Source organism: Clavibacter michiganensis (genome assembly GCF_021216655.1).
GTDB lineage: Bacteria > Actinomycetota > Actinomycetes > Actinomycetales > Microbacteriaceae > Clavibacter > Clavibacter michiganensis.
The window spans coordinates 733861-789931 of record NZ_CP080437.1 but is presented as its reverse complement, the minus strand read 5'-3'; the positions used below and the strand labels follow the sequence as shown (position 1 = coordinate 789931).

Genomic DNA, 56071 nt, shown 5'->3' with positions numbered 1-56071 from the left:
TGGGGCGGGATCCCCGCGGGAGGCAGGCGGCGGTCGCCTGCGGAGGGAGGGTCAGATGGCCCGACCGGCGTCGATCGCGTCGCGGACGCGCGCGAGGTCGGCGGCCGCGGAGGCGTCGGCGGTCGCGTCGGACGCGGTGGCGGTGGCCCCCGGCACGAGGCACGCGTCGCCCTCGCAGGCGGCGGCGTCCGCGGATCCGAGCATCGCGAGCAGGGGCGTCGTGACGGGCACCGCCCCTGTGGCGGGAGCCGCGCTCATCGGGCCGCCTCCTCGCCCGCGACCACGCGGATCGTGTCGCCGTCGCGCGCGGCCAGCGCCTCGCCGAGCGCGGACGCGAACACCGTCGGGTCCTGCGCGCCGGAGATGCCGAAGCGCTCGTCGATCACGAAGAAGGGCACGCCCTGGATCCCGTACGCCACGGCCTGCGCCTGGTCGGCGCGGACGTCGTCGAGGTGCCGGTGCGTCTCGAGGGACTCGCGCACCTCGTCGGCGTCGAGGCCGACCTCCACCGCGAGCTCGACGAGGTCGGGAACGCGGCCCACGTGGCGCCCCTCGGTGAAGTACGCCTTCAGCAGCCGTTCCACCATCTCGAGCTGGACGCCGCGCACGCGCGCGAGGTGCAGCAGCTCGTGCGCGAGCACCGTGTTGGTGTGCTGCAGCGCGTCGTAGTCGTAGGCGAGGCCCTCGGCGGCGGCGAGCCGGGTCATGTCCTCGAGCATCGTCGCGACGCGGTCGGCCGGGATGCCCTTGTGGCCCGCGAGGAAGTCGACCTCGGTGCCCTGGAAGTCGACCGGGGTGTCGGGCGCGAGCTCGAAGGATCGGTAGGTGATCTCGATCTCCGGTGCTCCGGGAGTCTGCGACTGGAAGGCGCGCGCCCCGGCCTCGAAGCGCCGCTTTCCGACGTAGCACCACGGGCAGGCGATGTCCGACCAGACGTCGACGCGGATGGCGGGCAGGGCGGGGGCGGTGGAGTCGGTCACGGCTGGTCAACGCGTCGGGAAGGCGGGGCATTCCCGCGGTGTTGCCCGAGCATGCCCGACAGCTCCCCCGCCCCCGTCCCTCCCGCATCCGACGCCGCCGCTCCCCGCGGACGCGAGCGCGTGCTCGCCCACGCCGCCCGCCTCGGCATCGACGTCGAGGTCGTCGACCGCCCGGACGCCGGATCCCTCGAGGAGGCGGCCCGCGGGCTCGGCATCGCGCCGTCGCACCTCGTGAAGTCGCTCGTGGTCAAGCGTCACGACGGCGGTCTGCTCATCGCGCTCGTGCCGGGCGACCGGCAGATCAGCTGGGCGAAGCTGCGCGCGCTCGTGGGCGTGAACAAGCTCTCGATGCCCTCCCCCGAGGTGGCGCTCGAGGCGACCGGGTACGAGCGCGGCACCATCACGCCCCTCGGCGCGGACGGGGAGCTGCCCGTCTACGCGGACGAGCGCACCGCCGGCCGGCGCATCGGCATGGGCGGCGGCGAGCACGGAGTCTCGGCGCTGGTGGACGCCGACGCGTTGGTCGCCGCGCTCGGCGCGACGGTCGGCGACATCACGGACGAGCTGTCGATCCGCCGCCCCTGACCCGCGCGAGGCGGGTGAGGGACGGCGGATCGGCCGTGCAGGTGGAGCGGATCAGGCCCCGATGAGCTGCCCGGCGAGGTACCCCATGAGGTCGTCGAGCGGGATGCGCTCCTGCGCCATGGTGTCGCGCTCGCGCACGGTGACGGCGCGGTCGTCGAGGGTGTCGAAGTCGACCGTGACGCAGAACGGCGTGCCGATCTCGTCCTGGCGGCGGTAGCGGCGGCCGATGGCGCCCGCGTCGTCGAACTCGATGTTCCAGACCTTGCGCAGCTCCGCGGCGAGCTCGCGCGCGACCGGCGACAGCTTCTCGTTGCGCGACAGCGGCAGCACGGCGACCTTGACGGGCGCCAGCCGGCGGTCGAGGCGGAGGACCGTGCGCTTGTCCACGCCGCCCTTCGCGTTCGGGGCCTCGTCCTCGTGGTACGCGTCGACCAGGAACGCCATCATCGACCGGGTGAGGCCGGCCGCGGGCTCGATGACGTACGGGATCCAGCGCTCGTTCTTCGTCTGGTCGAAGTAGGAGAGGTCCTGGCCGGACGCCTCGGAGTGCGTGCGCAGGTCGTAGTCGGTGCGGTTCGCGATGCCCTCGAGCTCGCCCCACGCGCCGCCGGCGAAGCCGAAGCGGTACTCGATGTCGACCGTGCGGGTGGAGTAGTGCGACAGCTTCTCGGCCGGGTGCTCGAAGAGGCGGAGGTTCTCGGGGTCGATGCCGAGGTCGGTGTACCAGGCGTAGCGGGCGTCGATCCAGTACTGGTGCCACTCGGCGTCGGTGCCGGGCTCGACGAAGAACTCCATCTCCATCTGCTCGAACTCGCGCGTGCGGAAGATCCAGTTCTGCGGCGTGATCTCGTTGCGGAAGCTCTTGCCGATCTGGCCGATGCCGAACGGCGGCTTCTGGCGCGCGGCGCTGAGGACGTTCGCGAAGTTGACGAAGATGCCCTGCGCGGTCTCGGGGCGGAGGTAGTGCATGCCCTCCTGGTTGTCGACGGGGCCGAGGAAGGTCTTGAGGAGGCCCGAGAAGTTCTGCGGCTCGGTCCAGGATCCGGGCTGGCCGGTGTCCGGGTCCTTGACGTCGGCGAGTCCGTTGACGGGCGGGTGGCCGTGCTTCGCCTCGTACGCCTCGAGGAGGTGGTCGGCGCGATAGCGCTTGTGGGTGTGCAGCGACTCGACGAGCGGGTCGCTGAAGACCTCGACGTGGCCGGACGCCTCCCACACGCGGCGGGGCAGGATCACCGAGGAGTCGAGGCCCACGACGTCGTCGCGGCCGTTGACCATGGTCTGCCACCACTGGCGCTTGATGTTCTCCTTCAGCGCCACGCCGAGCGGCCCGTAGTCCCACGCGGAGCGCGAGCCGCCGTAGATCTCACCCGCCTGGAAGACGAACCCGCGCCGCTTGGCGAGGTTGATGACCGGGTCGAGACGCGAGGGGGTTGCCACGTTTGCTCCTAGGTGGGGCCGGACTGGGTGCCCGGTCGGCGGACGGCGAACGGCCGGCGGATGCCGGCGTCGCCGGGAAAGGCGGCCCCCAGTCTACGGGCGCTCCGCGCTCAGTCCTCGTCGCCCGCGGTCCGCCGGTGCGCGAGCTCGACGATGCGGACGGTCTCGAGGGACTCGCGGGGCTCGACGGGAACGGGCCCGCGTCCGCGGACGGCGTCGGCCATGGCGGCGTAGTAGTCCGCGTAGCGGCCGCGCTCGGTGGGGATCCGCTCCCCCGCCGGATCGCCCGCCGCCTCGACGAGCGTGCCCCACTCGGACTCGGGCGCCTCGCCGAAGCCGGGGTCGGTGGGTGCCGCGCCCTCCTTGAGGAGCGGCTCCTGCGGATCGAGCCCGTGCACGGCGTACGCGCCCGCGGTGCCGAGGACGCGGAAGCGGGGGCCCGCCAGCGCGGCGACGCGGCTGACGGTGATGTGCGACTGGACGCCCGACTCGTGCAGCAGCGAGTAGAAGGCGTCGTCGTCGCTCGCGGATCCGTCGCGCACGGTGGCGAGCTCGGCCGCGAAGTCGGCGACGGGTCCGAACAGCTCGAGCGCCTGGTCGATGAGGTGGCTGCCGAGGTCGTAGGAGATGCCCGCCGCGTCGGCCGGCGTCTCGCGGTCCTGCCAGCGGTCGCGGACGGGTCCGCCCCAGCGCTCGAAGGTCGACTCGAAGCGGTGGACCTCGCCGAGGCGGCCCGACGCGATGAGCGCCTTGACGGTGAGGAAGTCGCCGTCCCACCGCCGGTTCTGGAACACCGAGAACGGGACCCCGAGGGCCTCGGCGCGCTCGATGAGCATGAGGGCCTCGTCCACGGTCGCGACGAACGGCTTGTCCATCACGACGGCGAGGTGCGCGTCGAGCGCCTGCAGCCCCTGGCGGAGGTGCGCGGATGCGGGCGACGCGATGACCACCATGTCGAGCTCGGCGGAGCGCGCGAAGAGCTCGTCGGCGGAGGCGACGACGTCGGCGCCGGGGTGGCGCTCGCGCACCTGCGCGGCGCGATCCGCGTCGGAGGTCGAGACGAGGGCGATGCGGTACTCGGGGCTCGCCTGGAGGAACGGCGCGTGGAACACGCGGCCGGCGAGGCCGTAGCCGACGATCCCCACGCGGATGGGCGCGTCGCCGCCCTCGGCGGAGGCGACGGAGGCGGACGGGCGGGGCGCGGTGTCGGGTGTGCTCACGTCCCGATGCTACTGAGGCGCGGCCTCCGGGGCGTCTCCCGGCAGCGCGTCCGGATCCTCGGCGGACCCCGCGTCCCCGTCGCCCGCGTGCGCGTCGACCGCGCCGCCGAACCGCCGGTCGCGGTGCACGTAGCTCTCCACCGCGTCCCACAGGTCCGTGCGGCGGAAGTCGGGCCACAGCCGGTCGAGGAACACCATCTCCGCGTACGCCGACTGCCAGAGCAGGAAGTTGCTCGTGCGCTGCTCGCCGGAGCTGCGGATGAAGAGGTCGACGTCGGGCACGTCCGGGAGGTAGAGGTAGCGCTGGATCGTGCGCTCGTCGACGCGCGACGCCTTGAGCCGGCCCGCGTCCACGTCCTCGGCGATCCGCCTCACCGCGTCGCCGATCTCCGTCCGCCCGCCGTAGTTGATGCACATCGTGAGCGTCATGCCGGTGTTGTCCTTGGTCATCTCCTCCGCGACCTGGAGGTCGTCGATGACGCTGCGCCAGAGGCGGGGGCGACGGCCGGCCCAGCGGATCCGCACGTTCCAGGCGTTCAGCTGGTCGCGGCGGCGGTGGATCACGTCGCGGTTGAAGCCCATGAGGAAGCGCACCTCGGCGGGCGAGCGCTTCCAGTTCTCGGTCGAGAACGCGTAGACGGACAGGTGCGTGGCGCCCAGCTGCACGGCGCCCGCGACGGTGTCGAACCAGGCCTCCTCGCCCGCCTGGTGGCCGGCGGTGCGGGGCAGGCCGCGCTGGTTCGCCCAGCGGCCGTTGCCGTCCATGACGACGGCGATGTGCTTCGGCACGAGGTCGGCGGGGATCGCGGGCGGCTGCTCGCCTGTCCAGTCGAGCGGCAGGTCGGTGCGTCCGGGGACCTCGGGGCGTCGGCTCATCGGGTCGTCTCCTGTGCTCGGGGGCGGTCGGCGGGGGTGGCGGACAGTGCGTCGGGGTCGGGATCCGCGTCCCGCGGCGTCGCGCGGACGACGGACGCGGTCGCGGCGGCGAGGGCCGCGGCGGGATCCGGATCGGCGCCGTCGAGGTCGGGCGCGTCGAGCGGCACCGGCTGCTCGGTGGGCGGCAGCAGCTGGCGGGCGTCGCTGCGGTCCACGAGGCCGAGCGAGCGGATCCCCCTGTCGAGGTGCCACTGCGCGTACGCCGCCACGACCCCGCTCGCGCGGGCCTGCGACCGGAGCGTGGCGGCCTCGGCGTGCGGCCAGTCGCCCGTGAGGAGGGCGGAGAGGAGCGCGAGGGTGTCGGGGTCGAGCCGCGGGGATCCGGGCGGTGCGGCGGCATCCGCGACCACGCCGCCGAGCTGCACGACGAACGCCGAGTGCGGGCCGGGCGCGCCCGTCACCGCGCAGTCCTGGAAGCTCGGCGCCCAGCCGGCCATCGACAGGCTCCGCAGGAGGTACGAGTCGAGCGTGAGGCTCGCCCCGTGCTCGTGGCGGCTGAGCGACCGGAGGGCGCCGACCAGGAGCAGGTACTGCTGGAGCGAGCCCTCGTCCTCGGTGACGCGGTCGGCCGTCTCGACCATCGCGCTGGCGGCCGTGTAGCTGCCGTAGTCGGCCGCGATGAGGGCGCCGTAGGAGGCGATGGACTCGGCCTGCGTGATGATGTCGAGCGTCCTGCCCTCGAAGAACTGGGCGTCGGCGACCATGAACGGCTCGAGCCGGGCGCCGAACTTCGACTGGGTGCGGCGCACGCCCTTGGCCACCGCGCGGATCTTGCCGTGCTGGCGCGAGAGCATCGTGACGATCCGGTCCGCCTCGCCCAGCTTGTGGGTGCGCAGGACGACGATCTCGTCACGGTAGAGGGGCACCCCTCGATTATCCGCCCCGAGCGCCTGCTCCCCCTCCGCCGCCGCGCGGGGCGGGCGCGGTCCGCGCGGCGTCACGCGGCCGGGTGCGGCACCCGCGCTGTGCTATCAAGGGGAGGCCATGGATCCCGTCCCCCTCACCATCCCGCTCTGGGCGGACCTCCTGGCGGTCAGCATCGGCAGCCTCCAGGGCGCCATGTTCGCGGCCGGCTTCCGCGACCGCCGACTCGACCTGCTCGGCGTCGCCATCATCGGCACGGCCACCGGGCTCGGCGGCGGCCTCCTCCGGGACGTGTTCCTCGACGTCACGCCCGCGGCGCTCTCGAGCAACTGGCTCATGCTCGTCGCGGTCGCGGCGGCCCTCGGCGGCATGCTGCTCGAGCGGATCTTCACCCGCCTCGACGTCGTCATCACCGCCCTCGACGCCCTCACCATCGGCCTGTTCTGCGCCATCGGCACGTCGAAGGCCCTGGCGGCCGGGGTGCCGGGGGTGCCCGCGGTCTTCATCGGCGTCGTCTCGGCCGTCGGCGGCTCGTTCGTCCGCGACCTCCTGCTCAACCTGCCCATCGCGATGATGCACGTGGGCTCGCTCTACGCGGTCGCCGCGGGCGTGGGCGCGGTCATCGTCGTCCTGCTCGCGGCGTTCGGCGTTCCCATGTGGGTCGCGGCCATCGTGTGCGTGGCCGTCACGGCCACGACGCGGCTCCTGGCCGTGCGCTTCGGCTGGAGCCTCCCGGAGCAGCGCGCGCTCAGCCGCCTGCGGTTCACGGCGCTGCGCCGACCGCGTCCGCGCCGCTGATCCCGGCGGCGGGCGCGCGCATCCACCGCCGCGCACGACGACGGCCGGGCGTCGCCGCCCGGCCGTCGTGATCGCGCGTCACGCGGGAGGGATCAGACCGCGGCCAGCTCCGGCTCGCGCACCGTGCGGCGGATCGCGCGGTTGACGCCGGAGACGATGGCCTCGAGCGACGCCGTCGAGCTGTCCTCGTCGATGCCCACGCCCCAGAGGCGCACGCCCTCGACCTCGAGCTCCACGTAGGACGCGGCCAGCGCGTCGCCGCTCGCGCTGAGCGCGTGCTCCACGTAGTCGAGGAGGCGCACGTCGACGCCCTGGTCGGCGAGGACCTTCAGGAACGCGGCGATCGGACCGTTGCCGGACGCGGACGCCTCGCGCACCCGGTCGCCGTCGCGGAGCTCGACCTCCAGCGACACGGATCCGCCCATGTCGCTCGACGTGCGGGTGGACGTGAGCTCGAACCGGCCCCACTTCTCCTCCACGCGGTCGAGCGGCGCGGGCAGGTACTCATCCTGGAAGATCGACCAGATCTGTGCGCTCGTGATCTCGCCGCCCTCGGCGTCGGTCTTGGCCTGCACGACGCCGGAGAACTCGATCTGCAGGCGGCGCGGCAGGTCGAGCGAGTGATCGGCCTTCAGCAGGTAGGCGACGCCGCCCTTGCCCGACTGCGAGTTGACGCGGATGACGGCCTCGTAGGAGCGGCCGAGGTCCTGCGGGTCCACCGGCAGGTACGGCACGGCCCACGGGATCTCGTCCACGGTGACGCCCTGGGCGGCCGCGTCTGCGGCCATCGCCTCGAAGCCCTTCTTGATGGCGTCCTGGTGGGATCCGCTGAACGCCGTGTAGACGAGGTCGCCCGCCCAGGGGCTCCGCTCGGGCACGGCCAGCTGGTTGCAGTGCTCGGCCGTGCGCTTGATCCCGTCCAGGTCGCTGAAGTCGATCTGGGGGTCGATGCCCTGCGTGAACAGGTTGATCCCGAGCGCGACGAGGTCGACGTTGCCGGTGCGCTCCCCGTTGCCGAAGAGGCAGCCCTCGATGCGGTCGGCGCCGGCCAGGTAGCCGAGCTCGGCGGCGGCCACGGCCGTGCCGCGGTCGTTGTGCGGGTGCAGCGAGACGATGACCTCGTCGCGGCGGTCGAGGTGACGGCACATCCACTCGATGGAGTCGGCGTAGACGTTCGGGGTCGCCATCTCCACGGTCGCGGGCAGGTTGAGGATCACCTTGCGCTCGGGGGTCGGGTCGAGGACCTCGACGACGCGGTTGCAGATCTCCGCCGCGAACTCGAGCTCGGTGCCCGTGTAGCTCTCGGGCGAGTACTCGTAGTAGACGTCCACCTCGGGGATCGTCTCCTCGTACCGCTTGCAGAGGCGCGCGCCCTCGAGCGCGATGTCGATGATGCCCTGCTTGTCGGTGCGGAAGACGACCTCGCGCTGCAGCACGCTCGTCGAGTTGTAGAGGTGCACGATGGCCTGCTTCGCGCCGCGCAGCGACTCGTAGGTGCGGGCGATGAGGTGCTCGCGGGCCTGCGTGAGGACCTGGATCGTCACGTCGTCCGGGATCGCGCCCTCCTCGATGAGGCTGCGCACGAAGTCGAAGTCCGTCTGGCTCGCCGACGGGAAGCCGACCTCGATCTCCTTGTAGCCCATGCGCACGAGCAGGTCGAACATGATGCGCTTGCGCTCCGGGCTCATCGGGTCGATGAGCGCCTGGTTGCCGTCGCGGAGGTCGACCGCGCACCAGCGCGGAGCCTCGGTGATCCGGCGGGCGGGCCAGGTGCGGTCGGGCAGGTCCACGGCGATCTGCTCGTGGAACGGGCGGTACTTGTGGATGGGCATCCCGCTGGGGGTCTGCGTGCTCTTCATGGTCGTCTCCTCGTCGGTATCGGGTCAGCCGTGACGGGACTCCGCGACGAGGAGGGCCGGATCAGGCCTCGCCGCGGCGACTAAGGAGGAGGCGGCCGGACTGCATGCGACCACGGTACACCGGCACCGTGCGGGTCCGCACCCGCGGCGGCCGACGGACGGCGCTCACCGCGCGGAGCGGAGCACGCGCGTCAGGTCGCGCACCGACGTCGACGGCAGGTACGCGCGGGTCAACGCGAGGCCCACGGTCGGCAGGGCGGTCGCGTCCGGGTAGGCCATGATCAGCGGCACGAGCTCCGGCTGGAACTTGCGCTTGAACTCCAGCAGCGAGCGGAAGCCGTAGACGGGCTCCAGCGAGTCGGCGAGGAACTCGAGGATGCGCTCGACCGCGCTCTCCTGGCGCTCCGCGCCGGCACCGGCATCCGCCTGCTCGCCCGCGGTCGAGCTCGAGGTCGAGGCCGCCCGCGTCTGCGCGAGCGGCGCGGCGGAGAGGCTCATGAACTCGATGCCGTCCTCCTTCATCCGCATGGCAGAGCGGGCGATGAGGAACTCCATCACGCCGTTGATCCCGTCGGGGCGGCGGCGCATGAAGTCGAGCGTCCAGCCGACCACCTCGCCGTCGCGCCAGGTGGGCAGCCAGCTCGTGGCGGCCTGCACGTGGTCGTCCGCGTCGATCGCGAGCATGAGCCGCACGGCGGGATCCCGGAGCTCCTCCACGCCGCCGAGGGTGAAGCCCATCTCGGGCAGCTCCTTCTCCGCGACCCACTCCTCGGACATCTGCTCGATCTGGCTGGCCCACGCCAGGGGCAGCTCCGCCCAGGTGGTCCACTCCGCCCGGATGCCCGCCCGATCCGCCCGGTTGATGGACGTGCGGACGTCCTGCCACTTCTTGCCCGTGGTCTGCCAGGTGCCCGGGCGCACGACGGTCTCCTCGGCGACGACGAGCGTCTCCCAGCCCATCTCGCGGAACAGCGGCGTCATCGACGCGGGGACGCTGTAGAAGACGGGGGTCCACCCGTTGTCGTCGGCGAAGCGCGCGAACTGCCCCAGGACGTCGCGCAGGGCGCGGTCGTCGTCGGGCGGGCCGAGCGGGGCGGCCGTGGTGATCGCGACGCTGCCGACCACGCGGTAGGCGACGACCGTCTGCCCGTCGGCCGCGATCCAGTACGAGTTGCCCGGCCACGTCGCCATGTGGGACAGCGAGCCGATCGCCCCGCGGCGGAGGGCAGGCGTGACGCGCGCCTGCGCCCGGGGGACGGCGGCGATGCGGACGTCGGCGATGGCGCGCAGGCTCGCGATCACCAGGATGATCCAGAACGCCGGCCCCACGCCCCGGTAGACGACGTCGGTGATCGGGTCGGTCGGCAGGAAGTCGAGCGACTCGCCGCGGAGGAACGACGCCGGGATGAAGCGGTCGGGAGCCTCGGCCAGGAGGTCGTTGAGGTCCACCGGCCGCGTGAAGGCGTCGGAGAGCGCGAGCCCCGTGGCCACGAACAGCGCCATGAGCCCGGCCAGGGCGACGCCCGTCGTCACGAGGAAGCGCCGGATCGCGGGGGCCGTCGAGAGGATGGTGAAGTGCCGGCGCAGGAGCACGAGGACGATCGCGCTGCCGAGCGGCAGCGCCACCGACGCGACGAGCGCGGCCACCGCCTCCGGGTGCGCGGACGGGGACGCGGACAGGCGCGGCGAGACCATGTCGCGGTGCACCAGCATCCCGAACGCGTAGGCGGAGAGCACGGCGAGCAGCAGGTTGACGCTCACGGCCAGCCACACGGCGAAGCGACGCCCGCGCGCCAGGCCGTACGCGGCGACCAGGAGGGCGAGCAGCGGCGCCACCGACAGGAGGATGGGACCCACCCCGCCGCCGATGCGCGCCAGCATGATCTCCTGCAGGCAGTCGTGCGTGAAGTCGCTCGACAGGCAGCGGGTGGAGATCGCGTCGCCCGGCACCCGGTCGTCGACGAACAGCAGCGCGATGGGGGCGAGCGGGCCGTAGCGGCTGCGGGACAGGAGCGCGATCGCGGGGCCGGTTCCGAGGATGGCCACGACCGCCGCGAGGATCACGCGCACCTCGTGGTGGGAGCTGCGCTGCCACAGCGCTCCCCCGGCCGGGCGGTGCAGCAGCGCGCCGACGACGCCGCCGACCAGGATCGCGAGGAGCCGGTAGAGGTCGCTCGGCTGGCCCGAGTAGAGCAGGAACACGAGCACCACGACGACGAGCACCACCCGGATGCGCCGCCGCCACAGGACGCCGGCCCACGCGCTCGAGAGGGCGAGCACGCCCGCGACCGCCGTGAGCGGATCCGCCGTCGCGATGCCCCGCACCCCGTGGGACCACAGCTCTCCGTCCACGAGCCCCAGCGCCTGGACGGCGATGCCGAGGAGCGAGCCGACGGTGCCCGTGAGCACGAACCCGAGGAGCGTGCGCCACCAGCCCATGAGGTGCTCCGCGACGCCGACGAGCACCAGCACGGCGAGGAGCGAGACGACGAGCTCCACGGGGCCGTCGGTGAGGAAGGCCGCCGTGGCGGTGGTCCACCAGTGGCCGCGATCGACGACCGCCTCGTACCCGGTCGCCAGCTCGTGGTGGACGACGCGCCGCCACGTCGCGGAGACGGCGGGCAGCACGGCGAGCAGGAGGATGACCGCGGCGATCCCGAGGGTCACGGGCTGCGCGACGAGGCGCGACAGGAGGGCGCGGGCGGCGCCCTGCAGCGTGAGGATGCGGGGGCGCGCGGTCATCGGGTGAGCCCCAGGCGCTGGCCGAGGGTGGGGAGCGCGTCGGCCGTGCACCACTTCACGGTGCCCCAGTCGTGCGAGCTGCCGGGCGCGATGCTCAGGCGGGCGTCGATGCCGGCGGCGACCGCGGCCGCCTCCACCTGCTCCACGCCCGGACGGTACCCGGAGTCCTCCTCGCCCACGCAGAACACGGCCTGGGTGTCGGCGTAGGGCGCGCGGCTCGCCATGACGGCCGAGGGGATCGACGCCGCGTACCTGTCGTGCGAGCCGCCGAAGGCGACGTCGATGGTCTTCGGGCCGGCCCACGGACCGATCTCGCCGGAGATGTCGACGAAGGAGCCGTACACGTCCGGGTGCGCGGCCCCGAGCTGCGCGGCGCACGTGCCGCCCTGCGAGAAGCCGAGCAGGGCCCACGACGTCCGGCCGTCCAGCATGCGGAGGTTCGCACGGATCCACGCGGGCACGTCGACCGTGAGGTACGTCTCCGAGTTCCCGAGGGAGGAGTCGATGCACATGGGGTTCGCGTCCGATGCGCCCAGCTGGTCGGGCATGACCACGATGGGCGCGAGGCCGTGGTGGTCCGCGGCGTAGGCGTCGAGGATCGACTCGAACCGGCCGGACGCGAGCAGGTCGAGCGGCTTGCCCGGCTGCCCCGACATGGCGATGAGCACGGGCAGCTCGGGGGCGTCGGGCACCAGCGCGGCCGGCGGCAGGTAGACGATGGCGGCGCGCGCCGTGAAGCCCGACTGCGTGCCCGGGATGCTCACGGATCCGACGCGGCCGTGCGAGGGGAGCTCCTCTCCCGGCGTCCACGACTCCTCGATGGGCACGGTGGAGTCCGGGGCCGGCTCCCCTTCCGCGGGCTGGGCCGACGGGAGGTCGGACGTGTCGAGCGGACCGACGCGGGTGAGGCCGAACGCGGCCGCCACGTTCGGGTACTCCTGCAGGTCCGCGTTGATGCCGATGGCCGAGGTGAGCACGACCAGGGGTACCACGAGCACGGCCAGCACGCGGTGGAGGACGCGGATGCGGCGCGCCGGCCGCCCGGTGCCGCCGATCCCGGTGACGCTGCGGCCGCTGCGCACGACGGCCACGACGAGGATGCCGAGCCCCGTGCCGCCGATCGCGGTCCAGCCGCGCGTCGGCAGGGACAGGACCACCCCGAACAGGTCCATCACGTCGCCGAGGACGAAGGCGAGGGCCAGGCCGCCCAGCGCGCCGAGGAGGGCACCGAGCGCGAGCTCGCCCGCGGTGCGCCGGGGGTCCGCGGCGCGCGCACCGGTCGTCTGCCGCGCGCGCCGCGCCACGACGGCCAGGAGGACGAGGCCGATCACGGGTGCGAGCGTGGTGGCCGTGACCGTCGAGGCGCTCAGCAGCGACAGGTCTTCGAGATCGTGGAGCACGGTGGTCCTCTGGCGACGGGAGCGGGACAGGCGAAGGGAATCTAGCCGACGGGGATGCGAGCGGGCCCCCGCCGATCGGGAGCGGCTAGCCCTGCGTGGGGGATCCGTTCAACCGGTGCTCGAACGCGAAGACCACGAGCTGGACGCGGTCGCGGAGGCTGAGCTTCGCGAGGATGCGGCTCACGTGGGTCTTCACGGTCGCCTCGCTGAGGAACTCCGCCTGCGCGATCTCCGCGTTGCTCAGGCCGCGCGCCGCGAGGACGAAGATCTCCCGCTCGCGCGAGGTGAGCGACATGAACGCGGGCGGCGCGACCCGCGGCCGGGATCCCGGGTCGAAGTGCTCGAGCAGCTGGCGCGTGGCCGACGCCGCGATGACCGAGTTGCCGGCGTGGACGGTGCGGATGGCGGCGAGCAGGAACTCGGGGTCGGCGTCCTTCAGCACGAAGCCGCTCGCGCCGGCCCGGATGGCGCGAGCGGCGCTCTCGTCGAGGTCGAAGGTGGTGAGCACGAGGACGCGCGGCGGGCGCTCGCCGCGCGCGTCCGCCGCCCGCAGGACCTCGGCCGTGGCCTGGATCCCGTCCATCACCGGCATGCGGATGTCCATGAGGATCACGTCGGGGCGCTCGGCGCGCGCGAGCTCCACGGCCTCCTGGCCGTTGGCGGCCTCGCCGGCGAACTCCAGGTCGGGCTGCGAGGAGATGAGCATGCGGACGCCCGTGCGGAACAGGGCCTGGTCGTCGACCAGGGCGACGCGGATGGGTGGGGTGGGCACGGGGGTCCTTCGATCGTGGTCGGCGTGGGGATGGTATCGCGGGGCGCGGCGGGTCAGGATCCGGCAGGCCGGTCGTCGCGCGCGCGCCGCGCCGCGGAGGCGGCTGCCCCGCGAGCGGCGGCCGTGCGGTGCGGGCTGACGTGCGCGGCGGGCGCCCCGGGCGTCGCGGTGCCCGCGGCCGCGGCCTCCGGCGGGAACAGCTCGTCGAGGGTCAGGGGGCGGCTGGGAGCATCCGCTCCCGTGCCGACGGACGCCCCGGCGACGGGCACGCGGGGCACGGGACGGGTCGCGGGCGCGAACGGGATCCACGCGGACACGGTCCACACGCCGTCGCGGACGCCCGCCGAGAAGCGGCCGCCGGAGAGCGTCGCGCGCTCGCGCATCCCGGCCAGGCCGTGGCCGACCGGCTGCGCGGGCGTCGCGGGCGCGGGCGGAAGCACGGGGAGGGCGATGATGCCCGTCGTGGTGCGGGCGGGGCGCACCGGATCCGGGAGCGTCCGGCTCCGCACCGACACCGAGACGCCGTCCGGCTCCCACGCGAGCTCGACCTCGACGGGGTGCCCGACGTCGCCGTGGCGCAGCACGTTGGTGAGGGCCTCCTGCACGATCCGGTACACGGCGAGCTGCTGCCCCGTACCGAACTCGCCCGGCTGGCCCGTCTCCACGAACTCGATGGTGAGGCCCGTGGAGCGCATCTGGTCGATGAGGTCGCTCAGCTCCTTGAGCTCGGGCTGCGGGGCGTCGTCCTCGCTGTGCCGGAGCTGCGCCAGGAGGATCCGCACGTCGCCGAGCGCCTGCCTCGCGGTGGTGGAGATGGTGCGCAGCGCCTCGTCCGCGGCCTCGGGATCCACCAGCCGGGCGTACCGGGCGCCGTCGGCCTGCGCGATCACGACGGCGAGCGAGTGGGCGACGACGTCGTGCATGTCCCGCGCGATCCGGTTGCGCTCCTGCTCGACGACCACGTCCTGCAGCGCGCGGGCCTGGTCGCGCTCGGCGGCCTCCTGCGCGTCCCGGCTGGCATGCGACGCGCGGGATGCGACCACGAGGCGGCCGGCCGTCCACGACGCCAGCAGCACGCTCCACGCGCAGAGGAGGAGGAAAAGGAACAGGGTCGCGAACGCGGTCCACTCCCCCGTGCTGAAGGCCGCGCTGCCGACGGGGACGCGGCCCGACGCGTAGGACAGGTAGCACGCGGCGACCACGCCGCCGACGATCGCGGAGGCGAGGCCCAGCGCGCGGACGACGCGGCCTCCGTACGCCGCGGTGCAGTACACGACGCCCGCGACGGCCAGGTCGCCGGGCTCGACGCCCGCGCCCGCGCCCATCTGGACGATCGCGCCCGTCCACGCGACGGCGAGGGAGAGCCCGGGCGAGACGCGGCGCACCGCGAGGGCGGCCCCCATGACGAGCACGAGGACGACGGAGATCTCGGAGGTTGTGGACGCGAACACGCCGAACGCGCTCGCGGCCGCGACGCCGATCGACCCGGGGGCGAGGAGGGCCACGAACGCGACGGCGAGGACGACGTCGAGGACGAGCTGGTACCTCGGGATCCGTCGGAGCATGCGACCACCGTACGTGCCGCGCGCGCCCGCCGAGCCCGCGGCGGCCGATGATCCCCGCGGAGGCGACCCGATCTCATCCGCGGGATGTACGCGGTCGCCTGCCCTCGGGGATCAGAAGCCGAGGCGGCCGAGCAGCTTCGGGTCGCGCTGCCAGTCCTTGGCGATCTTCACCCGCAGCGAGAGGAACACGCGCGTGCCCACGAGCGGCTCGATCTGCGCGCGCGCCACCTGCCCCACGTGCTTGAGCCGGGACCCCTGCGCGCCGATGACGATGCCCTTCTGGCTGTCGCGCTCGACGAAGAGGTTCGCGTAGATCTCGAGCAGCTCCTTGTCCTCGCGCTGGATCATGTCGTCGATCGTGACCGCGAGCGAGTGCGGCAGCTCGTCCTGGACGCCCTCGAGCGCGGCCTCGCGGATGAGCTCCGAGATGCGCGCCTCGAGCCCCTCCTCCGTGACGGCGTCGGACGGGTAGAGCTGCTCGGAGACCGGCAGCGCGTTCAGCAGCTCGCCCACGAGCGCGTCGAGCTGGATCGCCTCGACGGCCGAGACGGGGACGATCGCGTCCCAGTCGCGCAGCTCCTGCACGGCGAGGAGCTGCTCGGCGACCGCGTGGCGCGAGGCGGAGTCGGTCTTGGTGACGATCGCGATCTTGCGGGCGCGCGGGTACTCGTCGAGCTGCTCGTTGATGAAGCGGTCGCCCGGGCCGATCCGCTCGTCCGCGGGGATGCACAGCCCGATGACGTCCACGTCGCCGAGCGTCGTCTGCACGAGCGCGTTCAGCCGCTCGCCGAGGAGGGTGCGCGGGCGGTGGATCCCGGGGGTGTCGACGAGGATGAGCTGCCCGTCCGGCCGGTGCACGATCCCGCGGATGGCCTTGCGCGTCGTCTGCGGCTTGGAGCTCGTGATGGCGACCTTCTCGCCGACCAGGGCGTTCGTGAGCGTGGACTTGCCCACGTTCGGGCGGCCGACGAAGGAGACGAAGCCCGCGCGGTACGCGGGCGCTCCCCCGCGCGGCGTGCGCTTCGCGCGGGTCGGCTCCGCGTCGCGGTCGATGCCCCAGGCCTCGTCCGACAGCGGGGCGGGCTCGGCGGCCGTCCCGGCGACGGGCGACCCGTCCGCCGCCGTCTCCTCGACGGGCGTCGCGTCGTCGCGGGGATCAGTCATGGTCGTGTCCTCTGCTGGCGGAGGCGCCCGCGGGGGCCGCCTCGTGGTCGTCGTCGTGGTCGTCGGCGCGGTCGCGCTCGACGAGGATCGTGCTGATGCGCGTGCGGCGCCCCTCGACCCGGTCGGCCGTGAGGACCAGCCCGCCGACGCGCACCACGGATCCGCGCTCGGGCAGGCGCCCCAGGGTCTTGGCGAGGAGGCCGCCGGCGCTGTCCACGTCGTCGTCGTCGAGCTCAAGCCCGAACAGGTCGCCCAGCTCGTCGATCGGCAGCCGGGCGCTCACACGGTACACGCCGTCCCCGAGGTCCTCGAACTCGGGCACGTCGCGGTCGTACTCGTCGCTGATGTCGCCGACGAGCTCCTCGATGAGGTCCTCGAGCGTGACGAGCCCGGCGATGCCGCCGTACTCGTCCACCACCATGGCGAGGTGGTTGGACTCGAGCTGCATCTGCCGGAGCAGCGCGTCGGCCTTCTGCGACTCGGGCACGAACACGGCGGGGCGCGCGAGCTGGTCGACCGTGGTCCGCTCCGCCTCCTCGGGCCGCTCGTAGACCATGCGGGCGAGGTCGCGGAGGTACAGGACGCCCTCGATCTCGTCGGAGTCGCGTCCCGTGACCGGCGCCCGGGAGATGCCGCGGGACAGGAAGAGCCCGAGCGCGGAGCCGACGTGCGCGGTCTGCTCGACGACGACCATGTCGGTGCGCGGGATCATCACCTCGCGCACGACGGTGTCGTTGAACTCGAAGATGGAGTGGATGAGCTCGCGGTCGTCCTCCTCGAGCACCTCCAGCTCCGTGGCCTCGTCGACCATGCTGAGCAGCTGCTCCTCGCTCGTGAACGTGGCGACGGTCTTCGGCCGCCCGGGCGTCACCCGGTTGCCGAGGGCGACGAGCGCGTCGGCGACGGGCCCGATCGCCACGCGGATCACGCGCACGAGCAGCGCCGTCCACGCGAGCAGCGGGCGGGCGTGGACGCGGCCGACGGAGCGCGGGCTCGCGCCGACGAGCACGAACGAGACGGCGGTCATGATCGCGGCGGCGACCAGCAGCGTGATCCACCACTCGTCGATCGTCGAGGCCAGCGCGAGCGTGACGAGCACCGCGGCGCCGGTCTCGGCGATGATCCTCACGAACCCGAGGGCGTTGATGCACGCCCCGGTGTCGGTGGAGATGGCGAGCAGCGCGCGGCGGGCGCGCGCGGTGGCCGCGAGCTCCTGGATGTCCGCGCGGGACAGCGACGAGATGGCGGACTCGGCGGCGGCGAACAGGCCGCCGAGGACGACCAGGAGGAACGCGGGGAGGAGGAGGGCGAGCATCGAGGCGGTCAGCGCCCGCGCTCGCTCATGGCGAACCCGATCAGGATGTCGCGCTGGAGACCGAACATCTCGCGCTCCTCGTCGGGCTCGGCGTGGTCGAAGCCCAGCAGGTGCAGGATGCCGTGCGCCGTGAGCAGCAGGATCTCCTCCATCGTGGAGTGCCCGGCGGTCACCGCCTGCTCGGCCGCGACCTGAGGGCAGACCACGATGTCGCCGAGGAGGCCGGCGGGCGTCGGCCGGTCCTCTGTGCCGGGGCGCAGCTCGTCCATGGGGAAGCTCAGGACGTCGGTGGGGCCCGGCTCGTCCATCCACTGCACGTGCAGCTGCTCCATCGCGCCCTCGTCCACCATCACGATGGCGAGCTCCGCGTCGGGGTGCACGTGCAGCGTGTCGAGCGCGTACGTGGCGAGGCGCTGGATGACCGGCTCGTCGACCTCGATCGCCGACTCGTTGTTGATCTCGATGCTCATCGGGTGCTCCCTGGGGCGGTGCGGCGCTCGGCGCGGAGGTGGTCGGCTGCCTGGCGCTCCGCGTCGTAGCGCGTGTACGCGTCCACGATGCGGCCGACCAGGGTGTGCCGCACGACGTCGTCGCTCGTGAGGCGGGAGAAGTGGATGTCGTCCATGCCGTCCAGCACGCGCGTGACGAGCTGCAGGCCGCTGGACCCGGTGGGCAGGTCGACCTGCGTGATGTCGCCCGTGACCACCATCTTCGAGCCGAAGCCGAGCCGCGTGAGGAACATCTTCATCTGCTCGGGCGTGGTGTTCTGCGCCTCGTCGAGCACGACGAACGCGTTGTTGAGCGTGCGGCCGCGCATGTAGGCGAGCGGGGCGACCTCGATGGTGTTCGAGGCCATGAGCTTGGGGACGAGCTCGGGATCCATCATCTCGTTGAGCGCGTCGAACAGCGGGCGGAGGTACGGGTCGATCTTGTCGGTGAGCGATCCCGGCAGGTACCCGAGCCGCTCCCCCGCCTCGACGGCCGGACGCGTGAGGATGATCCGCTCGACCTCCTTGCGCTGCAGCGCCTGGACGGCCTTCGCCATGGCGAGGTACGTCTTGCCCGTGCCCGCGGGCCCGATGCCGAACACGATGGTGTTCTCGTCGATGGCCTGCACGTACTGCTTCTGGCCCTGCGTCTTCGGCCGGACCGTGCGGCCGCGCGACTGCACGATGGCCTCGCTCAGCACGTCGGACAGGGTCCGCGCGTCGTCCTCGCCGAGCCGGCGCGCGCTCGTCTCGATCTCCTGGGGTTCCACGTGCTGTCCGTCCTCCACCATCGCCACGACCTCGTCGATGAGCCGACGGGCGGACGCCACGTCCGCCCGGGTGCCGACGAGCGTGATCTCGTTGCCGCGGACCCGGACGTCGACGTCCGGGTGCTCGCGCTCTATCTGCCGGAGCAGCCGGTCCTGCGGCCCCAGGAGGCGCACCATGAGGACGCCGTCCATGGTCGCCGTCTGCTCGACGCGGTCATCCTCCGTGGATGCGCCGCCCCGCGGGTCAGAGCCCGACATGGTCCCCCTGGTCGAAGCCGGCGAGCACGTGCGCGTGCACGTGGAAGACGGTCTGGCCGGCGTCCGCCCCCGTGTTGAAGAGGAGGCGGAACTGACCGCCCGCGCGCTCGGCGGCGATGCGCGACGCGACCTCGACGACCTCCGCGAGGAGCTCCGGGTCGCCCGCGGCGAGCTCGACGACGTCGCGGTACGCGGCCGTCTTGGGCACCACGAGCACGTGGACGGGGGCCTTGGGCGCGATGTCCTCGAAGGCGATGACGCGGTCGGTCTCCGCGACGATCTCGGCCGGGATCTCGCGCGCGACGATGCGCTCGAAGACGGTGGGCTCTGCGCTGCTGGTCATGCGCCCAGCCTACGCGGGACCCGCGACGTCACCAGCGCCCGAGCGCGGCGTTGACGAGCGCCAGCGCGGCCGGCCCCGCGGTCGACGTGCGGAGGATCCCCGGGCCGAGCGCGACCGGGATCGCCCCCGCCGCCCGCAGCGACTCGACCTCCGCGGGGGCGATGCCGCCCTCGGGTCCGACCACGAGCAGGACGTCGGTCGCGGGACCCGCGTCGCCGTCGGCCGTCGCCAGGTCGAGCCGCGACAGCCGCGCGACGGCCGTCGGGTCGAGCACGAGCACGCGCGCGGTCGCCGCCATGCGCACGAGGTCCTTCGTCGTCGCGAGCGCCTCCACCTCGGGCACGCGGGGACGGATGGACTGCTTCACGGCCTCGCGGACGATCGCGCGCCAGCGATCCCGGCCCTTGGTGACCTTCTGGCCCTCCCATCGGGAGACGGAGCGCTGCGCCTGCCACGGGATCACCGCGTCGACGCCCAGCTCGGTGGCGGCCTGCACGGCGAGCTCGTCGCGGTCGCCCTTCGCGAGCGCCTGCACGAGGACCACGCGCGGGGTCGGCTCGGGGTGCGCCTCGACCGCGTCGACGCGGAGCTCGAGCCGCTGCGGCTCGGCCGAGGTGACGGTGCCGGACGCGATGGTGCCGCGCCCGTCCCCCACGAGGATCCCCTCGCCGGAGCGCACCCGGCTCACGGTCACGGCATGGCGGGCCTCCTGCCCGGCGAGCACCAGCAGTCGCCCGACCGCGAGGTCGGAGGCGCCGATGTCGTCGGCCAGGTAGAAGTGCGCCATGGTCAGACGTTGAGGAAGCGGTCGCGGAGCTTCTGGAACAGGCCCTGCTGGAAGTGCGCGAGGTGCGGGGCGGGCGCCTTGTTGCGGCGCGCGAACTGCTGGATGAGGTCGCGCTCCTTGTGGTCGAGCTTCTGCGGCGTGACCACCTGGATCCCGATCTTGAGGTCACCCCGACCGGAGCCGCGGAGCTTCGAGACGCCGCGACCGCGCACCGTGATGATCTCGGCGCTCTGGATCCCGGGGCGCAGCTCCAGGTCGACGTCGCCGTCGAGCGCCTCGATGCGCGCGTCGCTGCCGAGGATCGCGTCGACCATGCTCACCTCGACCGTGGCGAGCAGGTCGTCGCCGTTGCGGCTGAAGACCTCGTGGTGCTTCACCTTGATCTCGAGGTAGAGGTCGCCGTTGGGGCCGCCCGCGGGGCCGACCTCGCCGGAGCCCGGCATCTGGAGACGCAGGCCCGTGTCGACGCCGGCCGGGATGTCCACCGGCACGGTGCGGCGCGCGCGGACGCGGCCCTGGCCCTGACAGGTGGGGCACGGGTGCGGGATGACGGTGCCGTATCCACGGCAGGTGCCGCAGGGGCTCGACGTCATGACGTTGCCGAGGAGCGAGCGCACCTGGCGCTGGATGCTGCCGGATCCGCGGCAGATGTCGCACGTGACGGCGCTCGTGCCGGGCTGGGCGCAGGATCCGTGGCAGGTGTCGCAGACGACCGCCGTGTCGACCTCGAGGTCGCGGTGCACGCCGAAGATGACCTCCTCGAGCTCGACCTCCACGCGCAGGAGAGCGTCCTGGCCGCGCTCCTGGCGCGAGCGCGGGCCGCGTCCGCCGCCACCCTGCTGGCCGCCGAAGAACGTCTCGAAGATGTCGCCGAACCCGCCGAAGCCCTGGCCGCCCTGTCCGCCGAACCCGGCCTGCGGGCCCAGGTCGTACTGCTGGCGCTGCTGGGGATCCGACAGCACGTCGTACGCGTGCGTGACGAGCTTGAACCGCTCGGCCGCGTCGGGGGCGTCGTTGACGTCCGGGTGGAGCTGGCGCGCCTGCTTGCGGTACGCCTTCTTGATCTCCTCTGGCGTCGCCTCGCGGCTCACGCCGAGTACTTCGTAGTGGTCAGCCACGTCGGGCCCTTCGGTGGTGATGGTCGTGGGAACTGGGGGCGGTGCGCCGGCGTGCGGCGGTCACCGCTCCTCGAGCAGGCGCGAGAGGTAGCGCGCGACCGCGCGCACCGACGCCATGTTGGTGGAGTAGTCCATGCGGGTCGGACCCAGCACGCCGAGGCGCGCGAGCACGCCGCCGGACGAGCTGTAGCCGCTGGTGAGCACGCTCGTCTCGCCGAGGCCGAACGGGGCGTTCTCCCGGCCGATGCTCACCGAGACGCCGTGCTGGTCGGCCTCCATCTCGCCGAGCAGGCGCAGGAGCACCACCTGCTCCTCGATGGCCTCGAGGACGGGCGAGATGCTCCCGGGGAAGTCGCGTTCCGTCCGGGCGAGGTTCGCGGATCCCGCCAGCAGCAGCCGCTCCTGGCGGTTGGCGAGGACCTGCTCGACGAGCGTGCCCGCGAGCACGGAGGCCGCGGCGCGCTGGGCCGGCTCGACCTCGTCGGACAGTGTCTCGAGCCGGGTCGCCGCCTCGGCGAGGCCGAGACCGCCGACGGCCTGGTTGATCCGCGTGCGCATGACCGCGAGGAAGGCGTCGTCCGGGTCGCCCGCGAGCTCGACGACGCGCTGCTCGACGCGGCCCGTGTCGGTGATGAGCACGGTGAGCACGCGCGTCGTCGACAGGGCGACGAGCTCGACGTGCTTGACGTGGCTCGTGGCGAGCGACGGGTACTGCACGAGCGCGACCTGGTTGGTGAGCTGCGCGAGGAGGCGGACGGTGCGCGCGAGCACGTCGTCGAGGTCGACGGACTCGCCGAGGAACACGTGGATGGCCTGGCGCTGCGCGGGCGTGAGCGGGCGCACGTCGGCGAGCTGGTCGACGAAGAGGCGGTACCCCTTGTCGGTCGGCACGCGACCGGACGAGGTGTGCGGCGCGGCGATCAGCTCCTCCTCCTCGAGGAGGGCCATGTCGTTGCGGATGGTGGCGGCCGAGACGCCGAAGGCGTGGCGCTCCACGATGGACTTGGAGCCCACGGGCTCCCGCGAGGACACGTAGTCCTGCACGATCACCCGGAGGACGTCGAGCCCGCGTTCCGAGACCATGGCGGCTCCCTCCTGGCACTCGTCGGTTCTGACTGCCAATCGTACCGCGGCTCCGGGGATGGTCGGCGTTGCCGGTCGCGCGTCGTCGGCGGTAGCGTGGAGTGGCCAGGCGTCGCCCGGCCCACCCACGATCCGCTCGCGTCCGCCGGTACCCGGCCGTCGCGTGGCACCGAGAGGCTCCCCCGCGATGTCCGCACCCGATCCCCACCCGTACGGCGCGCCCGCTCCGCTCACGCCGAGCGAGGACCGCCTCTGGGCGTCGCTCACGCACTTCCTCGCGATCTTCATCGTCCCGTCGTTCATCGTGTGGCTCGTGTTCCGCGAGCGCGGCCGCTTCACCGACCAGGAGGGCAAGGAGGCGACCAACTGGACCATCAACGTGGTCGGCGCCCTCGTCATCCTCAACGTGCTGCAGGTGGTCTTCGGGATCATCCCGATCCTCGGGGTCATCATCGGCCTGCTCCTCGGCCTCGTGATCTTCGCGGTGGTCGTGGTCAACATCGTGTTCGCGATCATCGGCGGCACGCGCGTGCAGGCGGGCCGGCCCTACCGCTACCCGCTCAACATCCGGTGGATCAAGTAGGCGGACGCCCGTGAGCGCGAGGATCCGGCACGTCGCGATCGACTGCAGGGACCCGCACGCGCTCTCGCTCTTCTGGGCCGGCGTGACCGGCTTCGCGGAGGACCCGGACGAGCCGAACCTCCCCGGCCAGGACGCCGCGTGGTTGGGTGACCCCGTCTCCGGGCTCGGCATCATCCTGCAGCGCGCGGATGCGCCGAAGGCCGGCAAGAACCGCGTGCACCTCGACCTCGCGCCCGACGACCGCACGCGCGACCAGGAGGTCGACCGCGTGCTGGCGCTGGGAGCCGCGCTCGTGGCCGACCGGCGGAACGCGGACGGCAGCGGCTGGGTCGTGCTCGCGGACCCCGAGGGCAACGAGTTCTGCGTGGAGCGCAGCGATGCCGAGCGCGAGGCCGGCGACGTGGTGGGCGCGGTCGTCCTCTGACGACCGGTCCCCCGCTCAGTCCTCGAGCAGCCGCCGCACGACGGCGTCGGCCAGCAGGCGCCCCTGCAGCGTGAGCACGAGGGTGCCGGACAGGGCGGCGCGGGGATCCACCAGGCCGTCGGCGATGAGGCCCGCGACCTGCCGGCGGCCCTCGGCCGTGAGCGTCGGGATGGCGAGGCCGTCGCGGATGCGGGCGCCGAGCAGCACGCGCTCCACCTCGCGCGTCGCGTCGTCGAGCGACTCGCGGCCCGCGCCGGGCGACGCACCCGCGAGCACGCGGTCGGCGTACGCGGCCGGGTGCTTGACGTTCCACCAGCGGACGCCGCCCACGTGGCTGTGCGCGCCGGGGCCGACGCCCCACCAGTCGTGGCCCTGCCAGTAGGCGAGGTTGTGGCGGCTGCGACGGCCGTCGCGCGCCCAGTTGCTCACCTCGTACCACTCGTAGCCGGCCTCGCCCAGCATGCGGTCGGCGAGCTCGTACATGTCCGCCTGGAGGTCCTCGTCGGGCTCGGGCACCTCGTCGCGCCGGATCTGCCGCGCGAGCTTCGTCCCGGGCTCGACGATGAGCGCGTAGGCGGAGAGGTGGTCGGGCTCCTGCGCGATCGCCTGCTCGAGCGAGGCGCGCCAGTCGTCGATGGTCTCCCCCGGCGTCCCGTAGATGAGGTCGAGGCTGACCTCGAGGCCGGCGGCCCGGGCGCCGCGGACGACGGGCGCTATGCGCGCAGGGTCGTGGGTGCGCTCGAGCGTGGCGAGCACGCGTGGCACGGCGGACTGCATGCCGAAGGACACGCGCGTGAAGCCGCCGGCCGCGAGCGCGGCGAGGTAGGCGTCGTCGACGCTGTCGGGGTTGGCCTCCGTCGTGACCTCGGCGCCCTCGGCGAGCCCGAAGGTCTCGCGGACGGCGTCGAGCATCCGGACGAGGTCCTCCACGGGGAGGAGCGTCGGGGTGCCGCCGCCGAGGAAGACGGTGGACGCGGACCGGGCGGGGATGCCGGAGTCGCGGAGGGAGGATCCGGCGAAGCGCACCTCCTGCACGGCCTGGGACGCGTAGTCGGACTGCCTCACGCCGCGGAGCTCGGGCGCCGTGTAGGTGTTGAAGTCGCAGTAGCCGCAGCGGACGCGGCAGAACGGCACGTGCAGGTACACGCCGAACGCGCGGGCGTCCGCCCCGTCGGCCGCGGAGGTCGGCAGCAGCCCGTCGGCGGGGGCGGGATCGGCGAGGGGCAGGGCGGACGGCATCCGTCCATCATCCCCCGGCCCGGAGGCGCCCGGGTCCGCGGCCGTCGGGGTGCGCCTCGTCCTCCGGCAGGATGGGGGCATGACCGACGCCAGAACCTCCCGGCCCCTGCACGTCCTCTGGGACGTCGACGGCACGCTCCTGCTCAACGGCCCACGCGCCGGCGGCATGTACCACCGCGCGATCGAGCTGGCCGCGGGCGTCGAGCTCGAGGACCGCACGGTCCACGCGCACGGGAAGACCGACGGGCAGATCATCTGGGAGACCCTCGACCTCTACGGGCTGCCGGAGTCGCTGCACGCGGCCGTCCGGGAGCAGCTCGAGGGGATGTCCCGCGTCGAGCACTACGGCGCGGGTCGGCGCGAGGTGCCCGTCGGCGTCCCCCGCCTCGTCGCCGACGTCGCCGAGCGCGGCTGGGTGAACGCGCTGCTGACCGGCAACTCGCCGCTCCGCGCCCGGTACAAGCTCGACGGCGCGGGGCTCGACGTCGACCTGTTCGACTGGGACGCGTCCTTCTTCGGGCACGAGGCCCGGATCCGCAGCGACCTCACCCGCCGCGCGGCCGACGCGCTGGCCGGGGCGAGCGTCGTGATCATCGGCGACACCCCCGCGGACGGCGTCGCCGCCGAGGCCGCTGGCTTCCCCTTCGTGGCCGTCGCCACGGGCGCGTACGACGTCGGACAGCTCCGGGCGCCGGACGCCCACGCGGCCGTGGTGGTGGCGGACCTCGAAGCGGGTCACGACGAGGTCATGGCCTATCTCGACGGTCTCGCCGAGCGCTGACCCCACCCCGCGAGGGCGCGGATCAGGCGGACGCGACCGCCGGGTGCAGTGCCTTGAGGTACCGGCGCATGAAGACGCCCTGCACGACGCGGAGGACGGGGCTCGCGAGCCGCATCGGCCATGACGCCGGTCGGGAGAAGACGCGGAGGGTGAGCCACACGCTGCCGTCGGGCTCCCGGGAGACGAGGAACGCCTCCTCGCCGCTCAGCGGGTGCCCGTGCACCGTGCCGTAGGCGAAGCCGACCCGGTCGGTCTCCTGCACGGTGTAGACGACGCGGACGGGCGCCTCGGGGTGGAACGGTCCGAACGGCATGCGGAGCACGGCTGACGTGCCGGATGTGATCCACGCGGTGCCGTCGTCGCCGTACAGCGTCTCTCGCGGGCGGTCGACGGGCACCTGGGGCACCCCGTCCTCGTCGAACTCCAGCCCCTGGTAGCCGGGGTCGTCCGGCACCTCCTGCTCGATGCGGGTGACCTCGATCCCGCTGCCGCGCTGGACGCCCCACGTCATGAGGAGCGCGACGGCCTGCTCGAAGCGCTCGTCGCCGCTGCCGAGCCGGGCGCTCGCCTCGGCGGGACGATAGCCCTCGGGCGGATAGGTCATGAGGTCGACGGCCTGGGTGCCGCCGACGGAGCCGTACGTGACGGCGGTAGCGGTGTAGGTGCTGCGGCGCATGTCGTCAAGACTACGGCGTGTCGCTGGGCGTCCCGCGCGTGCCGACGACGCGGCCTCCGCCGTCCGTCGAGCCCCCGGATCGGGGGCGCGACGCCATCCGTCATGCCTGCGGATGACGTGCGGCCTCGGCCCGTCATCCCGGCGCCGTAGCGGCCATCGGAGCGTCATCGGATCGTGACCTGGACGAGCGTGGAGCGACTGCCGCGCCCCCTGGCCTTCACACGACGACGGGCCTCCCGGCGCCGCCCCCACCCCCATCCCGACGCTCCGCGTCGACCATCGGAAGGCGCCCCGGCATGCTCCGCTCCCTCACCGCCCTCGCCGTGGCCGGCACCCTCGCCGTCGGCGGTCTCGCGGTCGCGACCCCCGCATCCGCCGCATCGGCCAGCGGCACGTTCTACTCGGTGCCCTACGGCTCCACCCTCTTCGAGGTGACGACCGTCGACGGTCGCCCGCACGCTGACCCCGCCACGTTCCAGGACTGGTCGGCCGCCGGCCGCCCCGCGCCCCGCGCCGCCACCACCGTCTACGTGCGCTTCGCGTGGGAGTCCACGGTCCAGGCCGACAGCACGGCGGGCGGCGCGCGGTTCTCGACGTCGCTGGGCTACGACGAGTGGCGTCGGGCCGGCTCCCCCACCCCGCGGACCGACCGCCTCCCGGCCGCGGCGAGCATCCTGCAGTACGACGCGTCGGACGAGCTCTTCGTCGTGGAGGGGTTCTCCTCCTTCTCCGACGTCATCGCGTACCACCAGCTGACCTTCGCCGAGTGGACGCACCTCGGCTCCCCCGCCGTGGATGAGACGTCGCCGCGCCCCTTCTCGAAGCTCTCGTGGTATCCCACGCTCGTCGGCCCGATCTCGGACGACGGCACGACCGGCCCCGTGTCCTTCGAGATCTGGGACGGCTACGCCCGCCCCACGCCCGAGGTGGTCTCGTCCTACCCCGGTGACGAGTACTGCCGGGCCGCTGGCGCGCAGGAGATCCGCTACATCGGGAAGGCCGCCCCGGACGGCGTGGCGATGACGTTCGACCAGTGGCTCGCCGCCGGCAAGCCGCAGCCCGGCATCTGCTGAGCGCTCCTGCAGCGTCGTAACGCGCCCCTGCCTCTCGAGGTTGGGGCGCGTCTTCGCGTCCAGGCGCCGTCCGGCTCGCGCGCATAGCAGGTCCAGTCGCCGTGCGCATCCGTCCCGTGGTCGCTGTGCCTCATCCACAGGTCCAACCCCCTCCCGGGGGTGGTCCTCGACGTGATGAAACCGTGATCAGAGCAGCATTCCGGGGTGGTGTGGAAAGCGGATACGTTGAGCGTGCGAGGCCGAGCCGGAACCGGCGGGACCTCGGTCCGCTCACCCCTCTCGGCGCCGCGGCGTCACCCTTCGGAAGGCCACACCATGAACCGCTCCCTGCCCGCCCTCGCCCTCGTCGGGGCCCTCGCCCTCGGCGGCACGCTGCTCGCCGCGGCGCCCGCCCAGGCCGCTGCCGGGGAGACCTACTACTCGGTCCCCTTCAGCGACTCCCTGATCCGCGAGTCCTCCATCACCGCCGAGGAGCCCGGCATCGGCTACGCGAGCTTCGCGGAGTGGAAGGCCGACGGCTTCCCGCGTCCCGTCCCCGCGGCCGTGGCCTACCGCGTCCTCCCCTGGGACAGCACCGTCTTCGCCGACGTGATGGGGACCCACTCCGGCTTGACCGCGTCGCTGTCCGGCAGCGAGTGGCGCCGGGCCGGATCGCCCACGCCGACGCGGGGCGCGCTCCCGTTCTCCTCGGTCGTGGTCCAGTACCCGACGTCGGACGAGCTCCTCGTCCGCACCGGGACGCTCTGGGGATCGGACGCCGCCGAGTGGCACACGATGACCTTCGCCGAGTGGCGCACCCTCGGCTTCCCGTCCGTGGACTACCGCGCCGAGAGCGGCTACTCCCGGCTGGCATGGCTCGAGACGATCGTCGGGCAGGACCCCATCACGGGCGCGGACGGACCCATCAGCTACGACACCTGGCTCGACGCCGGCCGTCCCACGCCCAAGGTCCTGCAGGCCTTCCCGTTCGACAAGTACTGCTCCACCCCGGGCGGCGCGGAGATCCGCTACGTCGGCATGGCCGCCCCCGAGGGTCTGTCGCTGACGTTCCGCCAGTGGGTCGCCGCGGGATCGCCGACGCCGACCGCCTGCTGACGCTCCTTCCCGGCCGCACGCGACGCGCCCCCTGCCTCTCGAGGCGGGGGGCGCGTCGCGTGCGGCCGGGATGAGACGCATACGTGACCGGACGGGCCCGCTGGCTCGCTGCACAGGCCCTACGGTGGAGATCCGACCGCAGCCCTCGAGACTCGACGGGCGGACTCCGATCTCCTCGGGAGATCGTCGGAAGCGCGGCGACGATGCGGCAGCCGGGAAGGTCGTCATGCGCCGCTCCATCATCGCCCTCGTCATCGGCGCCGCGCTGGCAGCAGGCGGAGCCGTGGCGCTCCCCGCGCCGGCCGACGCACTCCCCGGACGGCCGTACTACTCGTTGCCGTTCACCGACGCCCTCGTCTACACCGCGCGCTTCCCGGACCGCGGAGCCGCCTTCGCCACGGTCGAGCAGTGGCAGGCCGACGGCTCCCCCGTCCCGACGCCGGCGACGGTCGCGTACCGGGTCCTCCCGTGGGACTCCACGGTGTACGCCGACGTCAATGTGGGCATCACCGACTTCGGGGTGGCACTGGACGCCGCCCAGTGGCGGCGCGCGGGATCGCCCGCGCCGACCCGGGGAGTCCTCCCCGAGGCGTCGGAGATATGGCAGCACCCCGGCTCCGACGAGCTCCTCGTCCGGACGCGGTACGGATGGGACCGGCACTCCGCGGTCTGGCACACGATGACGTTCCCCGAATGGAGGACGCTCGGCTTCCCACCCGTCGACAGGCGCGGCGAGCACGTCTACGAGCGGCTCAGCTGGCTGGAGACCGTCGTCGCACGACGGGATCGGGGGGTCGACGCGCACCGCGTCTCCTTCGACGAGTGGTCGGAGGCGGGCCGACCGACGCCTGGCACCGTCGCCGCGTTCCCCGGCGACCGGTACTGCTCGGTGCCGGGGAGCGCGGAGATCCGCTACGTCGGCATCGCGGAGCCCAACGGCCTCGCGCTGTCCTTCGAACGGTGGATCGCCGCGGGCTCGCCGCAGGCGTCCGGCTCCTGCTGACGCCTCGGGCTACTTCGCCTTCTTCTCCGTGTCGCCCGAGAGCGCGGCGATGAACGCCTCCTGGGGGACCTCGACGCGGCCGACCATCTTCATGCGCTTCTTGCCCTCCTTCTGCTTCTCGAGGAGCTTGCGCTTGCGGGTGATGTCGCCGCCGTAGCACTTCGCGAGGACGTCCTTCCGCATGGCGCGGATGGACTCGCGGGCGATGATCCGCGCGCCGATGGCCGCCTGGATCGGCACCTCGAACTGCTGGCGCGGGATGAGCTCGCGCAGGCGGCCCGTCATGAGCACGCCGTACGCGTACGCCTTGTCGCGGTGGACGATGGCGCTGAACGCGTCGACCTGCTCGCCCTGCAGCAGGATGTCGACCTTCACGAGGTCGGAGTCCTGCGAGCCCGCGGGCTCGTAGTCGAGCGACGCGTAGCCGGCCGTCTTGCTCTTGAGGTTGTCGAAGAAGTCGAACACGATCTCGCCGAGCGGCATCGTGTATCGGACCTCCACCCGGTCCTCGCCGAGGTACTCCATGCCGAGCAGGATCCCGCGCCGCGACTGGCACAGCTCCATGATCGTGCCGACGTAGTCCTTGGGGGCGAGGATGGCCGCCTTCACGACGGGCTCGGAGACGCTGACGATCTTGCCGCCCGGGAACTCGCTCGGGTTGGTGACGGTGACGGTCTTCTTGTCCTCGCTCGTGACCTCGTAGATCACGCTGGGCGCGGTCGTGATGAGGTCGAGGCCGAACTCGCGCGAGAGGCGCTCGGTGATGATCTCGAGGTGCAGGAGGCCGAGGAAGCCGCAGCGGAAGCCGAAGCCGAGCGCGACCGAGGTCTCGGGCTCGTAGACGAGCGCGGCGTCGGAGAGCTTGAGCTTGTCGAGGGCGTCGCGGAGGTCGGGGTAGTCGGATCCGTCGATCGGGTAGAGCCCGGAGAAGACCATCGGCAGCGGCTCGGTGTATCCGGGCAGCGCCTCCGTCGCGGGACGCGCTGCGGTGGTGACGGTGTCGCCGACCTTCGACTGGCGCACGTCCTTCACGCCCGTGATGAGGTAGCCGACCTCGCCGACGCCGAGCCCGTCGGAGGGCGTGGGCTCCGGCGAGCTGACGCCGATCTCGAGGATCTCGTGGGTGGCGCGCGTCGACATCATCGAGATCTTCTCGCGCGGGCTGAGCTTGCCGTCGATCATGCGGACGTAGGTGACCACGCCGCGGTAGGCGTCGTAGACCGAGTCGAAGATCATGGCGCGCGCGGCGGCGTCGGGGTCGCCGACGGGCGCGGGGATGGTGCGGGAGACGCGGTCGAGGAGGTCCTCGACGCCGGCACCGGTCTTGCCGGAGACGCGCAGCACGTCGGACGGGTCGCCGCCGATGAGCGAGGCGAGCTCGGCGGCGTACTTGTCGGGATCCGCCGCCGGCAGGTCGATCTTGTTGAGCACCGGGATGATCGTGAGGTCGTTCTCGAGCGCGAGGTAGAGGTTCGCGAGAGTCTGCGCCTCGATGCCCTGCGCGGCGTCGACCAGGAGGATGGCGCCCTCGCACGCGGCGAGCGAGCGGCTGACCTCGTAGGAGAAGTCGACGTGGCCCGGGGTGTCGATCATGTTGAGCGCGTACGTCTGGCCGTCGAGCTCCCACGGCATGCGGACGGCCTGGCTCTTGATCGTGATGCCGCGCTCGCGCTCGATGTCCATGCGGTCGAGGTACTGGGCGCGCATGGAGCGCGAGTCGACGACGCCCGTCATCTGCAGCATGCGGTCGGCCAGCGTGGACTTGCCGTGGTCGATGTGGGCGATGATGCAGAAGTTGCGGATGGACGCGGGGTCGGTCGCGGCGGGCCGGAGGGCCTTCGAAGCTAGGGGGCTCACGCGTTCCTTACGGGTCTTGTCGGTGGAGCGGAACCACGATCATCCCATGGCACGCCCGCCGAGCCGTCGTCGCGGCGAGCGACCTGCCCCGCGGTCGCGCGCCGCGGCGCGGTCAGCGGCGCACGATGTCGGCGACGGCCGCGTCGAGCTCGGGCCAGCGGAAGCGGTAGCCCGCGGCCTCGAGCGTCTCCGGCACGACCCAGCGGCTCTTGAGGACGAGCTCCGGCTCCGTGCGGAACAGCCACATGCCGACCTCGAGCATCCACCGGTTCGCCGCGAGGCCGACGGGCATGCCGACGGCACGGCGCAGGACCTTCATCAGGCGGCGGTTGGTGACGGGCGCGGGGCTCGACGCGTTGACCGGACCCTCGAGGGTCGGGGTGTCGCGCACGAAGCGGATGATGCCGACCAGGTCGTCGATGTGCAGCCAGCTGAAGACCTGGCGGCCGTGGGTCGGCTGGTAACCGTGGTGCGCACCGGCCCGGATCCGGGACGGGCGTCCGGGGAACCGGCCGTCGAGCTGCGGGCCGCCGAGGCCGAAGCGCGCGAGGCCGAGGAGCGGCTGCAGCGCGCCGTCGCGGCCGAGCACGATCGCGATCCGGAGCGCCACGCGGCGGGTGGCGGGCAGCTCGGGCGCGAAGAACGCGCGCTCCCACGCGCGGCCGACCGACGGCGAGAAGTCGTCGCCGAGCTCGCCGGTCGACTCCGTCTGCGGCCGGTCGGTCGCGTGCCGGTAGACGGTGGCGGTGGAGGCGTTGATCCACATCGGCACGGGCCGCGCGCTGTCGGCGACGGCGCGCGCGAGCTCGGCCGTCGTCTCCACGCGCGAGCGCAGGATCTCCCGGCGGTTCGCCGCGCCGTAGCGGCAGTTCACGCTCTTGCCCGCGAGGTTCACGAGGAGGTCGGCGCCGTCGAGGAGCCGGCGGATCCCCTCGGCGTCGCCCCAGCACGCGTCGGCGCCGGAGCGGCCGATCGTGCGGACCAGGTAGCCCTCGTCGCCGAGCTCGCGCACGAGCACCTGCCCGATGAAGCCGGACGCTCCCGCGACGACCGCGGTGCGCGGGGCGGTCGACCCCGGCGCGTCGCTCATGCGCCGAAGCGCGCGCGGCGCTCGACCGTGGTGCCCTGGCCGTCGGCCCAGGTGTAGACCGTGCTCCCGCCGATGATGACGTGCTCGGCGCGGGACTGGACGTCGAGCGGGTCGCCCGACCAGATCACGACGTCCGCGTCGAGGCCCGGCGTGAGCGCGCCGACGCGGTGGTCGAGGCGGAGGATCGCGGCCGGGTTCGCCGTGATGGCGCGGATCGCGACGTCGGCGGGCAGGCCGTCCTTCACGGCGAAGGACGCCTGGTGCACCAGGAAGTCGATCGGCACGACCGGCGCGTCGGTCGTGATCGCGACGAGGACGCCCGCGCGGTGCAGCGCGGCCAGGTTCGCGACGGCGCGGTCCCTGAGCTCGACCTTGGAGCGCGAGGTGATCATGGGGCCGAAGATCACGGGGATGCCGCGCTCGGCGAGCACGTCGGCGATCTTGTCGCCCTCGGTGCCGTGGTTCACGACCAGGCGATAGCCGAACTCGTCGGCGAGGCGGATCGCGGTGGCGATGTCGTCGTGGCGGTGGGTGTGCTGGTCCCAGGCGAGCTCGCCGTCGAGGACACGCACGAGCGTCTCCTTGCCGAGGTCGCGGGAGAACGGCTTGCCCTCCGCCGCGGCGTGGTCGCGCGCGGCGCGGTAGTCCTCGGCGTCGCGGAAGGCGCGGCGGATCACCATGGCCACGCCCAGGCGCGTCGACGGCGTGCGGTCCTTGGCGCCGTAGACGCGCTTCGGGTTCTCCCCCAGCGCGCTCTTGACGCTCACGGAGTCGCTGACGAGCTGCTCGTCGATCGTGCGGCCACCCCACGACTTGATGGCGACGGACTGGCCGCCGATCGGGTTGCCGGAGCCGGGCTTGACGACGATGGTCGTGACGCCGCCCTTCAGCGCGTCGCGGAAGCCCTCGTCGTCGATGTCGATGGCGTCGATCGCGCGCACCGAGCTCATGTCGGGATCCGTCATCTCGTTCGTGTCGTTGCCCGCGGGGCCGTTGGCCTCCTCGTGGATGCCGACGTGGCCATGCGCCTCGACGAAGCCCGGCAGGACCCAGCGGCCGCTCGCGTCGATGACGGTCGCGCCCTCGGGCACCTCGACGTCGCCGGCCTGGCCGACCGCGGCGACGAGGCCGTCGCGGAGGAGGACGGTGCCGCCCGGGATCGGGGCGCCGTCGACGGGGATGACGTGGCCGCCGACGATGGCGGTGACGGAGGATGCGGACGCGCGGACGGGAGCGGTGCTGTCGGAGAGGGGCATGGTCCGAGCCTAGGACGCGGGCCGTCCCTCGACGGCGGGGCGGCGGGTCCGCGGGCGGGTCGTGGCCATGCGGGGTGTCGGTACGCTCGCGGGATGGGCATCCCCGACTTCATCGTCTCCCTCCGCGAGCGGGTCGGCACCGCTCCCCTCTGGCTCTCGGGCGTCACCGCCGTGATCCTCGACGGCCCCCGGGTCCTCCTCGTCCGCCGCGGCGACACCGGCGCGTGGGCGCCCGTCTCGGGGATCCTCGAGCCCGGCGAGGAGCCCGCCGTCGGCGCCTGGCGCGAGGCGGAGGAGGAGACCGGCGTGATCGTGGAGGTCGAGCGGCTGGTCGCCGTCGGGACGACGGACGAGATCACCTACCCGAACGGCGACCGGGCCAGCTACCTCGACCTCACGTTCCGGTGCCGCTACGTCTCGGGCGAGGCGCGCGTCAACGACGACGAGTCGCTCGAGGTCGCCTGGTGGCCGGTGGACGCGCTGCCGGAGATGCCCGCCGACTTCCTCGGGCGGATCCGGCACGCGGTCGGCGACGTGCCCGAGACCCGGTTCGTGCGTCCCGGCGACGACGTCCCCCGGCTCGCCCGCGACGCGCCCGGCCCCGCGGCCTGATTTCCCGGCCGCGACCTGGTATCGTCGCCTGTTGGCTTGCGTGTGGTCCTCCCCGATCACGCGGTATCGCCGCAGGCGCCCTCTCTCGCTGAGCGGCAACTCATACGACGACAACTCGAACGGAAGACATAACACGTGGCAAACATCAAGTCGCAGATCAAGCGCATCGGCACCAACAAGAAGGCCCAGGAGCGCAACAAGGCCGTCAAGAGCGAGCTGAAGACGGCCATCCGCTCCGTCAAGACCGCCATCACCGCGGGCGACAAGGACGCGGCCGTCAAGGCCGTCAGCCTCGCCGGCAAGAAGCTCGACAAGGCCGCAAGAAAGGGCGTCATCCACAAGAACCAGGCCGCGAACCGCAAGGGCGCGATCGCCAAGCAGGTCGTCAAGATCGGCTGACCTCCCCTGGTGTGAACGACGGGCTCCGCGCATCGCGCGGGGCCCGTCGTCATGTCCGGAGGTGGCTCCGACGGGTGAGCCGCCCGGCGGCCCGGCCGCGCGTCAGTCCCGGCCGCGCGAGGCGACGGTGCGCACCATGCGCTCCAGCGAGTAGACGGGGTCGCGTCCGCCGCCCTTCACCTGCGCGTCCGCCTCGGCGAGGGCCTCGATGGCCCGGCCGAGACCCGCGTCGTCCCAGAGCTGCAGGTCGCGGCGGGCGCGATCGACCTGCCACGGTGCCATGCCGAGCTTCGACGCCAGCTGGCCCGACGCGCCCGAGACCCCCGAGACCTTGGCCATCGTGCGGATCTTCATCGCGAAGGCGGCGATGAGCGGCACGGGGTCCGCGCCCGAGGTGAGCGCGTGGCGGAGCAGGACGAGCGCCTCGCCGCCGCGGCCGGCGATCGCCGAGTCCGCGACCGCGAAGGCGTTGATCTCGACCCGCCCGCCGTAGTACTGGTCGACCGTGACCTCGGTGATCTCGTGCGCGGTGTCCGAGATGAGCTGCTGGCACGCCGACGCGAGCTCGCTCACGTCGTCCTGGAAGGCGGCCACGAGCTGCCGCACCGCGCCCGGCGTGATCGAGCGCTTCGCGGCCCGGAACTCGGCCACGGCGAAGTCGTGCTTCTCGCTGTCCTTCTTGAGCTCCGCGCAGACGACCTCGATGCCGCCGCCGGTGCCCGCGCGCACGGCGTCGAGCAACTTCTTGCCGCGCACTCCCCCGGCGTGCCGCAGCACGACGTAGGTGTCGTCGGCGGGCTGGTCGAGGTACGCCACCGCGTCGAGCAGGAACTGGTCCGAGCTCTTCTCCACGTTCACGACCCGGATGAGCCGCGGCTCCGCGAACAGGGACGGGCTCGCGAGCGTGATGAGCTCGCCGGGCGCGTAGGAGTCGGCCTCGATGTCGGAGACCTCGATGCGGGGGTCCTCCGCCGTGAGGATGTCGCGGAGGCGTCGCATCGCCCGGTCGGCGAGGAGGGCCTCGGTGCCGGACACGAGGACGATGGGCGCCGGCCGCACCGCGTCCCAGGAGAGCTGCGGGATGGCCGCGGAGGGCTTCGCCGCCGTGCTGCGGGACGTCCTGGTCGCCATGCGGGTCCTTCCGGGGGGTGCGGGGCGCGGGTGCGCGGGTGCGGATGGCCAGAGCCGTGCGGGCCGGCAGTCGGGCGGATCCAGGTTAGCCGTCGGGTGGGACATCCCCCGGCCCGGGGACGGCGGCGGCGCGCGGCCGCGGGGAGACCGGACGCCCGAGCGCCACCACCGCGATCACCAGGGCGATCGCGACCGTGAGCGCGATGACGCCCGCGGGCCCGGACGCCCAGGGCACGCGGCCCGCCGGGAGACGGGACATGACGGAGGCTACCGCGGCGATCCACGACGCGGGCAGCCAGGCCAGGCGCAGCACGAGACCGCCCGCAGACGGCCAGACCGGGAGGACGACGCAGGCGACGAGCCCGCCGATGGTGGCCGGTGCGGCGGCGGGCTCGGCGAGCACGTTGGCGAGCACCCCGTGCACGGGCAGGCCGGGTTGCAGCACGAGGAGCACCGGCTGGCACGCCACCTGCGCGGCGACGGGGATCGCGAGCGCCTCGGCCAGGCGACGCGGCATGCGGCGCGACAGGCGGTCCGCGAGCGGGGGCGCCAGCACGAGGAGCCCGGCCGTCGCCAGCACGCTGAGGGCGAAGCCGAGGTCGCGTGCCAGCCAGGGATCGCCCGTGAGCAGGACGACCACGGCCACCGCGAGGGCGGGCAGGCCGCGGGAAGGCCGACCGGATGCGGTGGAGACGATGAGCACGGCGGCCATCACGGCGGCGCGCAGCACGCTGGGCTGCGGCGTCACCAGGATCACGAACGCGCCGAGGGCGGCCAACGCCGCGACCGCTCGCGCCGGTCGCCGGAGCCCGGCCGCGGCGGCCAGCGCGAGCACGAGTCCCACGATGACAGCGCAGTTCGCGCCGGAGACGGCCGTGAGGTGCGTGAGCGAGCTGTCCTTCATGGTCTGCGCGAGGGCGGGCGTCACGGCCGACACGTCCCCGATCGCGAGACCGGGCAGCAGCTCGGCCCCCGGTCCGCGGAGGTCGGCCGCGGCGTCGGCGAGGCGCGCGCGGAGTCCGTCGGCGAACCCGAGCGCGCCGGCGGGACCGCCCGCGACCTCGGGTGCCCCGCGGGCGACGAGGAGGTAGGCGGCGCGGTCGCCCGGATCCGCGGCGCGGACGGCGGCGCTCACGTGCATGAGCGCGCCGACCCCCGGGCGAGCGGGAGCGGATCCGTCGTGCTGCTCGTCGACGCCCGAGGCGAAGACCACGACGGGCACCGGGGCCGGCAGCCGCAGCGTGGCGTCGACCGTGCGTCCGCCCGCATCGCGGCCGATGTGGAGCGCGGTCAGGTGCGCGACGATCCGCACCCGATCCGCGCGGCCCTGTCCGCTCCCGGGGCGCGCGGCTACCTGCGCGGGAGGCTCGTCGACGACCGCGTCCGCGACCACCATGCCGTCCGCGTGCACGGCGGCCTCGAGGACCTCCGGGTGTCGCGACGGCTCGCGGGCGGCGGCGGCGCCGAGGAGCATGGCCGCGACCCCGCCGGCGACCGCCAGCGCGGCAGCGGCGCGGCGGCACCGGGCCGCCGACGCGTCCGCTCGGCGCGCCCGCCGTCGGCGTGGGATGCGCGGCCCGGCGTGCGGGGATCCCGTCGGGGTCGCACGCGGCCTCGCGCGGACCGCCGACCGGACGGCGATCCCGGCGCACACCACCGCCAGCGTCGCGGCGACGCCGGCAGACGACGCGGCCGCACCGCGGATGCCGATCGCAGCCGCCGTGGCCGTCCAGCCTGCGGCCGCGGGGATCGCGAGTCGGAGGTCGACGTGCGCCCCGGCCGCACTCCGCCGCCCTCGCGCCGGCCTGTTCGAGCCGCCGCCGGCACCGGATCTCCGCGTCACACCCGCACCAGCGGGGTGAGCGACGCGAGCGTGCGATCGCCGATGCCCGGGACCCGACCGAGGTCGGCGACGCGCGCGAAGCGGCCGTGCGCGGCGCGCCACGCGATGATCCGCGCGGCCAGGGACGGGCCGACGCGCGGGAGCGTCTCCAGCTGCTCCGCGGTGGCCGTGTTGAGGTCCAGCGGCGCCGACGGGCTCGCGGCCCCGCCTGCGGCTCCGGGAGCGCCCGACGTCGCGGGCACGGCCGGGGCCTCCCCCTGTCGCGGGACGACGAGCTGCTCCCCGTCGGAGAGGACGCGCGCGAGGTTGACGCCCGCGGTGTCCGCCCCGTCGGCGAAGCCGTGCGCGGCGGCGAGGGCGTCGACGACGCGGCTGCCGGGGGCCAGGGGGTACAGCCCCGGGGAGACGACCGCGCCGACCACGTGCACGTAGATGGGCGTCCGCGCGCCGTCGGCGGATCCGCCGGTCCCGCCGTCCGCGTCGCTCGCGTCGCCCGTGTCCCCGGCGGCCGTGTCGCCGTCCCCGGATCCGTCCGATGCGCCGGCGCCTGCGCCCGTGTGCGCCGACGGGCTCGGGTGCGTAGCCGGGGCCACCGCCGGGGAGGCGACGCCGGCCGACTGGACGGCGGTGACGAGGATCGTCACCACGAGGGCTGCGCCGACCAGCACGACCGCCGCCCCGATGCCGACGCGCAGCCGGATGCGCACCCGCTGACCGGGTAGCGGATGCACCTCGTCGGGTGCAGAGCGGACCGAGACGTCGTCGTCAGCCGGGTCGGCTCCACCGTCCGCTCGTGGTGGGGGCGCGGCGTCCGAGGGCCACTCGGCGTCGGGCTCCCACCCGTCGTCCGTCCATCCCGTGCGCCCCCGGGGCTCGGCGGCATCGGGTCCGGGAAGGGGACGGCGGAGGGGGCGCATGCGGGCACGGTAGGCGGTGCCCGGCGGCGTCCGGCCTACGGGTCCGGGTCTGGGGATCGCCGTCGCGGATCCGGCCTGGGATGGAGCGGGGGCGGCCCGTCACCGGACCGCCCCGTGCCACCGCGACGTCGCGTCGTCGGCCGCCCCTCAGGGAGCGGTGGTGGTGATGCTCACGATCTTGGGCGCGCGGACGATGACCTTGTCGATCGTGCGACCCGCGGTGGACCGCTTGACGCCCGCGGTCTCGCGCGCGAGCGCCTCGAGCTCGTCCGCCCCGATCTTCGCGTCGACCTCGAGCTTGTCGCGCACCTTGCCGTCGACCTGCACCACGGCCGTGACCGTGCTCTGCACGAGCAGGTTGCGCTCCGCCTTGCGCCAGCCGGCGAACGCCACGGAACCCTCGCGGCCGAGGCGCCTCCACATGTCCTCCGCCGTGTACGGCGCGAACAGGCTGAGGGCGATGGCCACGACCTCCGTCGCCTCGCGCACGGCCGCGTCGCCGCCGCCCGGACCCTGGTCGATGGTCTTGCGGATGGCGTTCACCAGCTCCATGGTGCGGGCGATGACGACGTTGAACTTGAACGCCTCGAGCATGCCGGGCGCCTCGGCGAGGAAGCGGTGCGTGACGCGGCGGAGCGCCTCGTCGCCCGTCTTCCACTCGATCTCCGGCGCGCTCGTGATGTCGCCCGTGAGCCGCCAGGCGCGCGCCAGGAACTTCGCGGAGCCGGACGGGGAGACGTCCTCCCAGTCGATGTCGTCCTCGGGCGGGCCGGCGAACGCCATCGTCAGGCGGATGGCGTCGACGCCGTGGCGGTCCATCTCGGAGCCCAGGTCGACGCCGCCCTTGCTCTTCGACATCTTGCTGCCGCCGGAGAGCACCATGCCCTGGTTGAGCAGCGCGCTGAACGGCTCGGTGAACGTGACGTAGCCGAGGTCGAACAGGACCTTCGTGATGAAGCGCGAGTACAGCAGGTGCAGGATCGCGTGCTCCACGCCGCCCACGTACTGGTCGATGGGCGCCCAGCGGTCGGCGTCGGCCGGGTCGAACGCCTTCGTGGCGTCGTTCGGCGACAGGAAGCGCAGCCAGTACCAGGAGCTGTCCATGAAGGTGTCCATGGTGTCGGGGTCGCGCGTGGCCGGGCTGCCGTCGACGGGGCTCGGCACGTTCGTCCACTCCGTGGCGGCCGCCAGCGGCGACTTGCCCTTCGGCGTGAGGTCGAGCCCCTCGGTGTCGGGCAGCCGGACGGGCAGCTGGTCCTCGGGGACGCGGATCTCGTTCCCCTCGGCGTCGTAGACGATCGGGATGGGCGTGCCCCAGAAGCGCTGGCGCGAGATGAGCCAGTCGCGCAGGCGGTAGTTCTTCGCCGCGCGGCCGCGGCCCTCCGCCTCGAGCTGCTCGATGACGCGCTTGATGGCCGGCTGCTTGCTCAGCCCGTTGAGGGATCCGGAGTTGATGAGGCGGCCCTCGCCGGGCAGCGCGACGCCCGTGCGGCCGGGCAGCACCTCCTCGAGGTCGGGGAGCTCGCCGTCCTCCGGGATGATGCGGATGGCGCCCGTGACGGGCTGCGTGGTGTCGACGACGACCCGCACCGGCAGGTCGAAGGCGCGCGCGAAGTCGAGGTCGCGCTGGTCGTGCGCGGGGACGGCCATGACGGCGCCCGTGCCGTAGTCGGCGAGCACGTAGTCGGCGGCCCAGACGGGGATCCGCTCGCCGTTGACCGGGTTGATCGCCGTGCGGCCGAGCGGGATGCCGGTCTTCGGGCGGTCGGTCGTGGAGCGCTCGATCTCGTTGAGGCGCTGCGTGCGCTCCAGGTAGCCGCGGAACCGCTCGCGGACCTCGTCCGACGCGCCCTCGACGAGCTCCGCCGCCAGGTCGCTGTCGGGCGCGACGACCATGAAGGTGGCGCCGTGCAGCGTGTCCGGACGCGTGGTGAAGACCGTGACGGGCTCGTCGCGGCCCTCGACGACGAAGTCGACCTCCGCGCCTATGGAGCGTCCGATCCAGTTGCGCTGCATGCTGATGACCTTCGCCGGCCACGTGCCCTCGAGCTGGTTGAGGTCGTCGACGAGGCGGTCGGCGTAGTCGGTGATGCGCAGGTACCACTGCGTGAGCTTCTTCTTGACGACCACGGCGCCCGAGCGGTCGGACGTGCCGTCCGGCAGGACCTGCTCGTTGGCGAGCACGGTCTGGTCCACCGGGTCCCAGTTGACCCAGCTGTCCTTGCGGTACGCGAGGCCCTTCTCGTGCATCTTGAGGAACAGCCACTGGTTCCACCGGTAGTACTCGGGGTCGCTCGTGTGGAGCTCGCGCTCCCAGTCGAAGGAGAGGCCGTAGCGCTTCATCGACTGCTTCTGCGTCTCGATGTTCGCGTAGGTCCACTCGCGCGGGTCGACCCCGCGCTTGATGGCCGCGTTCTCCGCGGGCAGGCCGAAGGAGTCCCAGCCGATGGGGTGCAGCACGTTGAAGCCCTGCTGGCGCCAGTAGCGCGCGACCGCGTCGCCGAGCGCGAACGCCTCGGCGTGACCCATGTGGAGGTCGCCCGAGGGGTACGGGAACATGTCGAGGATGTACTTGCGCGGGCGGCTGTCGCTCGCGTCCGGCGCGCGGAACGGCTGCTCGCGCTCCCACACCTCCGACCACTCGGCCTCGATGGCGCGGAAGTCGTAGGTCTCGCCGGGGGTGTCGGGGGTCTCGTGTGCCAAGGGCGCTCTCGATTCGATGCGGGGGGTCGCGGCCGTGAAGGCCTCGACAAGACTAGTGAACGCGCGCGGCCCCTCCCGAACCGGTGGGAGGGGCGCGGATCAGGCCGGCTCCGGCGCCCTGGGGAGGGGCGGACGCGGTGCGGCGTCGGCGTCGGCGCCGGGTGGCGACACGCGTCCGGCCCGGACGGCGGCGAGGAGCGGCGCGGCCTTCACGCGCACCTCCTCGAGCTCCTCCTCGGGTACGGACAACGCCGTGATCCCGCCGCCGGCACCGACCGTCGCACGGCCGTCCGTGACGACGACCGAGCGGATCACCATGGCGAGGTCGACGCGCCCGTCGTCGCCGAACCATCCGAACGCGCCCGCGTACACGCCGCGCGGGCCGCCCTCGAGCGCCTGCAGGATGCCCACGGCCGCGGACTTGGGTGCGCCCGTCATGGATCCCGCGGGGAACAGGGCCCGCACCGCGTCGACTGCGGAGACGCCCGGGGCGAGCTCCCCCTCGACGCGGCTCACGAGCTGGTGCACCTGGGCGTAGGCCTCGACGGCGAACAAGCTCGTGACGCGCACGGACCCGAGCACGCACACGCGGCTGAGGTCGTTGCGCATGAGGTCGACGATCATGACGTTCTCGGCGCGCTCCTTCTCGCTCGCCAGGAGCTCGGCGCGCGCCCGGGCGTCGGCGGCGGGATCCGCGTGGCGGGGCCTGGTGCCCTTGATGGGGAGCGTGCGCAGGGTGCCGCCCGCGTCGACCTCGACGAACCGCTCGGGCGACGCGCTGACGAGCACCGTGCCGCCCGCGCGCAGGAACGCGCCGTGGTGGGTGGGGCTGAGCGCACGCAGCGCCAGGTGCACGCGGACGGGGTCGACGTGCCCCGGCACGGCCGCGCTGTTCGTGAGGCAGAGCTGGTACGCGTCGCCGCGGCGGATGGACTCCTGGCAGGAGCGGATGAGGTCGAGGTAGGCCGCGTCGTCGTGCCGCCAGACAGGGGGCGCGGCGCCGTCGTCCTCCGGGGCGCGCGCGACGGGACGGGCGTCGGACGGGTGCGCGCGGTCCAGCTCCTCCTCGACGGCGAGCGGCCAGGGATCCCCCGCTCGTGCGACGGCCCACACCTCGCCCGCGGCGTGGTCGAAGGCGAGGAGGCGGTCGACGCGGAGCGCGGCGGCCGGGACGGGGCCCGTGGCGTCCGCTGGCGCGCTCGGCGGGGCGTGGTGGAGCGGGACGGCCTCTGTCCAGGCGTCGTGCGGGATCCAGCCGACGAGCCCCAGTCGGAAGGCGAGGCCGTCCGGCAGCGGGTCGGCACCGGGCGCGGCGGACCCGGCGGGCGCCGACGCGGGCAGCAGCTCCGCCAGCCCCGCGAACAGGCCCCGCGGCCACGCCGTCATGGTCTCGGCGGACGCGGCGAGGTAGCTCCACCCCTCCCCCGCCGAGTCATCGAGCCAGGCGACGTCGCCGGCGGACTCCGCGGCGAAGAGCGCCAGGAACACGTCCTCCGGGTCGTGCCAGCGGCCCAGCCGGCGGCCGACGACCTCCGCGGCGGCGCGCGCGTCGCGCTCGTGCATGCTCGGCCTCCCGGTGTCCTGAGCGCACCCGGCGGCCGCCTAGCCTCAAGGGTATGAGTTCCGAGACGATCCTCAGGTGGACCGCGGCCGGATGGGCGACGACGGCCCCGGATCCCGCCGGTGGAGGAGCCGAGGAGCCGCGACCCGCCGCTCACCGGGTGCTCGCGGCCGACTCGTTCCTCGTCGAGGAGGGCCGGGTGCTGGCGCTCGACGTCCACCGGCAGCGGTTCCTCGCGTCGCTGCGCCTGCAGTCCGCGGCCGTGCCGGATCCCGCGGCCTTCCTCGACGCCGCGGTCGCCGCGCTGCCCCGCGACGGCGCGTGGTTCCCGCGCGTGGAGGCGCTCCGCGGGCCCGACGGCGACGTGGCGCGGCTCCTCGTGCGACCGGCACCGGATCGCACGGCCTCGGTGGTGCTGCGCGACCACGACGGCCCGGATCCGCGCACGATGCCGCGCGTCAAGGGACCCGACCTGCACGCCCTCGGCGCCCTGCGGAGCCGCGCGTCCCGATACGGCGCGGGCGAGGCGGTGATCCTCGCGGCCGATGGCACGATCGTCGAGGGCGCGTACAGCGCGATCCTGTGGTGGCACGGCGACGCCCTCGCGGTCGTCGAGGGCGACGTGCCGCGGATCCCGAGCGTCACCGAACGCAGCATCGTCGCGCTGGCCACGGCCCTCGGCGTCGACGTGCTGCATGAGCGGGCGCGGCCGGCCGACCTCGACGGGCGCGAGGTGTGGGCCGTGAGCGCGCTGCACGGGATCCGCCTGGTGCGCGGCTGGATCGACGGGCCCGCCACCGCGGCCGAGCCCGGTCGTGCGCGTGCGTGGCGCACGCGGCTGCATGCGCTGCGGCGCGAGCTGCCCGCGGGCTGACGCGCGCGCGACCCGGGCCCGCCTGCCCGGTCAGGACATGGGCAGCAGCTCGATGGTCCGGTCGACGAGGTCGCCCGGCACCTCGGTGTGCGTGAGCAGGAGCACCCCGCGGCCGCGGTCGCGTGCGGCCGTGAGCACGTCGCGCAGCACGGCACGGGCCTGATCCGCGTCCACGTCGGCCGTCGGCTCGTCGAGCACGAGCACCGGGAAGTCGGCGAGGAGCGCCCGCGCCAGGGCGATCCGCTGCGCCTGGCCGCCCGAGACGAGGCCGCCGCGGTCGCCGACGCGCGCGTCGAGCCCGCCCCGCTCGGCCGTCCACCCGGCGAGGCCCACCCGCGCGAGCACGCCGACCAGCTCGTCGTCCGTCGCGCCATCGCGCGCGAAGAGCAGGTTCTGCCGGATGCTCGCGTCGAAGAGGTGCGGGGCCTGCTCGCACAGGCCGACGATCCGGCGCACGGCGGACGGGGCCATCGTCCGCGCGTCCCGGCCGTCCAGCTCGTAGGCGCCACGCGACTCGAGGAATCGGGCGAGGGCGCCCGCGAGCGACGACTTGCCGGATCCGCTCGGGCCGCGCACGACGACCGTCTCCCCCGGCCGCACCACGAGCGACACGGGAGCGAGGGCGTCGTCGTCGGCTCCCGGCCAGCGCGTGACCAGGTCGCGGACCTCGAGCGTCGTGCCCGCGGGTGACGCGGCGGGGACGGGCTCCGCGTCGGCGTCGTCCGGCTCGCGCGGGATCTCGTCGGGCACGGTCCCCGGCACGACGCCCGCCACGCGCTCCGCGCTCGTGCGCACGCTCCGCCACGCCTGCGCCGCGAGCGGCACGGCCGTCGCCTGCTCCACGAGCGCGAGCGGCACCAGCGCGGCGAGCGCGAGCCAGGCGGGATCCAGCGTCCCGGACGCGAGGCCCGGCACTCCCTGCAGCACGGTCCAGCCGGCGACCGCACCCGTGCCGGCGAGCACGACGCCCGTGGTGACGCCCGCCGCGGCGGCGCTGCGCAGCTCCGCGCGTCGGAGGTCGGACGCGGCCCGATCGATCGCGGTGAGGCGGTCGTCCACCACCCCGAACGCGGTCAGCACGTCGAGACCGCCGACGAGGTCGAGCACGAGGTCCTGCAGCCGGGCGCGCAGCGGCGCGATGCGCGTCTCGGCGCGCCCGGCGAGCGCGGTCGTCGCGCCGATCCCGACGGCGAGCGAGACCGCGAGCACGACGGCGAGCGCGATCCCCGCCGCCGGCAGCACCGCCCCCACGACCGCGACGCTCGCCGCCTGCACGAGCACCGACACCGCCAGCGGCTGCACCACGCGCAGGGGGAGGTCCTGGAGCCGGTCGACGTCGCCCACGAGCCGCGTGAGGAGGTCGCCGCGGCGCGTGTCCCGGAGCCCGGCCGGTGCGAACGGGAGGAGCCGCTCGAAGACGCCCACGCGCAGCGTCGCCAGGGCGCGGAAGGCCGCGTCGTGGCTCGTGATGCGCTCCAGGTAGCGGAACGCGGCGCGCCCGAGCGCGAAGGCGCGGACCCCGACGATCGCCATGCCCAGGAACAGGATCGGCGGCTGCTCGGACGCGCGCGTGATGAGCCAGGCGGAGGTCGCGAGGAGCGCTACCGCTCCGAAGGCGCTCGCGAGCCCCGCGAGGAGCCCGGGCAGAGCGCGCCGCGCGGGCGGCTGCGCGAGCCGGAGGACGTCGCCGCGGTTCACGGCGCCACCTGCGCGCGCCAGGCGGGCTCCGGGGCGATGCGCCCGGGCGTCGCGGCGGCGGGCTCGCGCGTGCCGAGGGCGTGCGGGGTCCCGTCCGCGGCGGATCCCCCGCCCAGCCGCAGCTCGGCGTCGGCCGCCCGCACGAGCGCGCCGCGGTGCGTGACGACCACGACGGCACGGCCCTGGTCGGCGAGCGCGCGGATCCCGTCGGCGAGGCGCGCCTCGGTCGCGGCGTCGAGCGCGGAGCTCGGCTCGTCGAGCAGCACGAGCGGGCAGTCGAGGGCGAGCGCGCGGTGCACGGCGCGCGCGACGGCGACCCGCTGCGCCTGCCCGCCGGACAGCCCCTGCCCGCCGACGCCGAGCGCCAGGTCGGGGTCGATGCCGTCGGCCGCCGCGAGCGCGAGCGCGCGTCGGACGAGCGCGTCGTCGGGATCCGCGACGCCGAGCGCCACGTTGGCGCGGACCGTGCCCGCCATGAGCCCGGGCCGCTGCCCCGCCCAGGCGATCTCGGTCGGGAGCGGCGCGCGCGGCGCGGGGGCGTCGATCTCGCCGACCCAGCCGACGGCGCCCTCTGCGGGCAGCTGGCCGAGGATCGCCTGGAGGAGGGACGACTTGCCCGTGCCGCTCGGCCCGGTCACCGCCGTGACGCGTCCGCGCGGGAAGGTCGCGGAGAGCCCGGCCAGCACGGGACGGTCGCCGCGTGATACGGCCAGGTCGCGGATCACGAGGGCGTCGCCCGCGGCACCCCGCGCAGCCTCGGCCACGGCGCCAGCGGCCGCCCCGGCCCGCGCCGCCCGCCCGGCCCGATCCTCCTCGAGGATCCCGAGCACGTCGTCGGCCGCCGCGACCCCCTCGGCGGCGGCGTGGAACTGCACACCCACCTGCCGGATCGGCAGGAACGCCTCGGGCGCGAGCAGCAGCACGAAGAGCCCCACCTCGAGGTCGAGCTGCCCGCCGATGAGGCGCACCCCCACCGACACCGCCACGAGCGCGACCGACAGCGACGCCGCGAGCTCCAGCACGAAGCCGGACAGGAAGGAGATGCGGAGCACGCGCATGGTCTCCACGCGGTACTCCTCCGTCACCCGTCGGATGCGGGCTGTCTGCCGCCGGGCGCGCCCGAAGACCAGGAGCGTCGACAGCCCGTCGACCACGTCGAGGAAGCCCGACGCCAGCTCCGTGAGGCGCGACCACTGCCGCCGCTGCACCTCCTGCGTCGCCCAGCCGACGAGCACCATGAAGACGGGGATCACGGGCAGCGTCGCGAGGACGGTCACGCCCGTGAGCGGGTCGGCCAGGGAGAGCACCGCCACGACGATCGGCGTCGCGAGGGCGGTGAGGATCAGCTGCGGCACGTAGCGCGCGAAGTACGGGTCGAGCGCGTCGAGTCCCGGGCCCACGATCGTCGCGAGGCGCCCGCGGCTGCGGCCGGCCGTCCAGGCGGGGCCGAGGTCGGCGACGGCCCGGAGCGCGCGTCGCCGCAGCTCGGCGCTGACCCGGGCTGCGCCGCGCGCACCCACCACGTCGAGGAGCCACGCCGAGGCGCCGCGCACGACGGCGGATCCGATGACGAGCGCGAGCACCGGCCCGAGCTCCGACGCGGCCGCGCCGCCGATCGCCCGCACGACGAGCTGGGTGAGCGACCAGCAGAAGGCGACGAGCGCGACGGTCTGCACGACGCCGACCAGGGCTCCCGTGGCGAGCATCGCGCGCGCAGACGCGGAGTGCCGCAGCAGACGCGGATCCAGGGGCTTCACGGCGCGCCTAGTGCGCGGCCTGTGCGATCACGGCGCGCGTGATGCGCCTCCGGAACACCCAGTACGTCCACGCCTGGTAGGCGAGGATCAGCGGCAGCGCGAACCCGGCGGCCCACGTCATGATCGTCAGCGTGTACGGCGACGAGGAGGCGTTCTCGAGCGTCAGCCCGTACGCGGCATCGTTCGACGCCGGCATCACGAACGGGTGCAGAGCCGTGAAGAGGCTGGCCACCGCGAGCGCTATGGTCGCCGCGAGCAGCCCGAACGCCCACCGCTCCCGTCCCCGCACGTTCGCGAGGTACGACCCGACGAGGGCCACGGCCGCGAGCGCGGACACGAGCCCCGACGGCGCCGACCCGTGCGCGAGCGTCGTCCAGACCAGGAAGGTCGCGGCGATCACGATGGTCACGGCGCCGACGCGCATCGAGAGCAGCCGGGCACGCGCCCGGATCGGCCCGTCGGTCTTGAGCGCCGCGAACTGCAGGCCGTTGACGAGGAACAGCGACAGCGTCGTGAGGCCGCCGAGCAGCGCGTACGGGTTCAGCAGGTCGAGCGTGGATCCCGTGTAGTCGTGGTGCCGGTCCATCGGCAGGCCGCGCACCACGTTCGCGAACACGACGCCCCAGAGGAACGACGGAACCACGGATCCGACCACGATCATCGCGTCGAACCACCCGCGCCACCGGTCCGACGCCCCCTGGTGCCGGAACTCGAACGAGACGCCGCGGAGGATGAGCGTGATGAGGATCGCGAGCAGCAGCAGGTAGAAGCCGCTGAACATGGTCGCGTACCACTCGGGGAAGGCCGCGAAGAGCGCGGCGCCCGCGACGATGAGCCAGGTCTCGTTGAGGTCCCACACCGGCCCGATGGTGTTGATGAGCACGCGGCGGTCGGTGTCGTCCTTGGCGAGGAACGGCAGGCTCATGCCCACGCCGAAGTCGAAGCCGTCGAGCACGAAGTAGCCGACGAACAGGAAGGCGATGACGCCGAACCAGATGAGCGTGAGGTCCATCAGTACACGCTCGCTTCCCGCACGACCTCGCCCGTCACCGGGTCCGGCTCCTGCTCGGCCTCGGGCCCCTTCTGGGCGGCCTTCAGGATGAGGCGGAACTCGACCACGGCGAGCGACCCGTAGACGACCGTGAACGCGACGAGCGAGAGGAGCACCTGGATCCCGGTGACGTTCGGCGAGACCGCGGACGAGGTCTGCAGCAGGCTGAAGACGATCCACGGCTGGCGGCCCATCTCCGTGAAGATCCAGCCGACCGTCATCGCGAGCAGCGGCAGCGGGGCGGCCCAGATGGCGACCTTCCACATCCACGGCCTCGTGATGCGGCGGCCCCGGCGCGTGGACCAGAGGCCCGCGACCGCGACGCCGATGGCGGCCATTCCGAAGCCCATCATCCAGCGGAACGCCCAGTAGGTGACCCAGATGGTGGGCGTGTAGTCGCCGGGGCCGTAGCTCGCGACGTACTGCGCCTGCAGGTCGTTGATGCCCTGGACCGTGCCGTCGAGCGTGTGCGTGGAGAGGAAGGACAGCAGGTACGGGATGCGGATGGAGAACAGCTCGCTCGACCCGTCCGGCGTGCCCCAGGTGAACAGCGAGAACGACGCGGCGGCGCCGGACGAGGTGTCGTAGTGCGCCTCGGCGGCGGCCATCTTCATGGGCTGCGTCTGCACCATGGCGAGGCCGAGCTGGTCGCCGGAGAGGATGGTGAGCGCGCCGGACACCACCATGAACCACATGCCGAACTTCATGGCCGGCATCATCGTCTCGAGGTGCTGGTTGCGGGACAGGTGCCAGGCGGCGACCGAGATGATGACGGCGGCCGCGCACATGAAGGCCGCGAAGATCGTGTGCGGGAACGCGGCGAGGGCGACCTTGTTGGTGAGGAGCGCCCAGATGTCGGTGAGCTCGGCTCGTCCCCGGGCCTCGTCGATCCGGTAGCCCACCGGGTTCTGCATGAAGGCGTTGGCCGCGAGGATGAAGTACGCCGACAGGATCGACGCGGCGGACACCACCCAGATCGACGCGAGGTGCAGCCCCTTCGGGAGCTTGTCCCAGCCGAAGATCCAGACGCCGATGAACGACGCCTCGAGGAAGAACGCGAGGAGCCCCTCGAGCGCGAGCGGGGCGCCGAACACGTCGCCCACGAAGCGGGAGTACTCCGACCAGTTCATGCCGAACTGGAACTCCTGCACGATCCCGGTGACCGTGCCCATCGCGAAGTTGATGAGGAAGATCTTCCCGAAGAACCGCGTGAGCCGCAGGTAGTGCTGCTTCCCGGTGCGCACCCACGCCGTCTGGTACAGCGCGCAGACGAACGCCATCCCGATCGTGAGCGGCACGAAGAGGAAGTGGTAGACGGTCGTGAGGCCGAACTGCCAGCGGGAGAGCAGCAGCGGGTCGAGGAGGTCGTTCACTCGGGGCGACCGCTCTGGCGGCGGCCGGGTGCGAGGTCGTCTGCGGGAACGGGGTGCGGTGTCATGGCGACCGGATGCGCTTCCTGTGGATGGCGGATCGTGCGGGGTGAGGCTCCATCGCGACCCCTCGATTCTACGACTTGTAGACGATCGGCGCGAGCCCTGTGCGCGGATCCCGGCCGCGTCGCGTTGGCCGGCCGGCGGCGCGCGCGACACCCGTCGTTCACCCGGCCGGGCGAGGGTCGGACCACGCATCGGATCGGCGTCGACCCGGTGCGCCCACGCGCGGGCCGGCATCGGCTCCGCGCCCGCCGTCGGCATCCGGATCCGGCACCGCACCCACCCGCACCGCGCACGTCGACCGAAGGGCCGCCGCCATGACCTCACCCGCTCCCGCCTCCCCGGCATCCGACCGCACCATCGGATCCACGACGACCGCCGCCGCCGGCGCTCCCGCATCCACCTACGTCGCCCTCCTCGTGGCCGACGGCGCCCACCTCACGGGGCGGGTCGCCGAGGCGGCCGACCTCCTCGGCGACGGCGCGCCCGCGGCGCGCTACGACGCCCGCACCGCGTCCGCCGAGGACGCGCTCGTCGTGGCCCTGGCGCTCGTGGCAGGGGGGCTCGACGTCCGCGACGCCGCCCAGCACGCCGTCGACGGGGATCCGGCGCCCGTCATCCAGGCGCTGCACTCGCTGGCCGGTCGCGGCGGCGTCGAGCCGTACCTCCTCCGCAACGGCCTGACGGTCGACCACTTCCACGCGCTCCGCGACGCCGTGGTCGCCGTCGGCGGACGCGAGCTCGACGAGTCCCAGGACTGACCCGGGCGGTCCCGCCGCCCCTGTCCCCCGACGACGCCCCTCCTTCTGGGGCCATGTCCGCGTGTCCGCATAAAGGGGGACCCGCTAGAGTCGTCCATGAGCGCACGGCCCTTACCCCCCCTTGGGCCGGGTGCTCGCAACCCGACGAGCACGTCCGTCCACCCCCCCCGGATCGGACGGCTCCCGGACCACGGAGATCACCCGTCCCCCGAAGGACCGTGATCGCCGGAGAGGCCCGGCACCCGTGGCGTTCCCGCGCCCCGTGCCGGGCCTCTCGATCGTCCGCCGTGCGGATCAGCGGCCGGCGACCACCCTCTGCCGGGCGGACGCCTCGTCGTCGACGAGCGGCAGGTGCAGGATCGCGAGGTCGAGCGGGCGGCCGAACTTCCAGCCGATCCCGGGCAGCAGCCCCACCTGCCGGAAGCCCAGGCGCTCGTGCAGCCGGATGGATCCCCGGTTGCCGGCCTCGATGTCCGCGAAGACCGCGCGCTTCCCGGCCGATCGTGCGTGCTCCACGACCGCCTCGACGAGCGCCCGGCCGATGCCCTGCCCCTGGAACCCGTCGCGCACGTACACCGAGTCCTCCACCGAGAAGCGGTAGCCGGACATTCGCCGCCAGGGCCCGTAGGTGCCGTAGCCCGCGAAGGCCCCGTCGACCTCGGCGACGAGGATCGGGTCGCCCGCCTCCGTCGTCTCGCGGAACCAGGCCTCGCGCTCGGCGCGGTCGACCGGCTCCTCCGTCCAGAGGGCGGTGCCGGTGAGGATCGCGTGGTTGCGGATCTCCAGCAGGTCGTCGATGTCACGGGGCTCGGCGGGGCGGATCCTCATGCCAGCAGGGTAACGGAGCGGTCGGCGGGCGCCGTGCGGCAGGATCGACGCATGGACCTCACCATCTCGCGGGTCGCGTGGGACGACGACGACGCGACGTCCCTCCGCGCCGCCCAGCGCGCCGAGCTCGACCTCCGCTACTGCGGCGACACGGAGCCGGGCGCGAAGCCGACGGCCGCCGACATGGCCGCATTCCTCGTCGCGCGCGACGCGGACGGGACGCCCGTCGGCTGCGGCGGGATCCGGCCGCTCGGCGACCGCGGCGACGGGACGCCGTGGGCGGAGCTCAAGCGCATGTACGTGGTACCTGCGGTCCGCGGCACGGGCGTCGCGACGGCCGTCCTCCGCGCGCTCGAGGAGACCGCCCGCGAGCTCGGCGTGGTCGACCTGGTGCTGGAGACCGGCCCGGAGCAGCCCGACGCGATGCGCTTCTACGTCCGCGAGGGCTGGACGGAGATCCCCCGGTTCGGCGCCTACGCCGACTCCGAGGGCTCCCGCTGCTACGCGCTGACGCTCGCGTGATCCGCCGGCTCCGGCTCCTCGCCCTGTCCTCGCACCCGGGGCCGACGGCCACCGTCACGGTGCTGGCCACCGTGCTCGCCGTCGCGCTCGGCTACGGACCCGGGCGCGTCGTCGCGGTGGCGCTGGCCGTGCTCCTCGGTCAGCTGTCCATCGGGCTCTCCAACGACTGGATCGACGCCGAGCGCGACCGCAGCGTCGCGCGGGCGGACAAGCCCGTCGCGCGCGGCGAGATCACGGTCGGCCAGGTGCGGGCCGCCGCCCTCGTCACGGCTGCCGCGTGCCTCGTCGCGTCGGCCGCGCTCGGGCCGGCCTTCCTCCTCGCGCACGTCGTGCTCGTGGGCGCGGGCTGGGCCTACAACGCCGGGCTCAAGCGCACCGCGGTGAGCGTCGTGCCGTTCGTCGTGGCCTTCGGGATCCTGCCGACGGTGGTCGCCCTCGGCGCCGCGGATCCCGTGCCCGCGGCCGCGTGGGCGATGGCGACGGGCGCGGTGCTCGGTGTCTCCATCCACTTCACCAACGTGCTGCCCGACCTCGAGGACGACGCCCGCACGGGCGTCCGCGGACTGCCGCACCGGCTGGGGCGCGTGCCGTCGGGCCTCGTCGCCTTCGGGGCGCTCGCGCTCGGGGCGATCGTCGTCGCCGTCGGCCCGGTGCTCGCGGATCCGGCGCACGCGGTCACCCCGCTCGCGGTCGCGGGGCTCGTCGTCACGCTCGGCATCGCCGCGTGGGGTGCCGTGCGCGTCGTCACCCGGCCGCCGGGGCGCCTGCTGTTCCAGCTGATCATGGCGGCGTCGCTGCTGCTCGTCGCCCAGATCGCGCTGAACGCGACCCGCCTCACCTGACCCGCGCGCCCGTGTCCCGGCCCATGGCGTAGACGGAGGCGAGACCGGCCGCGGCGGGCGAGGCGAGCACCGCGCGGAGTCCCGCATCGCGCACGAGGCGGGTGAGCCCCCGGACGGGACGCCCGAGCGCCGTGTTGATCTCCGACTGCACAGCCGCGCGGCGCGCGCTGGAGAGCCGGTCACGCTCCCAGCGGGCGAGGCGCACGGGATCCGGCACTCCGCGGCGCGCGAGGACGGCGTCGACGAGGATCGGCGCGAGGGCGTCCGCGTCGAGCCAGCCGAGGTTCATCCCCTGCCCGCCGATCGGGCTGATCTCGTGGGCCGCGTCGCCGATCAGCACGCCGCGCCCGGCGACCATCCGGCGCGCGAGGCGCCGGCGCACGCCGAAGCCGCTGACCGGATCCAGCTCCGAGGCCGACACGACGTGCCCCGTGCGCTGCCGCACCGCGCGGGCGAGGAGCGACGCCTGATGCCCCTCGTCCTCCCCGGCGCGGAGCCCCACGACGAAGCGCCGCAGGCCGCCCGGCAGCGGGAACGACTCGACGACGCCGTCCGGGTGCAGGGTGACGACGGCGTCGTCGCCGCCGTCGGTGCGGTCGGGCGCGTCGCCCATGAGGAACCGGTCGGGCAGGGGGCGCTCGTCGATGCCGATCCCGAGGAGCCCGCGGACCCGGCCGCGCGTGCCGTCCGCGCCGACGACGAGGGACGCGGTGACCTCGACGGGCGCGCCGTGGGCATCCCGCCCGGTCGCGCGGACGACTCCGTCCGGCATGCCGACGGGATCCGCGTCGAGCCCGGTGAGCGTCACGCCGCGGCGGAGGGCGTCGGGTGCGAGGCCGGCCAGCCGCGCCGCGAGGATCGCCTCCGTGCGCCACTGCGGCAGGGCCGCGACGTACGGGTGCGTGGCCGAGACCCCGGCGAATGAGACCCGCCCGAGCTCCCCGCGGGGACCCATCGCGATGCCCGTCCGGACGAGGACCGCCTCGGCGACCATCTCGTCCGCCACCCCCAGGCGGTCGAACGCGTCGAGGGATGGCGCGTGGATCCCGATCGCGCGCGACAGCAGGGCCGGCGCCGTCCGCGCCTCCCACACCCGCACGTCCAGGCCCGCGTGCGCGAGGAGCGCCGCGAGGTGGATCCCCACGGGCCCGCCGCCCACGACCAGCGCGTCGACGCGGGTCATCGGCCCGGGCGCTCGACGGGGTCCGCGTGGCCCGTGGCCGGGTCGCGGACGACGAGCACGCGGAACGGCACGGCGCCCTCGACCCGCCAGCCGGCGGGCACCCGGAGCGCGAGCTCGACGGGCGTCCAGCTGCGACGGATCGACCGGAGCCCGTCGACGTGCACGAAGGAGCCGCGCGCGACGAGCCGGGAGGCCGGCCCGTAGAGGGCGTAGGCCAGGCGACCGCGCGCGATGTCGCCGTGGATCGCGCGCGGGGCGAGCGCCGCGGAGTCCGCCAGGAGCGCGTCGAACGCGGCGTCGTCGAGGTGGTGGAGCACGTGGTTGCTCGTCACGAGGTCGAAGCGGCGGCCCGCGGCGACGAGGTCCCCGCTCGACGACGCGAGGAACGCGACGTCGGGGTCGCGGGGCCGGGCGCCCGCGAAGGCGGCGGCGCGCGGATCCGGGTCGATCCCCGTCACGCGCAGCCGCAGCCCGTCGCGTCGGGCCCACCGCGCGAGGGCGAGCGGCACGTCGCCGCCTCCGGAGCCGATGTCGAGGAGCGTCGTCTCCCGCTCCGCGGACAGGAGCGGGCGGATCCGGGACCGGTAGACGCCGCGCCATCCTGCGACGACACGGTTGACGATGCCGAACCGCGCGTAGGTGCGGTCGAGCGCGACGGGGTCGCAGTCCGGGTCGTCCATGAGCTCGGTGAGCCCGGTCTCGCGCCGCGAGAGGTCCATCAGGCGGTCCGGCGCGTCATGAGCGCCGTCTCGACGGTGAGGCCGGGGCCGAACGCCATGGCGCACACGCGTCCCGCGCCGGGCCCGCTCACCTGGGCAGGCGCGGAATGCGCGGCGTCCGGCCGGCCGGGCACGTCGGCGGGAGGCGCCCGGTGCAGGATCCGCCGGAGCACGAAGAGCACCGTCGCGCTCGACATGTTGCCGACCTCCGCGAGCGTCGAGCGCGAGGCCTCGAGCTGTGCGGGCGCGAGCCCGAGCCGGCCCTCGACGCGGTCGAGGATGCTGCGGCCGCCCGGGTGGATGGCCCAGTCCTCGATCTCCGCGGGGGCGACGCCCTCGAGGGCCGGGAGCTGCGCCCACAGCGGCGCGAGCGCGCCCGAGATGTGCTCGTCGATGATCCTCGGCACGTAGCTCGACAGGACCATGTCGAAGCCCTGGTCGCCGATGGTCCACGCCATGTCGTCCTCGCCCACGGGCGTGAGGACGGTCTCGAACGCGTCGAGGTCGAGCACGGTGGATCCGGTCGGGGCCGGTCGCGCGGTGACCACGGCGGCCGCCGCGCCGTCCCCGAAGACGGACGACGCCACGATCGTGTCCGCGTCGTCCGACGAGTGCAGGTGCAGCGAGCAGAGCTCGACGCACACGACGAGGACGACCGCGCCAGGGTCGGCGGCGCAGAACTGCGCGGCCATGCGCAGCGCCGGGAACGCGCCGTAGCAGCCCATGAAGCCGAGGTGGAACCGCTGGGTCGACGCGCCGAGGCCGAGACCGCGCACGACCTGGTAGTCGGGTCCGGGCGCGTAGAAGCCCGTGCAGGAGACGGTGACGACGTGCGTCACGTCGGAGGTCTCGATGCCCTCGGCCTCCTCGACCGCCTGGCGCGCTGCCCCGAGCAGCAGCGCGGGGGCCTCGCGGATGTACGCGTCGTTCCGCGCGCCGGTGCCCGGCGTGAGGATCCGCCCGCGCTCCCGGTCGTAGAAGACAGGCTCGGCGTCGTCGTCGTCGACGGATGCGTCGGCGCCCGCCATGCCCGGCGCCGTGCCGAGCTCGCGGATCACCGTGTGCCGCGTGCGGATCCCCGACGCATTGAAGGCCGCGGACACGAGCCGGGTCCCGAGCCGCCCGAGCTCGGGCTGGCTGCCGAAGAGGTCACGCACGCCGTCCTGCGCGAGGACGGTCGGCGGCAGGGCCGTGGCGATCGAGCGGATGGAGGCGATCAGCGTCGGCCGCCGGAGACGACGGCGGCGCCGACCGCGAGCACGACGGCGACGGCGCCCGCGCCGATCGACGCGGCGACGGCCGGGTCCTTCTTCGTGAACGCGCGCGTGCGGCGCGCGACGTCGCGGCCGGTCGTGCGGACGCGCGTCGTGACGTCGTCGCGGATGGCGCGGGCGCGAGCCGAGGCGTCGGCCTTCAGCTCGGAGGCGCGGGCCGGGACGTCGAGCGCCGTCTCGAGCTCGCGGACGGTGCGCGCGAGCTCGTCGCGACCGGCGCGGATGTCCCGCTTCAGCTCCTCGGGGCTGCGCTTGGGGGCGGGCGGGATGTTCGCGCCTTCGCCGTGCGGCGCCGACTCGGCGACCGTCTTGTGCTTCCGGACCTCGCGGGCGACCGTGGTCACCGCGCCGAGGACGCTGACCTCTCCGGTCGGGGACTTCTTCTTGGCCATGCGCGGGCTC

General features: G+C 73.9%; 51 protein-coding genes and 1 pseudogene. 14 read left to right on the top strand and 38 right to left on the bottom strand.

Annotated features, from left to right (window positions below; translation table 11 throughout):
* Window positions 1-51: 51 nt before the first annotated feature.
* On the bottom strand, window positions 52-258 hold the full coding sequence (locus K0V08_RS03665; RefSeq protein ID WP_079533081.1) for a hypothetical protein: 207 nt from the start codon (window positions 256-258) through the stop codon (window positions 52-54).
* Entirely contained in the window at window positions 255-980 is a 726-nt protein-coding gene (locus tag K0V08_RS03660; protein WP_012038270.1) for a DsbA family oxidoreductase, read from the bottom strand. Before K0V08_RS03660 ends, K0V08_RS03665 begins: the two co-directional genes overlap by 4 nt.
* 51 nt (window positions 981-1031) lie before the next feature.
* Here K0V08_RS03660 and K0V08_RS03655 point away from each other — a divergent pair, with 51 nt between their 5' ends.
* Window positions 1032-1565 carry an aminoacyl-tRNA deacylase gene (locus tag K0V08_RS03655; RefSeq protein ID WP_043560785.1) on the top strand — a complete coding sequence of 178 codons (534 nt, stop codon included), beginning with the start codon at window positions 1032-1034 and terminating at the stop codon, window positions 1563-1565.
* Between the two features lie 51 nt (window positions 1566-1616).
* On the opposite strand, the gene K0V08_RS03650 is transcribed toward K0V08_RS03655, so the two are convergent.
* The 4 genes and pseudogenes from K0V08_RS03650 to recO all read right to left on the bottom strand — a co-directional run.
* Window positions 1617-3002: a glycine--tRNA ligase gene (locus K0V08_RS03650; protein WP_012038268.1), complete on the bottom strand. Its 1386-nt coding sequence runs from the start codon at window positions 3000-3002 to the stop codon at window positions 1617-1619.
* Between the two features lie 110 nt (window positions 3003-3112).
* Window positions 3113-4222 carry a Gfo/Idh/MocA family protein gene (locus K0V08_RS03645; protein WP_079533078.1) on the bottom strand — a complete coding sequence of 370 codons (1110 nt, stop codon included), beginning with the start codon at window positions 4220-4222 and terminating at the stop codon, window positions 3113-3115.
* A 9-nt stretch (window positions 4223-4231) separates the two neighbouring features.
* Window positions 4232-5098: an isoprenyl transferase gene (locus K0V08_RS03640; RefSeq protein ID WP_012038266.1), complete on the bottom strand. Its 867-nt coding sequence runs from the start codon at window positions 5096-5098 to the stop codon at window positions 4232-4234.
* Between the two features lie 212 nt (window positions 5099-5310).
* A pseudogene (recO, locus tag K0V08_RS03635) lies at window positions 5311-6024 on the bottom strand (DNA repair protein RecO); the annotation flags it as partial.
* A gap of 118 nt (window positions 6025-6142) precedes the next feature.
* Here recO and K0V08_RS03630 point away from each other — a divergent pair.
* Window positions 6143-6820: a trimeric intracellular cation channel family protein gene (locus tag K0V08_RS03630; RefSeq protein WP_012038264.1), complete on the top strand. Its 678-nt coding sequence runs from the start codon at window positions 6143-6145 to the stop codon at window positions 6818-6820.
* A gap of 92 nt (window positions 6821-6912) precedes the next feature.
* Here the strand turns inward: K0V08_RS03630 and leuA are convergent, their stop codons facing one another.
* The 13 genes from leuA to hrcA form a co-directional block, all read right to left on the bottom strand.
* On the bottom strand, window positions 6913-8679 hold the full coding sequence (gene leuA / locus K0V08_RS03625; RefSeq protein ID WP_079533075.1) for a 2-isopropylmalate synthase: 1767 nt from the start codon (window positions 8677-8679) through the stop codon (window positions 6913-6915).
* Between the two features lie 165 nt (window positions 8680-8844).
* Window positions 8845-11421: a bifunctional lysylphosphatidylglycerol flippase/synthetase MprF gene (locus tag K0V08_RS03620; protein WP_079533073.1), complete on the bottom strand. Its 2577-nt coding sequence runs from the start codon at window positions 11419-11421 to the stop codon at window positions 8845-8847.
* On the bottom strand, window positions 11418-12821 hold the full coding sequence (locus tag K0V08_RS03615; protein WP_079533070.1) for an alpha/beta hydrolase: 1404 nt from the start codon (window positions 12819-12821) through the stop codon (window positions 11418-11420). Before K0V08_RS03615 ends, K0V08_RS03620 begins: the two co-directional genes overlap by 4 nt.
* Window positions 12822-12906: 85 nt before the next feature.
* Complete coding sequence (locus K0V08_RS03610; RefSeq protein WP_012038260.1) at window positions 12907-13593, bottom strand: response regulator; 687 nt, start codon at window positions 13591-13593, stop codon at window positions 12907-12909.
* A gap of 53 nt (window positions 13594-13646) precedes the next feature.
* A complete protein-coding gene (locus K0V08_RS03605) occupies window positions 13647-15158 on the bottom strand; it encodes a sensor histidine kinase (RefSeq protein WP_012038259.1) in 1512 nt (503 codons plus the stop codon).
* 111 nt (window positions 15159-15269) lie between these two features.
* The gene (era, locus tag K0V08_RS03600; protein ID WP_172406900.1) at window positions 15270-16322 is read right to left on the bottom strand and encodes a GTPase Era; all 1053 of its coding nucleotides are present in this window, start codon (window positions 16320-16322) and stop codon (window positions 15270-15272) included.
* On the bottom strand, window positions 16315-17637 hold the full coding sequence (locus tag K0V08_RS03595) for a hemolysin family protein (RefSeq protein WP_012038257.1): 1323 nt from the start codon (window positions 17635-17637) through the stop codon (window positions 16315-16317). Before K0V08_RS03595 ends, era begins: the two co-directional genes overlap by 8 nt.
* 8 nt (window positions 17638-17645) lie before the next feature.
* On the bottom strand, window positions 17646-18107 hold the full coding sequence (gene ybeY / locus K0V08_RS03590; RefSeq protein WP_079533067.1) for an rRNA maturation RNase YbeY: 462 nt from the start codon (window positions 18105-18107) through the stop codon (window positions 17646-17648).
* Window positions 18104-19153, bottom strand: a complete 1050-nt coding sequence (locus tag K0V08_RS03585; protein WP_012038255.1) for a PhoH family protein — start codon at window positions 19151-19153, stop codon at window positions 18104-18106. Before K0V08_RS03585 ends, ybeY begins: the two co-directional genes overlap by 4 nt.
* The gene (locus tag K0V08_RS03580; RefSeq protein WP_079533065.1) at window positions 19140-19496 is read right to left on the bottom strand and encodes a histidine triad nucleotide-binding protein; all 357 of its coding nucleotides are present in this window, start codon (window positions 19494-19496) and stop codon (window positions 19140-19142) included. Before K0V08_RS03580 ends, K0V08_RS03585 begins: the two co-directional genes overlap by 14 nt.
* Before the next feature lie 28 nt (window positions 19497-19524).
* Window positions 19525-20283 (bottom strand): 16S rRNA (uracil(1498)-N(3))-methyltransferase, encoded by a 759-nt coding sequence (locus K0V08_RS03575; RefSeq protein WP_079533062.1) that lies wholly within the window; start codon window positions 20281-20283, stop codon window positions 19525-19527.
* 2 nt (window positions 20284-20285) lie between these two features.
* On the bottom strand, window positions 20286-21401 hold the full coding sequence (dnaJ, locus tag K0V08_RS03570; RefSeq protein WP_012038252.1) for a molecular chaperone DnaJ: 1116 nt from the start codon (window positions 21399-21401) through the stop codon (window positions 20286-20288).
* Window positions 21402-21461: 60 nt separating this feature from the next.
* A complete protein-coding gene (gene hrcA, locus K0V08_RS03565; RefSeq protein ID WP_012038251.1) occupies window positions 21462-22484 on the bottom strand; it encodes a heat-inducible transcriptional repressor HrcA in 1023 nt (340 codons plus the stop codon).
* Between the two features lie 187 nt (window positions 22485-22671).
* On the opposite strand from hrcA, the gene K0V08_RS03560 reads away from it, so the two are divergent.
* Window positions 22672-23067, top strand: a complete 396-nt coding sequence (locus tag K0V08_RS03560; protein ID WP_079533059.1) for a DUF4870 domain-containing protein — start codon at window positions 22672-22674, stop codon at window positions 23065-23067.
* A 10-nt stretch (window positions 23068-23077) separates the two neighbouring features.
* Window positions 23078-23491, top strand: a complete 414-nt coding sequence (locus tag K0V08_RS03555; protein ID WP_079533056.1) for a VOC family protein — start codon at window positions 23078-23080, stop codon at window positions 23489-23491.
* Between the two features lie 15 nt (window positions 23492-23506).
* On the opposite strand, the gene hemW is transcribed toward K0V08_RS03555, so the two are convergent.
* Entirely contained in the window at window positions 23507-24730 is a 1224-nt protein-coding gene (gene hemW, locus K0V08_RS03550; protein ID WP_012038248.1) for a radical SAM family heme chaperone HemW, read from the bottom strand.
* 79 nt (window positions 24731-24809) lie between these two features.
* Here hemW and K0V08_RS03545 point away from each other — a divergent pair, with 79 nt between their 5' ends.
* A complete protein-coding gene (locus K0V08_RS03545; protein ID WP_012038247.1) occupies window positions 24810-25511 on the top strand; it encodes an HAD family hydrolase in 702 nt (233 codons plus the stop codon).
* A gap of 22 nt (window positions 25512-25533) precedes the next feature.
* Here K0V08_RS03545 and K0V08_RS03540 read toward each other — a convergent pair whose 3' ends face one another.
* The gene (locus K0V08_RS03540) at window positions 25534-26187 is read right to left on the bottom strand and encodes a DUF1990 family protein (protein ID WP_012038246.1); all 654 of its coding nucleotides are present in this window, start codon (window positions 26185-26187) and stop codon (window positions 25534-25536) included.
* Window positions 26188-26483: 296 nt separating this feature from the next.
* Here K0V08_RS03540 and K0V08_RS03535 point away from each other — a divergent pair, with 296 nt between their 5' ends.
* From K0V08_RS03535 to K0V08_RS03525, 3 genes are all read left to right on the top strand, one after another.
* Window positions 26484-27260 (top strand): hypothetical protein, encoded by a 777-nt coding sequence (locus tag K0V08_RS03535; protein WP_079533052.1) that lies wholly within the window; start codon window positions 26484-26486, stop codon window positions 27258-27260.
* A 315-nt stretch (window positions 27261-27575) separates the two neighbouring features.
* A complete protein-coding gene (locus K0V08_RS03530; RefSeq protein WP_012038244.1) occupies window positions 27576-28355 on the top strand; it encodes a hypothetical protein in 780 nt (259 codons plus the stop codon).
* Between the two features lie 226 nt (window positions 28356-28581).
* A complete protein-coding gene (locus K0V08_RS03525) occupies window positions 28582-29358 on the top strand; it encodes a hypothetical protein (RefSeq protein ID WP_012038243.1) in 777 nt (258 codons plus the stop codon).
* 9 nt (window positions 29359-29367) lie between these two features.
* Here the strand turns inward: K0V08_RS03525 and lepA are convergent, their stop codons facing one another.
* The 3 genes from lepA to K0V08_RS03510 form a co-directional block, all read right to left on the bottom strand.
* On the bottom strand, window positions 29368-31215 hold the full coding sequence (lepA, locus tag K0V08_RS03520; protein WP_012038242.1) for a translation elongation factor 4: 1848 nt from the start codon (window positions 31213-31215) through the stop codon (window positions 29368-29370).
* Window positions 31216-31327: 112 nt separating this feature from the next.
* Window positions 31328-32305, bottom strand: coding sequence for an epimerase (locus K0V08_RS03515; RefSeq protein WP_012038241.1), 978 nt, complete (start codon window positions 32303-32305; stop codon window positions 31328-31330).
* The gene (locus tag K0V08_RS03510; RefSeq protein ID WP_079533049.1) at window positions 32302-33561 is read right to left on the bottom strand and encodes an amidohydrolase; all 1260 of its coding nucleotides are present in this window, start codon (window positions 33559-33561) and stop codon (window positions 32302-32304) included. Before K0V08_RS03510 ends, K0V08_RS03515 begins: the two co-directional genes overlap by 4 nt.
* Before the next feature lie 93 nt (window positions 33562-33654).
* Between K0V08_RS03510 and K0V08_RS03505 the strand changes: the two genes are divergently transcribed.
* Together K0V08_RS03505 and rpsT are read left to right on the top strand one after the other, a co-directional pair.
* The gene (locus K0V08_RS03505; protein ID WP_012038239.1) at window positions 33655-34173 is read left to right on the top strand and encodes an NUDIX hydrolase; all 519 of its coding nucleotides are present in this window, start codon (window positions 33655-33657) and stop codon (window positions 34171-34173) included.
* 135 nt (window positions 34174-34308) lie between these two features.
* Window positions 34309-34572 carry a 30S ribosomal protein S20 gene (rpsT, locus tag K0V08_RS03500; RefSeq protein WP_079533047.1) on the top strand — a complete coding sequence of 88 codons (264 nt, stop codon included), beginning with the start codon at window positions 34309-34311 and terminating at the stop codon, window positions 34570-34572.
* A gap of 102 nt (window positions 34573-34674) precedes the next feature.
* On the opposite strand, the gene holA is transcribed toward rpsT, so the two are convergent.
* The 5 genes from holA to K0V08_RS03475 form a co-directional block, all read right to left on the bottom strand.
* Window positions 34675-35703: a DNA polymerase III subunit delta gene (gene holA, locus K0V08_RS03495; RefSeq protein ID WP_012038237.1), complete on the bottom strand. Its 1029-nt coding sequence runs from the start codon at window positions 35701-35703 to the stop codon at window positions 34675-34677.
* An 85-nt stretch (window positions 35704-35788) separates the two neighbouring features.
* Entirely contained in the window at window positions 35789-37177 is a 1389-nt protein-coding gene (locus K0V08_RS03490) for a ComEC/Rec2 family competence protein (RefSeq protein ID WP_228510688.1), read from the bottom strand.
* Window positions 37178-37542: 365 nt separating this feature from the next.
* On the bottom strand, window positions 37543-38253 hold the full coding sequence (locus K0V08_RS03485) for a helix-hairpin-helix domain-containing protein (RefSeq protein WP_310886197.1): 711 nt from the start codon (window positions 38251-38253) through the stop codon (window positions 37543-37545).
* A 357-nt stretch (window positions 38254-38610) separates the two neighbouring features.
* Window positions 38611-41166: a leucine--tRNA ligase gene (leuS, locus tag K0V08_RS03480; protein ID WP_079533042.1), complete on the bottom strand. Its 2556-nt coding sequence runs from the start codon at window positions 41164-41166 to the stop codon at window positions 38611-38613.
* Window positions 41167-41265: 99 nt separating this feature from the next.
* Complete coding sequence (locus K0V08_RS03475) at window positions 41266-42729, bottom strand: anthranilate synthase component I family protein (RefSeq protein ID WP_079533040.1); 1464 nt, start codon at window positions 42727-42729, stop codon at window positions 41266-41268.
* Between the two features lie 53 nt (window positions 42730-42782).
* On the opposite strand from K0V08_RS03475, the gene K0V08_RS03470 reads away from it, so the two are divergent.
* A complete protein-coding gene (locus K0V08_RS03470; protein WP_079533037.1) occupies window positions 42783-43601 on the top strand; it encodes an aminotransferase class IV in 819 nt (272 codons plus the stop codon).
* A 30-nt stretch (window positions 43602-43631) separates the two neighbouring features.
* Here K0V08_RS03470 and cydC read toward each other — a convergent pair whose 3' ends face one another.
* Genes cydC through K0V08_RS03450 form a run of 4 tightly spaced genes read right to left on the bottom strand, consistent with a single transcriptional unit; the run spans window position 43632 to window position 49480 of the window.
* On the bottom strand, window positions 43632-45299 hold the full coding sequence (gene cydC, locus K0V08_RS03465) for a thiol reductant ABC exporter subunit CydC (RefSeq protein ID WP_079533034.1): 1668 nt from the start codon (window positions 45297-45299) through the stop codon (window positions 43632-43634).
* A complete protein-coding gene (gene cydD, locus K0V08_RS03460) occupies window positions 45296-47056 on the bottom strand; it encodes a thiol reductant ABC exporter subunit CydD (RefSeq protein WP_079533031.1) in 1761 nt (586 codons plus the stop codon). The genes cydC and cydD overlap by 4 nt, the downstream gene beginning before the upstream one ends.
* A 7-nt stretch (window positions 47057-47063) precedes the next feature.
* Window positions 47064-48068, bottom strand: coding sequence for a cytochrome d ubiquinol oxidase subunit II (cydB, locus tag K0V08_RS03455; RefSeq protein ID WP_079533028.1), 1005 nt, complete (start codon window positions 48066-48068; stop codon window positions 47064-47066).
* The gene (locus K0V08_RS03450) at window positions 48068-49480 is read right to left on the bottom strand and encodes a cytochrome ubiquinol oxidase subunit I (protein WP_079533025.1); all 1413 of its coding nucleotides are present in this window, start codon (window positions 49478-49480) and stop codon (window positions 48068-48070) included. The genes cydB and K0V08_RS03450 overlap by 1 nt, the downstream gene beginning before the upstream one ends.
* Before the next feature lie 377 nt (window positions 49481-49857).
* Here K0V08_RS03450 and K0V08_RS03445 point away from each other — a divergent pair, with 377 nt between their 5' ends.
* Entirely contained in the window at window positions 49858-50301 is a 444-nt protein-coding gene (locus tag K0V08_RS03445; protein ID WP_012038227.1) for a hypothetical protein, read from the top strand.
* Window positions 50302-50595: 294 nt separating this feature from the next.
* Here the strand turns inward: K0V08_RS03445 and K0V08_RS03440 are convergent, their stop codons facing one another.
* The gene (locus K0V08_RS03440; protein WP_012038226.1) at window positions 50596-51129 is read right to left on the bottom strand and encodes a GNAT family N-acetyltransferase; all 534 of its coding nucleotides are present in this window, start codon (window positions 51127-51129) and stop codon (window positions 50596-50598) included.
* A 51-nt stretch (window positions 51130-51180) separates the two neighbouring features.
* Between K0V08_RS03440 and K0V08_RS03435 the strand changes: the two genes are divergently transcribed.
* Both K0V08_RS03435 and K0V08_RS03430 read left to right on the top strand, forming a co-directional pair.
* The gene (locus K0V08_RS03435) at window positions 51181-51651 is read left to right on the top strand and encodes a GNAT family N-acetyltransferase (protein WP_012038225.1); all 471 of its coding nucleotides are present in this window, start codon (window positions 51181-51183) and stop codon (window positions 51649-51651) included.
* The gene (locus K0V08_RS03430; protein ID WP_079533022.1) at window positions 51648-52493 is read left to right on the top strand and encodes a UbiA family prenyltransferase; all 846 of its coding nucleotides are present in this window, start codon (window positions 51648-51650) and stop codon (window positions 52491-52493) included. Before K0V08_RS03435 ends, K0V08_RS03430 begins: the two co-directional genes overlap by 4 nt.
* Here the strand turns inward: K0V08_RS03430 and K0V08_RS03425 are convergent.
* From K0V08_RS03425 to K0V08_RS03410, 4 genes are read right to left on the bottom strand one after another with little or no spacing between them, the layout of a single operon-like run.
* Window positions 52486-53676: an FAD-dependent oxidoreductase gene (locus K0V08_RS03425; RefSeq protein WP_079533019.1), complete on the bottom strand. Its 1191-nt coding sequence runs from the start codon at window positions 53674-53676 to the stop codon at window positions 52486-52488. The genes K0V08_RS03430 and K0V08_RS03425 overlap by 8 nt on opposite strands.
* Complete coding sequence (locus tag K0V08_RS03420) at window positions 53673-54395, bottom strand: class I SAM-dependent methyltransferase (protein ID WP_079533016.1); 723 nt, start codon at window positions 54393-54395, stop codon at window positions 53673-53675. Before K0V08_RS03420 ends, K0V08_RS03425 begins: the two co-directional genes overlap by 4 nt.
* Complete coding sequence (locus K0V08_RS03415) at window positions 54395-55615, bottom strand: type III polyketide synthase (RefSeq protein WP_079533757.1); 1221 nt, start codon at window positions 55613-55615, stop codon at window positions 54395-54397. The genes K0V08_RS03420 and K0V08_RS03415 overlap by 1 nt, the downstream gene beginning before the upstream one ends.
* A complete protein-coding gene (locus K0V08_RS03410; protein WP_227267283.1) occupies window positions 55612-56061 on the bottom strand; it encodes a DUF3618 domain-containing protein in 450 nt (149 codons plus the stop codon). The genes K0V08_RS03415 and K0V08_RS03410 overlap by 4 nt, the downstream gene beginning before the upstream one ends.
* Between the last annotated feature and the right edge of the window lie 10 nt (window positions 56062-56071).

Excerpts from the sequence above, each read along its gene's own strand:
- K0V08_RS03665 (WP_079533081.1), bottom strand. The coding sequence starts at position 258 with ATGAGCGCGGCTCCCGCCACAGGGGCGGTGCCCGTCACGACGCCCCTG.
- K0V08_RS03655 (WP_043560785.1), top strand. The coding sequence starts at position 1,032 with ATGCCCGACAGCTCCCCCGCCCCCGTCCCTCCCGCATCCGACGCCGCC.
- K0V08_RS03640 (WP_012038266.1), bottom strand. The coding sequence starts at position 5,098 with ATGAGCCGACGCCCCGAGGTCCCCGGACGCACCGACCTGCCGCTCGAC.
- K0V08_RS03630 (WP_012038264.1), top strand. The coding sequence starts at position 6,143 with ATGGATCCCGTCCCCCTCACCATCCCGCTCTGGGCGGACCTCCTGGCG.
- leuA (WP_079533075.1), bottom strand. The coding sequence starts at position 8,679 with ATGAAGAGCACGCAGACCCCCAGCGGGATGCCCATCCACAAGTACCGC.
- K0V08_RS03620 (WP_079533073.1), bottom strand. The coding sequence starts at position 11,421 with ATGACCGCGCGCCCCCGCATCCTCACGCTGCAGGGCGCCGCCCGCGCC.
- K0V08_RS03605 (WP_012038259.1), bottom strand. The coding sequence starts at position 15,158 with ATGCTCCGACGGATCCCGAGGTACCAGCTCGTCCTCGACGTCGTCCTC.
- era (WP_172406900.1), bottom strand. The coding sequence starts at position 16,322 with ATGACTGATCCCCGCGACGACGCGACGCCCGTCGAGGAGACGGCGGCG.
- K0V08_RS03595 (WP_012038257.1), bottom strand. The coding sequence starts at position 17,637 with ATGCTCGCCCTCCTCCTCCCCGCGTTCCTCCTGGTCGTCCTCGGCGGC.
- ybeY (WP_079533067.1), bottom strand. The coding sequence starts at position 18,107 with ATGAGCATCGAGATCAACAACGAGTCGGCGATCGAGGTCGACGAGCCG.
- K0V08_RS03585 (WP_012038255.1), bottom strand. The coding sequence starts at position 19,153 with ATGTCGGGCTCTGACCCGCGGGGCGGCGCATCCACGGAGGATGACCGC.
- K0V08_RS03580 (WP_079533065.1), bottom strand. The coding sequence starts at position 19,496 with ATGACCAGCAGCGCAGAGCCCACCGTCTTCGAGCGCATCGTCGCGCGC.
- K0V08_RS03575 (WP_079533062.1), bottom strand. The coding sequence starts at position 20,283 with ATGGCGCACTTCTACCTGGCCGACGACATCGGCGCCTCCGACCTCGCG.
- hrcA (WP_012038251.1), bottom strand. The coding sequence starts at position 22,484 with ATGGTCTCGGAACGCGGGCTCGACGTCCTCCGGGTGATCGTGCAGGAC.
- K0V08_RS03560 (WP_079533059.1), top strand. The coding sequence starts at position 22,672 with ATGTCCGCACCCGATCCCCACCCGTACGGCGCGCCCGCTCCGCTCACG.
- hemW (WP_012038248.1), bottom strand. The coding sequence starts at position 24,730 with ATGCCGTCCGCCCTGCCCCTCGCCGATCCCGCCCCCGCCGACGGGCTG.
- K0V08_RS03545 (WP_012038247.1), top strand. The coding sequence starts at position 24,810 with ATGACCGACGCCAGAACCTCCCGGCCCCTGCACGTCCTCTGGGACGTC.
- K0V08_RS03540 (WP_012038246.1), bottom strand. The coding sequence starts at position 26,187 with ATGCGCCGCAGCACCTACACCGCTACCGCCGTCACGTACGGCTCCGTC.
- K0V08_RS03535 (WP_079533052.1), top strand. The coding sequence starts at position 26,484 with ATGCTCCGCTCCCTCACCGCCCTCGCCGTGGCCGGCACCCTCGCCGTC.
- K0V08_RS03530 (WP_012038244.1), top strand. The coding sequence starts at position 27,576 with ATGAACCGCTCCCTGCCCGCCCTCGCCCTCGTCGGGGCCCTCGCCCTC.
- K0V08_RS03525 (WP_012038243.1), top strand. The coding sequence starts at position 28,582 with ATGCGCCGCTCCATCATCGCCCTCGTCATCGGCGCCGCGCTGGCAGCA.
- K0V08_RS03515 (WP_012038241.1), bottom strand. The coding sequence starts at position 32,305 with ATGAGCGACGCGCCGGGGTCGACCGCCCCGCGCACCGCGGTCGTCGCG.
- K0V08_RS03510 (WP_079533049.1), bottom strand. The coding sequence starts at position 33,561 with ATGCCCCTCTCCGACAGCACCGCTCCCGTCCGCGCGTCCGCATCCTCC.
- K0V08_RS03505 (WP_012038239.1), top strand. The coding sequence starts at position 33,655 with ATGGGCATCCCCGACTTCATCGTCTCCCTCCGCGAGCGGGTCGGCACC.
- holA (WP_012038237.1), bottom strand. The coding sequence starts at position 35,703 with ATGGCGACCAGGACGTCCCGCAGCACGGCGGCGAAGCCCTCCGCGGCC.
- K0V08_RS03490 (WP_228510688.1), bottom strand. The coding sequence starts at position 37,177 with ATGCTCCTCGGCGCCGCCGCCGCCCGCGAGCCGTCGCGACACCCGGAG.
- K0V08_RS03475 (WP_079533040.1), bottom strand. The coding sequence starts at position 42,729 with ATGCACGAGCGCGACGCGCGCGCCGCCGCGGAGGTCGTCGGCCGCCGG.
- K0V08_RS03470 (WP_079533037.1), top strand. The coding sequence starts at position 42,783 with ATGAGTTCCGAGACGATCCTCAGGTGGACCGCGGCCGGATGGGCGACG.
- cydB (WP_079533028.1), bottom strand. The coding sequence starts at position 48,068 with ATGGACCTCACGCTCATCTGGTTCGGCGTCATCGCCTTCCTGTTCGTC.
- K0V08_RS03445 (WP_012038227.1), top strand. The coding sequence starts at position 49,858 with ATGACCTCACCCGCTCCCGCCTCCCCGGCATCCGACCGCACCATCGGA.
- K0V08_RS03440 (WP_012038226.1), bottom strand. The coding sequence starts at position 51,129 with ATGAGGATCCGCCCCGCCGAGCCCCGTGACATCGACGACCTGCTGGAG.
- K0V08_RS03435 (WP_012038225.1), top strand. The coding sequence starts at position 51,181 with ATGGACCTCACCATCTCGCGGGTCGCGTGGGACGACGACGACGCGACG.
- K0V08_RS03425 (WP_079533019.1), bottom strand. The coding sequence starts at position 53,676 with ATGACCCGCGTCGACGCGCTGGTCGTGGGCGGCGGGCCCGTGGGGATC.
- K0V08_RS03420 (WP_079533016.1), bottom strand. The coding sequence starts at position 54,395 with ATGGACCTCTCGCGGCGCGAGACCGGGCTCACCGAGCTCATGGACGAC.
- K0V08_RS03410 (WP_227267283.1), bottom strand. The coding sequence starts at position 56,061 with ATGGCCAAGAAGAAGTCCCCGACCGGAGAGGTCAGCGTCCTCGGCGCG.